This is a genomic window from Wylensekiella montiformis (assembly GCF_009697385.1).
In the GTDB taxonomy this organism is placed as follows: Bacteria; Bacillota; Negativicutes; order Selenomonadales; family Selenomonadaceae; genus Selenomonas_A; species Selenomonas_A montiformis.
The window spans coordinates 1-56908 of sequence record NZ_VUNL01000015.1 but is presented as its reverse complement, the minus strand read 5'-3'; the positions used below and the strand labels follow the sequence as shown (position 1 = coordinate 56908).

The window sequence follows — 56908 nt, the reverse complement described above, 5'->3', positions numbered from 1 at the left end:
AGCACAATGATCAGAACAGCATCCATCGCACTGCCTCCTCACTTCTCCGGCGCAGACGGCGCCGGTGGCACTGTTCCGGAACCGGTGCTGCCTATGGCACGGCGCATATCCGTATCCGCCTGAACGTTGTTCAGATTGTAATAATCCATAACGCCGAGCCGTCCCTCACGCAACGCCTGCGCCATGGCGTGCGGCACCTCCGCCTGCGCCTCGACCACCCGGGCTTCCATCTCCTGCGTATAGGCTTTCATTTCCTGCTCTTTGGCCACAGCCATAGCCCGCCGCTCTTCGGCCTTGGCTTGCGCAATGCGCTTGTCCGCCTCTGCCTGATCCGTCTGCAGCTCCGCTCCGATATTGCGTCCCACATCGACATCGGCAATATCGATGGATAAAATCTCAAATGCCGTACCGGCATCCAGCCCCTTGCCCAGCACGGTTTTGGAAATATCGTCCGGATTGGCCAGCACGTCATTATGACTTTCCGACGAACCCACCGTCGTCACGATCCCTTCGCCAACGCGGGCGATGATCGTCGGCTCTCCCGCGCCGCCGACCAGCCGGTCGATATTGGCCCGCACCGTAACACGGGCTTTGATTTTGAGTTCGATGCCGTTTCCCGCCACCGCGGAAACAATTGGCGTTTCAATGACTTTCGGATTGACACTCATCTGCACGGCTTCCAAAACATCCCGTCCGGCCAGATCAATCGCTGCCGACCGTTCGAACGGAAGCGGTATTTGGGCGCGATGCGCCGCAATCAAAGCATCGACTACCTTGTCCACATTGCCGCCGGCCAGATAATGCGCTTCCAGCTGGTTGACGGAAACATCCAGTCCGGCCTTGTTGGCCTTGATAAGCGGCAGAATGATCCCCGACGGAGGGACCCGGCGCATCCGCATCCCGACCAGTGTGATGATGCTGATTTTTACATCCGCGGCCATCGCTGAGATCCACAGTCCGAGCGGGACAAAATGGAGAAAGACCATAACCAATACGACAAGCAGAACCAGCAGAAACCCCGAACCAATCAATCCACCCATGATATGACCTCCTGTTATGACAACGTTATTTATTCGGTATCTTTCCGGCGAACCACCACCCGGCCGCCCTGCACTTCAACCACCGTAACCGGTGTACCCCGGGAAAGAAATGCGCCCTCTGTCACGACATCCACCGGTCTTTCCCGAATCTTTACGGTCCCGGCTGGACGAAGATCCGTCACAGCGATTCCATCGAGCCCGAGCAAGCCATCGCGCGGTTCGGCACTGACATAGCCGCGAACAGAACGTGAGCGATCATGCAGCACCAGTTTATTCCACAGCCTGCTCGCCGGCAGCTTGCGGACGATAAGCGCAGAAATACCGACCGCCGCCAAAAAGGCCGCGGTCATCATATACACCGCATGGATATCACCGCCCAGCGCCAGCACTACGCTGTAAAGCATCGCCGCCACACCAATACCGGCCAAAAGGCCGACCGTCGGCAGCAGCATCTCGACGGTCAGACACAAAATCCCCGCTAAGAATACGGCAATCTGATACAGTTCCGCCGTTCCATGAAAATAACGGCTCCCCCAGAAAACACAAGCCGCCACCACGCCGAGCAGAATCCCTGCTCCCATTCCGCCCGTTTTGATTTCTACGAAAACAGCCAAAAACATAATGACCAGCAGCATCATCTGTAAAAGCGGCATACTGACAAGCATCTCCATGCTGTCGCCTCCTTCCTTCTTACTCTGTATATATTCCCTGCCACAGATCGGAAACCCTGCCGTCTGAGAGAAAATCCAAAAGCCGGATACACAAAAAGCTGCCGCACGGAAACATGCGGCAGCTTTTCCTGCTATCCCGGTCAGGATAATTTAAAGACACGGATCGCATTCTGCAGCTCCTGAGCCAGATTGGACAGCGATTCGCTCGCCCGGGCGATATCCTGCGCGGAGGCCGTCTGCTCCTCCGTCGCGGCAGATACCGTCTGCATCTCATCGGAAATGCGCTGGCTGCTCTGACTGAGTCTGGCCACAGCCGAAGTGATCTGTTCCGTATCGCCCGTCACACCGCGCATCGATTCCGATATGCCCTGAATCTCTCCGGCAATCCCCTCGATCAGACCGACAATCTCACTAAAATTTTCCTTCAAAGCGGATACGGAGCCGGCTCCCGCCACTACTTTATCGCGGCCGGCCTGCATAGAGGATACCGCTTCATCCGTATCCTGACGGATTCCCTGAATGAGTGCCGCGATGCGCTGAGCGGCCTCCTGCGACTGCTCAGCCAGCTTGCGCACTTCATCAGCCACGACGGCAAAGCCACGGCCGGCCTCGCCGGCGCGCGCCGCTTCAATGGCTGCATTCAGCGCCAGCAAATTGGTCTGATCCGATATTTCTGATATCGTATCGACAATCTGGCCGATTTCCTTGGAACGCTGGCCAAGCTTGTCCACAATCGCAGCCGAAGACTGCACCGTACTCTCGACATCCCGCATCTGGCAGACGGCCGTCTCCACGGCATCGGTGCCTGCCTGAGCCCGTTTGGATGCCTGCTGCGCATTGGCTGCCACCCGGACGGAAGTAGACTCGATTTCATGAACGCTGGCAGAGACCTCAGCCACAGCCTGATTGCTCCGGTCTACCGAGTCCTGCTGTTGCGTTGCTGCGCCTGCCGCATCCGTAACCGACTGCGCCACCTGTCCCGAAGCATCGGCGGACTGCTGCGAACTCGCCGTCAGCTGTTCGGATGCAGCGGCCAGCTGTTCGGACGTCTCGCTGAATTTCCCCATGAGCCGGCGGAGATTGGTGCGTACGGCCAACAGCGCCGCCCACATTTCTCCGAATTCATCGCCCCGTTCCATTGAATCGGAATGATCGCTGAAATCGCCCTCCTTCAGCTCACGGCACACGCCGATCATTTTCGAAAGGGCATCCGTGATCTCCCGGATGATGTAGACGGCAGACAAAACGAGCAATACAAAGGCAATCAGCGAAATCATGACCATACGCCGGTTCGTCGCCGCCGACTCTGCCGCATTGGCAGCCTGCGCCCGACTGACTTCCGCGTCGCAGGCCTCCTGCAGATCATTCAGACTGTTTTTCAATGCGTTGAGTTTGCGTATTCCCTCGCCGGCATAAAGAGTGCTGGCCGCCTCATGCTGCCCCGCGATAGTCAGAGCAATAACCTGCTGCGCCGTACTCCGATATTCGTTCCATGCCTGTTCCACCGCATCGATTCCGGCGCCTCCATTCATCTGGCCCGCCAGTTCCTTATAGCTGTTCCAGGCAGCCAGAAAATCCGGCGTATACTTATCTTCCAAGTCCTTCTTCATCTTGACGCGCCGATCCGGCTGAGGCGTAGCAATCGCCTCAAGCATTCCCGATTGAATCTTGCGCATGTTCAGCTGATTATCGGCCAGATACTGCTTGGCCGGCAAATAGACGCTGCTCAGCTCGTCCACGGTCTGTTCCGTCGCACGCAGCGAACTGAACCCGGTGAAAGACACCGCCGCCAGCCCGATCGCCGCAACAAAAACCAGACACAGAATCTTATAGGCCATCCGAATGTTACTCAACCAATTCACGGTCACCACTCCTCCATCTGTCTCCTGCCGAAGCAGGATCGAATCCTGTTCCAGCAACAGCAATGCTATGAGATACCATGTGACCATATTCGCGGCACGTTTTCTTTCCCCTGCCGGTTTTATCCAATTCAAAAAATATTGCAGAAAAAGCCAAAAATATTATAGAAAAAAAGGCAGCAGCCCGCAAACTGCTGTCCTTTCCGCCGAAAAATCGATCAAAGCTTAAAGGTAAGTCCTGTATAAAGCCCCTGCGTCTTGACATCCACGACATCATGATAGTCATTGACCTGGGTGTACTGATAGGAAAGATCCCAATCCACATTCGGCGCTACGGCATACGATGCACCGATCTCTGCATGCCACAGGCTGTCTCCTACAGCGCCGCCGACCCACCAGTTCGTCTTGTCGCCGGCCGGAGCGACGTACCGCACACCGACCTGGAACCGGTCATCGGAAGAAGAGGAAAGAACCCCCGTGCCCTTGCAGCTCATATCGCCGGCATACACATAGGTATTCGGTCCGGCCTGATAAGCGACATTGTACTCCTGCGTCTTCATACCGGCATGGAATCCGCTGCCATCGATGTCGTTGACCTTGTTATCCGAATACTTATACTGCAAGGCAAAATTGCTGCCGAGCCCTACCGTAACACCGGCATACGGACGGGACTTGTCGTCGCCATCGGCATCTCCCACCTTCATGGATGGGGCGGCATTGATTCCCGCCTCAACCGTAACCGCTCCCGGCGCATAGTTCGTCGCCGGCGAAGCAAAGCTCGTTCCGGCACACAGTGTCATGCCCATCAGGGCAGTCAGCATAACATGTTTTTTCATTTGGAAAACCTCCAGACTAATGATCCTGACATTCCAATGATCCCGGATAAGGGAGGAACCGCCGCCCCTGACGCTCATCCGACGCAAAGAAATAGAACGTTTAACAGAAAGTAGTGTATCACCCTCTGATTAAACGTTCCTGAAATCCGGTTTGGATTCTTATTATATTCCGGCGCTGTCGGCTCAGTCCGTCAGCATGCTGCGAACGATAGCATTGACCGTCTTTCCGTCAGCGCGTCCTTTCACCTTCGGCATAAGGACTCCCATGACCTTTCCCATATCCTTCGGCGATGCCGCGCCGGTCTGCGCAACCGCCGCCTGAACCAGACCGCGAATCTCCTCCTCAGAAAGCTGCGCCGGCAGATACGGCATGAGCACAGCGATCTCGGCTTCCGTTTTTTCCACCAGATCCTCGCGCCCGCCTTTGCGGAACTCTTCGATGGAGTCCCGGCGCATCTTGACCTCCTTGCTGATCACCGCCAGAACATCCTCATCGCCCAGCTCTTTCTTGCCGTCAATTTCCTGCTGGCGGACCGCACCGCGAACCATGCGGATTACAGCCAGACGATCCTTATCATGCGCCTTCATGGCTTCTTTCATATCATTGGTCAGCTGCTCTTTCAGAGACATGACATATCCTCCCTTTCTCCTCTGTTTCCAGCTAAGACAAAAAGGCGCCTGCATCGTACGGATTGCAGGCGCCTCGCGCAAATCTTCCGGGATTATCCTCTGAACTTGCGTTTACGAGCTGCCTCAGATTTCTTCTTGCGGCGAACGCTCGGTTTCTCGTAATGTTCACGTTTTCTCACTTCAGCCAGCGTGCCAGCCTTCTGGGACATACGCTTGAAGCGGCGGAGAGCACTATCGATTGATTCGTTTTTACCAACTTTGATTTCGTTTGCCATCTATTTTTCCCCCCCTCCACTTAACTTGGGAGTTTGTGTTTCATAACTACACCATACTATTATACATCAGCAAGGGAAGTCATGTCAACACATTCAGGCCATCAGCCCGGCGGCCATTGCATAGAACGTCCGCCAAGGAGGTGGAAGTGCAGATGCCCGACGCTTTGTCCGCCTTCCTCTCCCGTATTGGCGACAACCCGGAAGCCCTTTTCCGCTATGCCAAGCTCTCTGGCCAGCTGCGGAATCACATCCACAAAGATATGCGAAACCAGTCCGCTGTCTTCTGCCGTCAGAGCAAGAACACTGGCCACATGTTTTTTCGGAATGACCAGAACATGTACCGGCGCCTGCGGTTCCAGATCCCGAAACGCCACAACCTGCTCATCTTCATAAACCAGCTGGGAAGGAATCTCCTTCTGTGCGATCTTGCAAAAAATACAATCTGCCATCATAAACACCTCCCTCATCGGATGGGATTAGCCGATTTTCTGATGAAACCGGACACAAATATAATAATTCGCGCCCTCCTGCAGGAAAACCTTCCCAATGAATAAATTATTTCATGCAGCGTTTAATCCGGCCGAAAACACCGTCCCGGAACAGGCGCTGCAGCTCCACCTCATACATTTCACCACATTCTGCGGGATCATCCGTATAGACGCGGATATAATTATCGGTCAGGCCGTCGGTCACGCCGTCCTGACAGGTTTCAAACAAGACACGCATCGTCCTGCCCAGAAACATACGGTGAAAGGCTTCCGTTTTGCGGGCCGCCAGCGCCTGCATACGATGCACGCGCTCCTTCTTGACCGACTCTTCCACCTGATCCTTCCGTTCAGCGGCCGGTGTCCCGGTACGGCGCGAATAAGGAAATACATGCATGCGCGAAAAATTCATTTTTTCCACAAACGCCAGCCCCTGTTGGAAATCCTCCTCCGTTTCGCCCGGAAAGCCGACGATGATATCCGTCGAAATCGCCACGCCGGGGATCTCCTCCTCGACCCGGCGGATGAGCCGGGCAAATTCCGCGGTATTATACTGCCGGTTCATATCGTGCAGGACAGAATCAGCCCCGGCCTGCAGCGGCAGATGAAGATGTGCGCAGAACCGGTCATCGCCGCGGATCAGAGCGAAAAGATCCGGCGACAATTCAATGGATTCCAGCGAACCCAGCCGGAGCCGTCTGAGTCCGTCCGCTTTCAATACCTCCCGGCAGGCGTCGGCCAGCGTGACCTCTTCCGAAAGATCCCGTCCGTAAGCGCCGAGATGGATCCCCGTCAGCACGATTTCCTTAAATCCAGCGCGGACCAGTTTCCCTGCCTCATCACGAATCTTATCCAGATGCCGGGATTTAACCGGCCCCCTGGCATAGGGAATAATGCAGTAGGAACAGAAATTCTGACACCCATCCTCGATCTTGAGGAATGCGCGCGTACGCTGCGGCATGTCATAAAGCGGAATATCCTCAAAATCGCGGGCTTCCATGATATTGCCCACCTCATCAAGGATTCCATCCTCCCGGGCGGCCTGTTCGACATAATCCACGATATGACTGCGTTCTTTCGTGCCCAGCACCACCCGAACGCCCTCAATCGCTTTGATCTCTTCCGGATGCACCTGGGCGTAACAGCCGCATACGGCAATGACCGCCTGATCATTCTGGCGCTGTGCGCGGCGGATAACCTGCCGCGATTTACGGTCGCCGAGACTGGTAACGGAACAGGTATTGATTACATAAAAATCCGCCTTTTCTTCAAACGGAACAATTTCATACCCCCGTTGCTTGAATAATCCCTCCATCGATTCTGTTTCAAACTGGTTGACCTTGCATCCCAGCGTCGTCAATGCCACTTTCGGCAATGTCTGCCGCCTCCCTTCAGCTCAAATCCCCTAAGTCATATTGTACGGCCGTTACGGCAGCCAATGCCGCGGTCTCCGCACGCAGGATTCGCGGTCCAAGCGTTACGCTCCGTCCGCCGGCCTGCTCAACCTCCTGCGCTTCATCAAGAGAGAATCCACCCTCCGGACCGACGAGCAGTACGATGCGTTTCGCCGTAACGGATCCCAGACACCTTTTCAGTGTCTGCTCGTTTTCATTCTCGTAGAAGAATATCAGCGCGTCTCCCGCTTTATGCTCTGCCGCAAGAAAATCCGATAAACCGACAACCGGTGAAACCTGCAGCAGGGCGGTGCGGCCGCACTGCTTCGCCGCCTCATCCGCAATCTTCTGCCAGCGGACGCACCGGGCCGCCGCCTTCTTCGCATCATAGCGTACCACGCAATTCCTGCTGCGCACCGGGATCACGCCGACCGCACCGAGCTCCACTGCTTTCTGAACGACCCAGTCCATCTTGTCAGACTTCAGCAGACACTGTGCGAGCACAAGCTCAATCGGCGACTCCGTATCGGCGTCCAGATGCTCTTTTAAGGCCAGCGTAACCGCATCCTCGCGAAATGCCGTCATTTCCATGCGGCCCACCTGATTCTCATCATCGACGACAAGAATCTGCTGGCCGGGTCTGGCCCGCATCACATGCATCAGATGATGAGCATCCGCCCCCGTGATTTCAATTGTATCCGCCAGTTTTCCTTTGTAAAAGAGACGTCTCATTGCCGCTCCCCCCGACGGATCACCATGGCAGCCCATCCCTTTTCCTCTGTGACCGATTCTACCGCAAAGCCATGCGCGATGCAGGCCTCGGTCACATCGGCCAGACGCTCTGAAATAATGCCGGAAGCAAGAAGGTGTCCGCCCGGAGCAAGATGCGCATCCAGTTCGTCAAAGAGGCGGATAATGATATCGGCAATGATATTGGCCACAATGAGATCCGCTTTTCCGTCAAACGACTGAAGCAGATCGCTGACGCCGGTCTTTACAATATGGTCTACGCCGTTCTGGCGAATATTTTCCTCCGCGACATGTACAGCCATGCGGTCATAATCCATGGCCGTAACAGAAGAAGCCCCCAGCCGGGCCGCCGCGATCGACAAGACGCCCGATCCGGTTCCGACATCAAAAACACGCATACCGCCGCGCACCAGCTTTTCCAAAGCGCGGATGCACATGGCTGTCGTCGGATGCGTCCCGGTGCCGAAGGCGGCGCCGGGATCCAGCTCAATGACAATATCATCAGGGCTTGCCGTATACTCTTCCCAGCTCGGCTTGATGACGATCATGCCGCCGACCTTTTCCGTGTGAAAATATTTTTTCCAGTTATCCGCCCAGTCCTCATCCCGAACCGCTTTCCAGGAAATTGAACAGGGTCCTTTATCCCGGATCCCCTCCTCTGTTTCCTTAAAGACGCGAATGCGTTCCTCGAACGCACGCAGCTTGCCGTCCAGTTCCTCATCCATCGGCAGATAGGCCCGAACCGTGACCACCTCTGTCTTCTCGGCCCGCGGAATGTCGGTGAAATCCCACATCCCCGAATCAATATAGCTGTTGAGCAGCTCGGGATCCTCAATGACCACGCCCGAAGCGCCCAGATCATGGTAAAGCTCCGCTACTACATCGGTTGCCTCATGCGAGGTCATAATGCTGACTTCTGCCCATTCCAAAACACATATCCCCTTCCATTGTCTGCCGTCTGACGATTCTCTCATTATACGTGCTGCCGAAGAAAAAAACAAGGGCGCAAAAAGGGGGCCGGGATTTTCCCGGTCCCCCTTTCCCCTGTTCATTTTTTAAAAAAACGCTTGAGATCATCGAGGAAACTCTTCTGTTCCGGATTGACCTTATCCCCGCTGATGTCGCCGAACTCCCGCAGGAGTTCTTTCTGACGCGCAGACAAGTTCTGCGGCGTCAGCACCTTGAGAACCACATGCTCGTCCCCGCGTCCGCCGCCGCGCAGGTGCGGGATCCCTTTGCCGCGCAGACGCAGAATCTTGCCGGACTGTGTACCGGCCGGTACTTTCATCTCTACAGCCCCATCGAGCGTCGGAACCTGCACCGTATCTCCCAGCGCTGCCTGAACGAAGGAAATCGGAACCTCCACAACGACGTCATTGCCGTGACGCTGGAAGATCTTATGCGGCTTGATGAAGATATACACATAAAGATCTCCATTTCCTCCGCCGCGCACACCGGCCTCGCCGCCGCCCGTTACCCGGACGCGCGAACCTTGATCCACACCCTTCGGAATATTCACCTTGATCTTGCGCGTAACCTTCTTCCGGCCCGTTCCATGACAGTCGCTGCACGGATTCTTGACGATCTTTCCCGTCCCGTGGCAGCGGCTGCAGGTCGTCTGATTGACCATGCGCCCGAACGGGGTATTCTGGACCGCCTGACGCATACCGGTACCGCCACAGTCCGGGCAGTTCTCCGGCTGCGTTCCCGGTGCCGCCCCGGTACCGCCGCAGGTCTTGCAGGATTCGGTACGGGGTATGCTAAGTTCCGCCGTCTTGCCGAACGCCGCTTCCTCAAAAGTAATCTCCAAATCATAGCGCAGGTCACTGCCGCGTTCCGGCCCTGGACGGCTCTGCCGGCTGCGTCCGCCGCCTCCGCCAAAAAACATATCGAAGATATCGCCAAACCCGTCGGCGCTGCCGAAACCGCTGAACCCACCTTGGCTGAAGCCGCCAAAACCGCCGCCTCCGCCCATGCCGCCTTCAAAAGCCGCATGGCCGAACTGATCGTACTGCGCCTTTTTCTGCGGATCCTTCAGGACATCATAGGCTTCGTTGACTTCCTTAAACTTTTCTTCAGCCGCTTTGGGATTATCGCGGTTCAGGTCCGGATGATATTTGCGGGCCATCTTTTTATAGGCCTTTTTGATTTCAGCTGCCGAGGCATTTTTGTCAACCCCCAGCACCTCATAGTAATCACGTTTCTCGCTCACGTTGCACCATCCTTGTTTCAATCCGCGCCGGCATTTTCCGGAGTACGACAACATTGCATCGCGCAGATTGGCTTTCTGCAGATCAGAGCGCTTCTGTTACTCCGCCTCCGCCTGCATGATATAGACATTTTTCTCCCGTTTATCGATGAAAATAGAATTGTTGGGAGCCTGCCGGCTCCCAACAATCCGCCCACAAAAGGGGAAATCACTTCTTGTCGTCTTTGACTTCCGTGTATTCCGCATCAACGACATCGTCGTCGTCCTTCTTGGCGCTTTCCTGTGCGCCTGCCTGTGCACCGCCGGCAGCTCCCTGACCAGCGGCCTGAGCCTGCTGGTATGCTGCTGCGCTCATCTCATAAAGCGGCTTCTGAGCTTCTTCCATGGCTTTCTTAATGGCCTCGGTATCGTTGCTCTTCAACGCTTCCTTCACCTTATCGATTCCTGCCTGAACCTTGGCGACCTGATCCTTATCCGCTTTGTCTCCAAGATCTTTGATGGTCTTTTCCGCCTGATAAACAAAGCTGTCCGCCTGATTTTTGGTATCAATGGCTTCCTTCTGCTTCTTATCCTCTGCCGCATGCGCCTCGGCTTCCTTGACCATACGGTCGATATCCTCCTTCCTCATGCCGCTGTCCGACTGGATCGTGATCTTCTGCTCCTTGCCCGTGCCAAGATCCTTAGCGGATACATGTACGATACCGTTGGCATCGATATCGAAAGAAACCTCGATCTTAGGAACTCCGCGCGGAGCCGGCGGAATATCGGACAACTCAAAGCGGCCCAGCGTCTTGTTGCCGGCAGCCATCTCGCGCTCGCCCTGCAGGACATGAATATCTACGGACGGCTGATTATCTGCAGCCGTGGAGAATACCTGGCTCTTATGCGTCGGGATCGTCGTATTGCGCTCGATGATCTTAGTGCAGACGCCGCCCAGCGTCTCAATGCCAAGAGACAGCGGCGTAACATCGAGAAGCAATACATCCTTGACTTCGCCGACGAGAACACCGCCCTGAATCGCCGCGCCGACGGATACGCATTCATCCGGATTGACGCCCTTGGACGGCTCTTTCGCCAGGAACTTGCGGATGGCTTCCTGAACGGCCGGGATACGGGAGGAACCGCCGACGAGAATGATCTTATTGATATCGCTGCCGGACAGGTCCGCATCGGCCATCGCCTTGCGGGTCGGTTCCATCGTACGCTCGACAAGATCCGCGGTCAGCTCGTCAAACTTTGCACGGGAAAGCGTGAGATCCAGATGCTTCGGCCCCGTGGCATCTGCCGTGATGAACGGCAGGTTGATGTTCGTCTGCGTCATGCTCGAAAGCTCAATCTTGGCCTTCTCGGCTGCTTCCTTGAGACGCTGTGCCGCCATCTTGTCCTGAGAAAGATCGATATTGTTTTCTTTCTTAAACTCATCAACCATCCAATCCATGATCTTCTGGTCGAAATCATCGCCGCCGAGATGCGTATCGCCATTCGTCGCGAGAACTTCAAACGTACCGCTCGAAAGTTCAAGGATAGATACATCGAACGTACCGCCGCCGAGGTCGAAGACAAGAACCGTCTCATCCTCGTCCTTATCCAGCCCATATGCCAAAGCTGCCGCTGTCGGCTCGTTGATGATGCGCAGTACCTCAAGTCCTGCGATCTTGCCGGCATCCTTGGTGGCCTGACGCTGGCTGTCGTTAAAGTAAGCCGGAACCGTAATAACCGCCTGGCTTACCGTCTCGCCGAGATACGCTTCCGCATCAGCCTTCAGCTTCTGAAGGATCATCGCCGAAATTTCCTGCGGCGTATAATCCTTGCCGTCTACCGTGACCTTGTAGTCTGTCTCGCCCATATGGCGTTTGATCGACGAAATCGTCCGATCCGGGTTGGAGACAGCCTGACGTTTTGCCAGCTGGCCGACCAGACGCTGCCCGTCCTTTGTGAATCCTACCACAGACGGAGTAATACGGCTGCCCTCCGGATTTGTGATAACCGTTGGCTCGCCGCCTTCCATAACAGATACAACCGAGTTTGTCGTACCCAAGTCAATACCAATTACCTTAGACATGTTAAAATCCTCCTAAAACATCTGTTCAATCTATGAGATTATGAGAAAAAACGTTGTAACAACCTATGTCAGTTGGCCACTACCTGGACCATGCTCGGACGGATAACCCGCCCTTTGACCATATAGCCCTTCTGAAGTTCCTGAGCGATATCATCGTCCTCATGCTCCTCATCCTGCACGCGCATAACAGCCTGATGATAATTGGGATCGAATTTTTTCCCTTGCGTCTCAATCCGCTCCAGTCCATTCTTTTTCAAGACCTCCTGCAGCTGCGTATAGATCATCTCTACACCCTTCTGAAACGCTTCGGCATCTTTTTTCTCAGCCGCCATAGCCCGCTCGAAATTATCCAGCAGCGGCAGCATGTCCTTCAGGATGCCCTGCGTAACCACAGCAGAAAGCTCCTCCTTTTCCTTGCCGGTACGGCGCCGAAAATTCTCGAAATCAGCCTGCAGACGAAGAACGCGTTCTTCCTTTGCTTTCAGATCTGCCGCCAGCTTCTCAATCTGCTGCGCAGCTTCCTCTGCACCGGCCTCCTCCGACTGGCCGGCAGGCTGTTCATCAGCGTTGCCGGCGGAGACATCATCACCGCCTTCCGCTGCGGCTTCTTCCGCCTCAGCTTCATCAATTTCGTGTTGCATCTCGTCCAGTTTTTGCTCATCTTTCTTTTTTAATTCATCTTTCATGAATGATGGCAATTCCTTCACCTCTTTCAACGGGGGTCCTATGATCGCTTACCAGCAGGCACTACCAGTGAAAGCGTTTGATCACATCGGTCAGATTTTGATTCATATACTCCAACAGGCTCATCGCCTTGGCATACTCCATACGGGTCGGCCCCAGCACGGCAATCGTGCCCAAAAGCTCTCCGTCCAGATGATACGTCGCCGTAATGATGCTGCTGTCTTTGAAGTGCTTATCCTCATTTTCCTGCCCGATTGTAACCTCCAGACCATCTCCCATATGGGCATGCAGGATATCCTTCATGAGTTCCTCTTCTTCCAGCATGAGAAGCGTATCCTTGACCTTCTCAACATCATGGAATTCCGGCTGCTCCAGCATCTGCGTCGTTCCGCCGAGATAAAGCCGCTCCCGCCGGCCCGAATCGAGCGCCCGGTGAATGATTTCCAAAGCCGCTTCATAAAGCGATTCATCCCGAATCTCATCCCGAATCTCTGTCAGCGAATGCTGCTCGATCGTGCGGAGTGTATGCCCTTCCAGCCGCATATTGATCACCTTCGCCATGCGCTGGAAATCCTCAAACGTAGCGCCGGACGGCATCTCCAGAATCTTGTTCTCAATGAATCCGGCGTCCGTCATGAGCACCGTGATGACGCGGCGATCATCAAGCGGCAGGAACTGCAGGCAGCGGAACTGCGCCTGCGTCATCTGGGGAGCCAGAACCAGCGAAACATTTTTGGTGACCTGAGAAATGATCCGCGCCGTCTCCTGAAAGACCTCTTCAATGCGCCTTACCCGGGCCCGGTACCATTTGTCGATCCGCTCTTTCTCCTCATCACTGACCGGCTTCGGCGAAATCAGGCCGTCGACATAAAACCGATAACCCTTCGACGAAGGGATCCGCCCGGAAGAAGTATGCAGCTGCTCCAGATACCCGAGCATCTCAAGGTCCGCCATCTCATTGCGGATCGTAGCCGGGCTGACGCCAAGATCGTACTTCCTGGCCAAAGTCCGCGATCCAACCGGCTCCGCGGACTCGATATAATCATCAATGACAGCCCGCAGCACACGCTTCTTACGCGCGTCCAGTTCATCGGACATCGGCCTCCCTCCTTCCGGATCCGTTTCTCTGTTAGCACTCTTTTATGGTGAGTGCTAACTTCGAATCTATTAAGATAATAACGCGAATAAGGCAAAAAGTCAACAGTAAAAGGACAAAAAGTCAATATTATTTTCCATTCTGCTTTCAGGGATGCGGGGTAATCGGTGTCACCACGCCGAAACGGTATCCCTTCGCCCGGAGCAGGTCGATGATTCCCTGCAGTGCCTTAACCGTCTGTTCCTTGCCGCCGCAACAGTGCATAAGAACCAATGCCGTGTTTTTCCCATTGGTCATTTGATCGACAAACCGAATCTGCTGAGCCGCATCCGGCCGTTTCGGCGTCGCATCCTCCGAGCTGACATTCCAGTCATGCTCCACATACCCTGCCTCGGTCAACGCCGGATAAAAATCGGCGGAAAACATGCCTGCCGTTCCGCCTGGCGCCCGAACAATAAAAGGACGAACGCCGATCAAGCGGAAAATGACCTCATCCGTCTGTTCCAGTTCGGCCATAAAATGATCCTTGGACTGATATAATTTTTTGTAATCATGATCGTAGCTGTGATTGCCGATAGCATGCCCTTCCTGAAAGATACGCCGCAATATATCCGGATTCTTTTCGCACATTTGCCCCGTCACATAAAACGTAGCATGAATGCCATTGTTTTTCAGAATATCGAGAATGGCCGGCGTATTTTTATGGTCCGGGCCATCGTCAAAGGTCAGATAGGCCACCTTCTCCTTATCATAAACTGCCAGCGGCGGAAGCACGGTCGGAAGCCCCTTTTCCCGCCGCTGACTCAGCGTATATCGGTCATAGACCGGCCGGCTGACATCCGTGAGTTCCACGGCCAGATTGGAATAATCGCCCCGGGAAAGAATATACGCATCCGACTCCGGCCCCGGCTCATCCTGCTGCAGGGCGGCGCCCCCCTCGTTTCCCCCGGATGCAGCAGACCGGATTCCCGCCCGCTGCCATGACGTATATCCGGCCACGCCGGCAAAAACGATAATCAACAGAATCAAAACGGCAATCCGCCATACCTTCTTGTCCATACCTACTCTCCCCGATTCTCATCATTTTTTAACATCCGATTGCTTTCATTATATCAAATCGCCGAAAAAATACCATAACCGCCGCATCGTTTCAGGTCAGCAGGAATGCTTCAAAAACGAGGTTCCCGAATTTCATGCCCAGCTCCGTCAGATAAACCGAATCCCCTTTATCAGCCAGCAGGCCCTTCCGCACCATTTCCCGGATCGCCCCCTCATACACACGATCAAGCTCCTGTCCGAACTTCTCCGCAAAGCGGCGGCGGCTGATCCCCGCCGCCGTCCGCAATGCCAGAAAGCAGAATTCCTCCATAGCGACCGCATCCGTCATCTCCTCTTCCGGATGAATCGGACGGATGCCTCGCTTTGCCTGATCCATATAGCGGGAAAGATCCGCCTCTGACTCCCATCTCCGGCCGTCCAGATAAGAGTGGGCGGCCGCGCCAAGGCCCAGATACGGAACATCCTGCCAATAGGCAAGATTGTGACGGCTGGCAAAACCGGGACGGGCGAAATTGGATATCTCATAGCGGGCGTATCCGTGAGCCGGAAGGACCGACGTCATATAATCATACATCCGCTCTGCTTCTTCATCGTCCGGCAGATTCAATTCACCCCGTTCCCGCCGGTCCCAAAACACCGTATGCTCTTCAACCTGCAGACCGTAAATCGAAAGGTGCTGAGGAGCAAGCTCCAGCGCCTGCTGCACGCTCCGCTCCAGGTCCGCCATAGTCTGTCCGGGCAGCCCGTACATGAGATCAAGGCTGAGATTGTCAAAGCCTGCTTTCCGGGCCATCCGGACCGCCGCAGCCGCTTCACCGGCCGTATGAATGCGTCCGATCGCCTGCAGCAGGCGGTCATCAAAGCTCTGCACGCCGAAGCTGAGCCGGTTGACCGCCCCTTCCCGCAAGATTTGAAAATACGCCTCGTCCACCGTCCCCGGATTGCACTCAACCGTAAATTCCCGCCCTTTTGCGGGGGGGAAAGTCTCAGAAAGAGCATCCAATATATCTTTCATGCACTGCGGCGGCAGAGAAGTCGGCGTCCCTCCGCCAATATATATCGTCGCGGGATCGCCCCAGCGCAGACGATAAGAAGAGCCCTGCGACCGGATCTCCCGGCACAAGGCTCTCGTATACTCCTCCCTGTCTCCTTCCCGTCCGGCATAGGACGGGAAATCACAGTAAAAACATTTTTTCCGGCAGAACGGAATGTGAACATAAACGCCCCATCGCTTCTTCACCATTGCTTCGCCCCGTTTTCTCAGTCGATCTTCAGAATAGCCATAAAGGCTTCCTGCGGCACCTCCACGCTGCCGACGGCTTTCATGCGCTTCTTTCCTTCTTTCTGCTTTTCCAGCAGCTTTCGTTTCCGCGAAATATCGCCGCCATAGCACTTGGCCAGCACATCTTTCCGGCGCGCCCGCACGTTCTCCCGGGCAATGACCTTGGAACCGATCGCCGCCTGAATCGGAATCTCAAACATCTGCTGCGGAATGATTTCCTTCAGCTTTGCCGCGAGCTGGCGGCCGCGGTTCGCAGCGCGGTCCTTATGCACGATGGTGGAAAGCGCATCAACCGGATCCCCGTTCAGCAGAATATCCACCTTTACCAGCTTCGATTGCTGATAATCGGCCAGTTCATAATCCAGCGAAGCATAGCCGCGCGTTGCAGACTTCAGGCGGTCAAAATAATCAAAAATGATCTCATTGAGCGGGATATGATAGGTGATCATGACGCGATTCGTATCGAGATAATCCATGCCCTTGAACTCCCCGCGCTTGTCCTGCGAAATCTCCATTACCGCGCCGACAAAATCATTGGGTACGATGACGGTCGCCTTGACATACGGTTCTTCGATATGCTCGATTTCGGTCTGCGGCGGAAGTTCCGACGGGTTGCTCACCTCCACCATCGTTCCGTCCGTCTTATAAACGCGATAAATGACCGACGGCGCCGTCGTAATCAGGCGAAGATGATACTCCCGTTCCAGCCGTTCCTGTATGACATCCATATGCAGCAGACCCAGAAATCCGCAGCGAAAGCCAAAGCCCAGCGCTGCCGAGGTTTCCGGTTCGAAAACCAAAGCCGCATCGTTGATCTGCATTTTTTCCAGCGCATCCTTGAGATTGTCATAATCCGAGCTTTCAACCGGATAAAGGCCGCAATACACCATCGGCGTAACGCCGCGATACCCCGGCAGCGGATTAGCCGCCGGATGATCCGCAAACGTAATCGTATCGCCGACGCGCACATCGCGTACATCCTTCAAGGATCCCGCCACGAATCCAACCTCGCCGACATCGAGGCGCCCCACGTCCACCGGCTGCGGTTTAAAACAGCCGACATCCGTGACCTCAAATTCCTTGCCGGTCGCCATCATCCGTAGCTTCATGCCCTTCCGGATATGTCCCTGTTTGACGCGGACATGCGCAATGACGCCCTTATAGGAATCAAAGTAGGAATCGAAGATCAGCGCCTGCAGCGGCGCATTCTCATCCCCTTCCGGCGCGGGGATATATTCCACGATCGCATCGAGGATCTCCTCTATGCCGATACCGGTCTTGGCCGAGGCAAGCACCGCATTCGACGTATCCAGCCCGATCGTATTTTCGATCTCCTCCCTGACCCGATCCGGATCGGCACTCGGCAGATCGATCTTATTGATGACCGGAACGATTTCCAGATCGTTTTCCAGCGCCATGTAGACATTGGCCAGCGTCTGCGCCTCCACGCCCTGCGCCGCATCCACTACCAGCAGCGCGCCTTCGCAGGCGGCCAGACTGCGCGATACCTCATAAGTAAAATCGACATGACCCGGCGTATCGATAAGGTTCAGCTGATACGTCTCCCCGTCTTTTCCCTGATAATCCAGCCGCACCGTCTGAGCCTTGATGGTAATGCCGCGCTCACGTTCCAAATCCATATTATCGAGAACCTGTGCCTCCATCTGCCGCTCGGACAAGGTTCCCGTGTATTCAATCAGACGATCCGCAATCGTCGATTTGCCGTGATCGATATGGGCAATGATCGAGAAATTACGGATATTCTTGTTCTGCATGGTCATTTTCCTTTCCTTTTGACTCCACATCCCTGTTATTATATCATTGAACACCGTCCTCCTGCAAGAAAGCCTCGCCCTGCCGGAAGAAAACAGTTGCTTTTTGCCGACGCCCATGCTAGAATAACAAGGTAACGAATTTATCAAGGGGGTGAACTACTTGCCGAATATCAAAGCATCTATTCTGAGTGTGAAATCTGACGCGAAGCGCCATGCAAAGAACGCCGCTGAGAAGTCCCGTGTACGCACAGCTTCCCGCCGTGTCCTCGATGCTGTTGAGGCTGGAAACGCTGATGAAGCGAAATCCCTCCTTACGGTTGCATGCAAGACAATCGATCAGGCTGCTGCAAACAAGGTCTACCACAAGAATGCCGCCGCCCGCAAAAAATCGCGTCTTGCCCGCAAAGTCAACGCACTGGCGAAATAATCTTTGCAGATTCAATAAAAGCCCCGCTCTTTCGAGCGGGGCTTTTTGCATATCCGGAATCAGGCATATCGCCGCTGCACATGCCGCAGACGCGCCATAAGGGCGATGGCACCGATCGCCACGCCGGAAATCAGGCTGACCCAGTACCCGTACGGGCCAAGGCCACCATAGTTGGCAAACAGAAATCCGAGCGGCAGACCGATGATCCAATAGGAAAAAACAGCCAGTAAAAAGGTTGCATGAACGTCCTTATATCCGCGCAGCGCCCCCTGCAACGGCGCGTCAAGCGCATCGCTTAGCTGCAGAAAAACCGCATACAGCAAAAATACTTCGAGCATCTCCTGCACTTCGGGGCTCGTCGTATAGAGCTGCGCGATCTCCGCGCGAAACGGCACAAGCAGCAAGGCAATGCTTCCCTCAAACAAGAAGGTCAGCAGGCGTCCAAGGCGAATATACTCCCTGGCCGCCCCGCTGCGCTTTGCGCCGATTTCGAAACCGACCAGAATCGTCAGCGTCATGCTGGCCGAAAGCGGGATCATATAGATCATCGTCGTAAAATTCATCGCCGCCTGATGCGCAGCCACGACGACCGTCCCATACACCGTCATGAACAGACCAACCGCACTGAATATACTCATCTCGCAAAACATCGTGCTGCCGATCGGAATGCCGAGAGCCAGGGCATGACGCCACTCCGCCGGCGACGGACGCGAAACATGGGAAAATACCCGGTAGCTGCAAAACGGCTCCAAGCGGCTGACCACAAGGATATTGAGCATAAAATTCAGGAAAAAGGCGACCGACGAGCCAATCCCTGCCCCCATGCCGCCAAAAGCCGGTATGCCGAAGGCCCCGTACATAAACACATAATTCGCCGCGACATTTATGGGTACGGTCACCAGCGTAATCATCATGGTCAGATGGGTATGCCCGTGCGCATCAATCAGATTGCGCAGCACGCCGGCCAGAAAAATCGGCACAATTCCCGGAGCAATCCCGGCCAGATAGCCTGCGGCAACGCGTTCTACCTTCGGCTCCAGCTGCAGGCCGTCTAAAATGAACGGCACAAAAAGGACCCCGGCCAGAAGGAAAAAAGCCGCCAGCAGCAGCGACCAGTAAAATCCCTGCCGGACGACAAAAACAATCCGCTCCGTTCTCCCCGCTCCATAAAGCTGGGAAAGGATCGGCGTCAAGACCGAAATGATGCCAAGAAACGAGCCGAAAAACGGCATGAAAAGATTGGCCCCGACGGCGACGCCGGCCAGGTCCTGCTCGCTGATATGGCCGGACATCACCGTATCGCAAAAGCCCGTTGCCGTCAGCGCCAGCTGCGTAATGAAGATCGGACAAAGGATGGTCAAAAACCTCCGCGCCTTTTCCCGGTAATGAAGCGCCCCCCTCATTGTTCCTCCCGGCGCAGGCAGCAGTTCTTATACTTTTTGCCGCTGCCGCACGGACAGGGATCGTTTCTTCCTACCTTCTGCCGGCGGACTTGATCAAACGGGATCACCCTGCCGCCGCCGGACGAATCTGCCGCAAAAAGTTCTTCCGGCGTATGCCCTTTCAAGGACCACAGGCGGGTCGTATGATAAAAGGCAATCAGCAAAGATACGGCTGCCTCGCAGCGTCTCTTTCCCTTCATGAAGCCAAGTTCTTCCAAAAAGTCTGCGGCTTCCTGAATATCGTTGTCATTCTGCAGAAGAATAAGCACCTCGCCGACAAGGTCCGCAGCCTCCAGCACATCGCAGGAATATTCTTCCATAAAGAACCGGGCCAGCTCCTTGTAGGCCGGCGTATCGCGAATATAGTCGGCCTCGCCGGCATCGTACACCTCGCCATACGTCAGCGGCGCAAAATCCAGATTGTCGCGGCGGGCCCGTTCCTTCTCCAGCTGATCGGGATCGATCAGCGTATAATACATCGCACCATACGGCGTCGCCGTCAGCGTCGTCTGCCAGCAGGAAGCGTTGAGCAGGATCCCGACAAAATCCATAAACGAAATCTGTTCGCGCTGTGCGTCATCGAGGTAGCTCATGACCTTTTCATAAAGGGTATCATAATCCATATATCCATAGAAGAAGAGACAGCCGGCCGCCAGACGGGCCGTCTCCGTATTGAGCTCAGCCAGGCTGCGGAACGTACCGGAATCCAGCTTGCGGAATTCCTCACAGATTTCCTTCGGCATATACCAGATCAGCTTCCCGTCCTGATTCCCGCAGGAGACAAGCCCAAGGGCCCGCAGATAGTCGAGGCGTTCATCGTCATCGCGAAACTCCGCCGTCTGCCCGCCATGGTCGAGAAGGTGCCGGAAACATTCGTACTCTTCCTCGTTAATCGAAGGAAACCAGTGCTGTGCAAAGCGGACTGCCTCCACTGCCAGACGCTTTGCAAGCTCCGCTTTCCGGAGCTTGCTGGCCCCCTTCACTCCGAGATTGTAGCGAATGTCATCCAGTTCGTCCTTTGTCATCACCTCAAGCATATCCAGTATGCCCTTCTTTTTCGGCATGACACGGCGGTAAAGCGCTTTGCGCCGCACTTCCGCTTCTTCCTCCATCATTTTCCGCACGGACTCCTTGCCCTCCCGGAACTCTTTTTGCTTTTTATCCATTTCTATGCCCTTATGCCTCACTTTCTTTCTCCGGCACGCCTCATCCGAAATAGTCCGCAATACCGTCGGCGATCCCCTGAGCCGCCTTGTGAATCCCATCCTCGCTGTCCATCAGCTTCTCTTCCGACGGATTGGAAATAAAGGCCAGCTCAACCAGCGTCGCCGGCATATCCGTATGCTTGCAGACATAGAAGTTGCAGCTCTGCGTGCCGCGGCTCTGCGTGCCGAGCTGATCGATCACACCGGACCGCACCTTGTCTGCCAGATCACGCGATTTCTGCGAGCCGAGTGAATAGTAATACCCGGTCGTCCCTCTGGCCGCGCCATTGGAAAAGGAATCCATGTGAATCGAAATGAAAATATCGGATCCGTTCCGGTTTCCCACATCGCAGCGGGCCTGAAGCTCTTCGATATCGCTGGCATCAGCGCCTTTCGGCGAAACCTCCGTATCGGTTTCACGGGTCATATACACGGTCGCTCCCTCCGCCGCCAACAAGCGTTTGAGCTCATTCGCCACGCGAAGCGTCACGCTCTTTTCCATAACGCCGGTCGGTCCGATTGCGCCGGAATCATTGCCGCCGTGACCGGCATCAATCGTAATCTTCCGCCCTCTGAGCCCGGTGATGCCGGCCAGCTCGTCCTCCCCTTCGCTGTCGGAATGAGACGGCTGGACCGCAGGCTGATCCGGCTTCTTATCGTCTTTTTTATCCGTTTTTTTATCCGGTTTCTGTCCGCCCCCGGTGGGCTTCGCCGCAGCCGGATTCTTCGCCGGCTTTTCCGGCGCCTGCCCGGCCGCATCCCCCGTCTGCCCCGGCAGACGAATGGACGCCTGCGAAGAATCCGGACTGAGATCGCCGATATCCAGCACGACGCGCGCAGGAACCGGCCCTCCCTGAAGGGAAAACGCACGATGATTGCCGCGTCCCACCTTGGATTCCATCACGATGCGAACCGTATCCGGATTAAACTGCGCGGCCCGGACGCGGCCGACAAAACGGCTGTTCACAGCAATATCCTTTTTTACCTTCGGAGACAGCCAGGCTTTCGGTATGTCGATCACCACGCGGTCCGGATGATCCAGCAGGGTTTTCCGGAAGGAAACCGGGCGGTCCGCATCAATGACGACGCGTGTCTTATTCGCTTCCGTACTCACACGGACCCCCGTGATTTCAGCCATGCTGCCGGCGCGCTGCTGAAAATCCGCCCCGGCGGCCGAAGCCTGCACCGCAAACAGAAACATACAGCACAAAACAAGCGCGGTCCGAAAGACTATTCGCCTCATAGAATCCCTCCAAACAGACACATATATTCTATTATCGTCTTTCCCCCTGAAAAAATCAAGAAACCTATGTACGAAAGCATGGTTCCGTCTGTTGTCTGCCGGGAGAGGCCCTCCAGGCGCGGTCTTCACTGCCGAAAAAAATCACCGTCCAGAGCAAAGCCATGGTTCAGCGGCCCGCTCCCCTGTCCGAGATCCAGCCCGTCCAGCAACGCGCCGGTAAGGTAGTCCTTGGCCAGTTCAACGGACGCCTCCAACCCATATGCCTTCGCCAGATTCGATGCAATGGCGCTCGACAGCGTACAGCCGGTTCCATGCGTATTCGGATTGTCAATGCGCTGTCCCATATACCACCTGATCCCTGCTGCTGAAACGAGCACATCGTTGGCCGTCCCGCCCAAATGCCCGCCTTTGCCAAGGACATTCACACCGGCTTCCTGCCATACCTTCCGGGCCGCCTCAACCAGATCCTTTTCACAGCGGATCTTCCGGCGGGACAGGATCTCCAGTTCGGGTACATTCGGCGTGATAAGCTCAGCCAGAGGAAACAGCTCCTCCCGCAGGACCGCTTCCGCTCCCTTCTCCATCAGCTCAGCGCCGCTTGTCGCTGTCATGACCGGATCCACCACGATATGCTTTGCGTCATATTCCCTGAGCTTCTCAGCGATGACCAGGATCAGGTCTTCGGACGCCACCATACCGACCTTGACCGCATCCGGACGGATATCTTCAAACACGGCGTCGATCTCTGCCGCCAGAAATTCCGGCGTGACTTCCTGCACGGCCGCGACGCCGGCCGTATTCTGCGCAGTGAGCGCAGTCACCGCACTCATTCCATAGACGCCATGCGCCATCATCGTCTTGAGATCTGCCTGTATTCCGGCGCCGCCGCTGGAATCGCTGCCGGCGATCGTCAATACTTTTGCCATCCGTTCCATGAAAGTCCTCCTTCACCGGCCAATCGTTATGGTATAACTATATTCTGCCTGCCCGCCGGGCTGGAGGCGCTCACTTCCCGCTCGTTCGGCAAACTCCCCGTCAAAGTCCGCGTAATCCGCATGTCCATGCCATGGCTCAATGCAGAGAAACGGTGCGCCGCCCTGCCCCGGCGTCCAATATCCCCAATAGGGAAAGCCTTTGGCCGTAATGGTCAGGCACTTATCACTCTTTCTCGAGCAGAGGCGCACCGTATCCGATTTCTGCGCATCATAAGCCAAGGCATCATGCCGGAACATCTCATAGCGAAGTGGCAGTTCGGCCCCGGACAAACGCGCCGTGCCGTATCCGCGCAGGAATTGCCCGTTCTCATTCAGCGGCATATTGCCCGCATCTTCCTGCTCACTGAACTGAAGGTAACAGTCCTCAAAGGATTCGCCTGCCACAATCGGGCAGCGATATGCCCCATGCGCTCCGATCGAGTAAATCATTTCCTTATCGTCGAGATTCCGGACGACCCAGCGCACGGTAATCCGGTTCTTTTCCAGCACATATCCGATGAGCAGCTGAAACTTCCACGGATAGCTCTTCAGGCTCTCCTCGGACCAGTCCAGCGCAAATTCCACGGAATCCGGCTGGCGATGGACCAGACGAAATTCGGATATGCGCCCGAGTCCATGTCCCGGCAGCTGATATTCCCGGCCATTCACGCGATATTTTCCCCCGCAAAGCTTGCCAACGATCGGAAACAGCACCGGCGAACTGTATTTCCACCAGACCGGATCTCCGTTCCACAGATATTCGGTCTCATCCGCCCGCTCGCGGATTGAGCGGAGTTCCGCCCCCAGACTGCGCACCTGCACACAAAGAACCTCATTTTCCAACGTATAAAGCATTTTGCCAGACTCCTTTCCAATTCATCTTTCCCTCATCGTAGATCGAAACCATATATCATCTTAACATAAATCGTTGTCCATGTGCTTCCGTTTTATCCGTTGCTAATGGGCACTAAGGCTCTGAATGAATCTCACTTTATAAAACGGTAGCGCATCTGCTGAATCATCATGCCATCCCCTTCTAAAAGCATTTCTCTCTTGCCTATTATAACATGGCCGGTCAGCAGAACCATCGCTTTTAGCGATGAATCCATCGATTCTTTCCGTTTTTCATCCGCTGTTCTATTCCCCCATCCGGACAAGAACCCGTTTCAGCCAGCCTTTAGCCAGCAAAAAATAAATTGTTGCAATTGTAACAGAAATATCGCTTCCGTCCGGCTACAATAAACCTGAAAGCGAATCATTTTATGTCTTTTGTTGAAAATATTTCTCATATATGATATCATGTAGTAAGTGAGAATGTTTATCAACAAATTCGCTGACAGGAGGCGTTTATCATGAAAGAATATGTAAAGATTATGCAGATCATCGGCCGGGAGATCATCGATTCGCGCGGCAATCCGACCGTGGAAGCGGAGGTATTGCTTGCCGGAGGGGCAAAGGGCCGCGCCGCCGTTCCCAGCGGTGCATCGACCGGAGAGTTTGAAGCGCTGGAGCTTCGCGACGGTGATGCTTCCCGGTTTGGCGGCAAGGGCGTATCCCAGGCTGTGGCAAACATCCGGGAAAAAATCGCGCCGGCACTGATTGGGCAGGATGCGTCCGATCCCTTTGCCATCGATGCGATCATGCGCCGTCTCGATGGTACGGACGATAAGTCCCAGATCGGGGCCAACGCCATCCTCGCCGTCTCGCTGGCAGCCGCGAGAGCTGCGGCCGCTGCCGACGAGCTCCCGCTTTACCGTTTTCTCGGAGGCATCTCCGGCAGGCACCTCCCCGTCCCGATGATGAATATCCTGAACGGCGGCGCACATGCGTCCAATTCCGTCGACACACAGGAATTCATGATTATGCCGGTCGGCGCACCGAGCTTCCATGAGGCACTGCGCTGGTCCACCGAGGTATTCCATGCCCTGCAGTCCCTGCTCAAAAAAGAGGGAGAAACCACTGCTGTCGGCGATGAAGGAGGATTCGCGCCGAATCTCCAATCCGATGAGGATGCCATCGAACATATCCTGCAGGCCATCCGGAATGCCGGCTATGAACCGGGGCGGGATTTTGTACTGGCCATGGATGCAGCAGCCTCGGAATGGAAAAGTGAAAAAGGGCGCGGCTTTTACCGCCAGCCAAAGTCTGGCCGGGAGTACACCTCCGATGAACTGATCGCGCATTGGGAATCACTGACCAGCAAGTACCCGATCTATTCCATCGAAGACGGCCTCGATGAAGAGGACTGGGAAGGCTGGCAGCGTATGACCGAAAAGCTCGGCCATAAAGTACAGCTCGTCGGCGACGATCTCTTCGTCACGAACACCCGGCGTCTCCAAAAAGGAATCCAGCTCGGCTGCGGCAATTCCATTCTCATTAAGCTCAATCAGATCGGCTCCCTTTCCGAAACGATCGAGGCCATCGAAATGGCACACAAAGCAGGGTATACCGCCATCGTTTCGCATCGCTCCGGAGAAACCGAAGATACGACCATCGCCGACCTGGCCGTGGCTCTCAACACCGATCAGATCAAAACCGGCGCGCCGTCCCGGGCCGAACGCACCGCAAAATACAACCAGCTGCTGCGCATCGAAGAAGAACTGGGGAGCAATGCGGTATATCCGGGCAAAGAGGCATTCCGCCTGAAACGATAAAGTGAGACTTGTTCAGGTCTTTAGGGTCGGATAAACCTCCTCTGCGAATCGGTCCGCCTCATCTTCCTTGCCCCGGCATTCCTCAAAGAAAAGCATTGACCGGTAGAAAAAACTATGCTATACTGTATCATGTTGATGCGGGCATAGTTCATCGGTAGAATGCCAGCTTCCCAAGCTAGAGAGGTGGGTTCGATTCCCATTGCCCGCTCCATTTGAAACAGCAAGAGGCTGTATATCCATACTTATGTGGATATACAGCCTCTTTTTTTGTCATGCAATCCCGTAAATCTGCTGCAGCAGCTTCCGGCCGCTCTCCGTCCGGAACACATTATCCCGAAAAGATCGCAGAGCCGCGGGCGAAAGCTCATCCTCATAGGCGTTGACCAGAAAATCCGCCTCCAGCAGAATCTGATAGTCCATGCCATCCACGCCGGTATAAGTATGGTGATGCTCCACAAGGAACCGCACCCGCTCGATAATCCCGGCGCCGATGCCGAGTTCATGCAGGATCTGTTCCGCCACTGGGCCGCCTTCCTGCTCCTGATACTTTCCCGCTGTGCTTCCATATTTTTTCTCGGCCGCATGAATGCCGATGTCGTGAAGAATCGCTGCGATCTCCAGCACATCCTGCACGTCCCCCGGCAGACCTTCCATGCGTCCGATGAGGGACGCAAACTGATACACCTTCAGCGCATGCTGTATGCGGCGGGGATCGCCCTGATCCCATGCAATCATCCGGTTTAAAAGCTCTGTCTTATCCATGATACCATCTCATTTCCCCGACCCGCCGCGCCGGGCAAGCGCCGGATCCTCTACCCCGTTTGCCGCAAAGGCCGCAGCCCGGTCAATACAGGTACCGCAGCGTCCGCATGGTACATCGCCGCCCTCATAACAAGACCATGTGAGTTCGTAAGGAACCCCAAGTTCCAGCCCAAGTTTTACCACCCCGGCCTTGTTGCACTGCACAAAGGGCGCTTCCAGCTTCAGCTGATGCCCCGATCCTTCCCAGACCGCCCGGCTCATTGCCTCATGGAACACCGGCGAACAATCCGGGTAAGCAAATCCGGCGGAGTCATCAGCATGCGCGCCGTAGTAAATGACGCCGCAGCCCTTGCTCAGCGCAATACTGGCCGCAGAGGACAGAAACAAGCCGTTGCGGAAAGGCACGTACGTGCTGACCGGCTTTTCGCCCTTTGTTTTCCGAATCTGCTCCGCATAACTCTCCTCCGGTATCTCCTCCGCAGACTGGCGAAGCAGCGAACAATCACTGTATTGAAAAATCTTGCTGAGATCCAGAAAAATCTGCTCTATGCCATAATGAGCCGCCACATCACGGGCTGCCCGTATTTCCCGGTCATGCTTCTGCCCATAGGATATCGACAAGGACAGGACATTTTCCTTCCCGTAACGCTGGACAGCCAGCCCTACCGCTGTCGTCGAATCAACGCCCCCGCTGCTTAATACCATTGCTTTCATACGTTATTGTTTCCCCTTCCCGATTCATCCGATGCATTACGGGTGCCAAGCCCCCGCCTCTATGGCGGGCGATAAGCACCCGTAACGCCCTGATTTCATTTTATAACCGCGTTCCCCGCAGCAGCCCGTATTCCGTTTTTTAAAGCTTGCTCAGGATAAACTCAGCTGTGCCGGAAAGCTGATATGTTCCGATGCCGGCCGGCAAAAATACCGTACGCCCGATGGAAAGATCCAGCTGATCCTGCCCGCAGCTCAGCTTCATATCGCCCTCCAGAACAGTCAGGCTCTGGAACGACTCAGCTCCGGCCTGAAGCTGGCATACGCCGTCCAGACTGCCGTGATATACCGTGAAATATTCACATTCTGCCAGAAGCTCCGCCCGAAGCCCCGGAATGATATCAATATGCGCCAATGCCTTGTTCCCGCGCGTCGGCGGCTCCAGCTTCGTCACATCCATGGCCTTGCCGACATGCAGTTCGCGCGGCTTGCCGTCCTTCCCGACACGTCCATAGTCATAAATACGGTATGTCGTATTGGAATTCTGCTGAATCTCACAAATGACGATTCCTTCGCCGATCGCATGAAGTGTTCCCGCATCAATAAAGAACACATCGCCCTTGTGTACCGGCACGCGATTGCAGACTTCCAGCAGCGTATTCTCTTCGATGCGCTTTTTAAACTCCTCCCGGGAAATCTTATGATTGAATCCATACAACAGACTGGCGCCCGGCTCACATTCGACGATATACCACATCTCCGTCTTGCCGTACTCGCCCTCAACCCGCATCGCATAATCATTGTCCGGATGAACCTGTACGGAAAGATTCCCCTTGGCATCGATGAGCTTGATCAACAGGGGAAAATACGGAAACGCTTCCGCTCTCGTGCCGAGCACGCTCTTTCCCTGCTTGTCCAGCCAGCTCTCTAGCGTCTGCCCGGCAGCCTCACCATTGGCGATAATGCTTTTTCCGTCCTTATGACAGGACAGTTCCCAGCTCTCGGCCACCTTATTCAGCTCTGTCTTCTTGCCATACTTCGTCTTGAGCCGCGTACCGCCCCAGAGATAGTCCTTTAACGGCGCTTCCAACAGCATAGGATACAACATAATTCATGCCTCCGCTTCAATATATCCATGGATTTCATCTCTTTGCCCGATGCTATTATAACATCCTGCAAAGGCGCCGTCAAAAAGACATATCTTTATCATTCACTGCCAGCCCGCGAGGATGAATAAGCCGTGCATGACATACGCGGCCAGCCAGGCGATGACGCACTGGGTGACGACGGTCGCCCAGGCATTCAGACTGCCGATCTCCCGCCGCACGGTCGCAATGGCTGCCACACATGGAGTATACAGCAGCGTAAAGATCAGAAACACGGTCGCCGTCATCGGCGTAAACATCGCCTTCAGACTTTCCGTATCACCGCCGAGCAAAACCGTCAGCGTAGAGACTACGGTCTCCTTGGCCGCAAATCCGGTGAGCAGCGCCGTGGCCGCCCGCCAGTCCGCAAAACCGAGCGGCGCAAAAAGCGGCGCAGCCAAACGTCCGATAGAAGCCAGCAGACTTTCCTCCGGAGCAGCGGCCACATTCAGATGGCCGTCAAACATTTGCAGGAACCAGATCAAAATCGAGGCGGCAAAGATCACCGTAAAGGCCCGTTCCACAAAGCCCTTGGCCTTATCCCAGATCAGCCGGACGACGCTCTTCGCAGAGGGGAGGCGGTAGTTCGGCAGCTCCATGACGAAGGGAACCGGCTCTCCCCGGAAACGCGTCCGGCGCAGCAACAGCGCAAAGCCGAGGCCCATGATAATCCCGAACCCATACAGAAAGATCATCATCAGCGCCTGATCCTCCCGCGGGAAAAATGCGCCGATCATCAGCGTATATATGGGAAGCTTTGCGCTGCAGCTCATAAACGGCGTAAGCAGGACCGTCATTTTCCGGTCGCGTTCGCTGGACAAAGTCCGCGTCGACATGATGGCGGGAACCGAGCAGCCGAATCCGATCAGCATCGGCACAATGCTTCGCCCCGACAAGCCAATGCGGCGCAGCAGCCGGTCCATGACAAAGGCCACCCGCGCCATATAGCCGGTATCTTCCAGAATCGACAGAAAGAAAAAAAGCGTCACGATCGTAGGCAGAAAGCTGATGACGCTTCCCACGCCGTCGGCCACGCCATGAATGACCAGCGAATGGACGACCGGATTGACATCCGATGCGGTCAGCAAAAAGTCCATTCCCTCCTTGACCGCATCGACTCCCGCCTCCATCCAGTCAGACAGGACCGCGCCAATGCCCGAAAACGTCATGACGAAAATCAGGCCCATGATGGCAAAAAAAGAGGGAATCGCCGTATATTTGCCGGTCAGCAGGCGGTCAATCGCCACACTGCGGCGGTGTTCCCGGCTTTCATGCGGACGCACGAGGGTCTTCCGGCAAAGCATCGTGATAAAGCTGAACCGCATATTAGCCATCGCCGCTTCCGCGTCCATGCCGGCATCCTGCTCCATGATATCCACAATGTGGCCGAACGCCTCGTGCTTTTCCGGCGGGATATGCAGCTTCTCTGCCATGAGATGATCCTTTTCAATCAGCTTGGTCGCGGCAAAACGGGCCGGCATATCCGCCGCTCCGGCTTCCGGCTCGATCATATGGACGGTCGCATGGATCGCCCGATGAACCGCCGCAATCGGATCTCCCTTCTGCCCGCTGTCCCGACAAAAATCGATGCGCGACGGCAGCGTGCGATGCCGGGCAACATGCATGGCATGATCGATCAGCTCGTCCACGCCTTCATTTTTGGCCGCAGCGATCGGTACAACGGGAATGCCCAGTATCGCTTCAAGCTCATTGATGCGCACAGAGCCGCCGTTATCGCGGACCTCGTCCATCATATTCAGCGCCAGTACCATCGGAAGTTCCAGCTCCATAAGCTGCATGGTCAGATAAAGATTGCGTTCCAGATTCATCGCATCAACAATATTGATGATGCCGTCCGGATGCTCCTGCAGCAGAAAATCGCGCGTAACGATCTCCTCGCTGGAATAAGGGGACAGCGAATAAATCCCCGGAAGGTCCGTAACCCTGGCCTCCGGATGCTTGCGAATCTGTCCATCCTTGCGGTCCACGGTCACACCGGGAAAGTTGCCAACATGCTGATTGGAGCCGGTCAGCTGATTGAACAACGTCGTTTTGCCACAGTTCTGATTGCCGATCAGCGCAAAGGAAAGCGCATGACCCCGGGGAATCTGCGCCCCCTTATGCTTATGCGCTTTGGGCGCATGATCCAGTTCGCCGACCCCCGGATGATCGATGTCCGGCAGACGGTTTTCGCGGTACAGCTCCGCCTCCTGCGTATGAACGCCATCGATTTCCACATTTCTGGCTTCTTCCAGACGCAGCGTCAGCTCATAACCCCGAATCTTAATCTGGACGGGATCGCCCATCGGAGCCGTTTTCTGCAGGGTGACCTCCGTGCGCGGCGTCAGCCCCATATCGAGTAAATGATGACGCAGGGCGCCGCTGCCGCTCACTTTCGTGATAAACGCGCCCTGCGCAGGCTTCAATTCATCTAATCTCATAGTCCTACCTCTCTCCTGATGCTCTCGTATCAAGATACCACGTTTCCGGACAAAAGAAAAGCCCCGGGCCGGTTATCCCGCCCGCAGAAAAAAAAGCGGAGAAATCTCCGCCATCTGCCGGACATTTCTCCGCCCGGAATCCGCCTTCAGCGAATCTCCGTCACAACTCCATTTTTTGTATACACATAAACGGGCTTCCCGTTCCGGTTGAACATATACTGCTTGATGTCATCGCCCCCTGCCTGACTCGCATGGACATGATCTGGCCTGCCCATCACGGCCGGGATCCGTTCCTCCGGATCACCGGGGCGAAGCCGCCCGTCGCGTCCTTCCCTCATGGCGCGGTCATGAGACGCCTGATTCTCCGCATCAAGCTTTTCCTGCTTCTCCGCCTCCGCCTTCATAGCCAGCAGGACGCGGCGCACCGGCTGAATCTGATCCGCCAGCGTCCCCTGATAGTCCTCGGGAATCTTTTGGACCATTTCCTGCAATTCCTCATTTTCGGCCACATTCCAGCTGGTCAGATGCCCGTCATAGGCGCTGACCAGCTTCAGAATATCCGCATAAGCGCGCAGCACCTCCGTATCCGGACAGGTATCCGCCATTTTTTCCGCAACCTGCTCCTGACTGAACGGCTTGAGCAGATCTGCCGCTTTCATTACCGTTTCGCGATCCGGTTTGGAAAACGGAACGTCCCGCAGGATATCCACAGCCTGACGGTATCGGTTTTCCAGAACATCGCGAGGGTCGTCATTGAGCTGACTGTTGTACTCGGATACGACCTGTTCTTCCATGACCCGATAGCCATGGATACAGCCAAGAATCACGAGCAAAAGCCCTGCAGCACCGGCAGCCATGGCCAGTCTGTAACGATGGCGGCGCAGCATCACGGCTCCCGCAGCAAAGATCAGCAGCAGACAGAAAATGAATAGTATCGCCACAACGATTGACATGTAAACGTCTCCTTCTTTTTTCCGCCACAAAACTAAACGTCCTCTATTTTATCATCATTATGCAGCCGGGTAAATGGGACAAAAGGCATGAAATCCCTGCGCCATACAAAACGCCGCCAAAGCTGTACCATGCAGCACGGCTTTGGCGGCGAATCAAAAGCATCTTCCGCTTCAAAGCATATTTTGCAAAAAGGACCGGGTGCGCTCTTCCTGCGGGTGGCCGAAAAGAGCAGCCGGCCTGCCCTGCTCCACAATACTGCCGTCCGCCATGAACAGCACATGGCTGGCGGCTTCGCGGGCAAAGCCCATCTCATGCGTCACCACGACCATCGTCATATGCTCCGCGGCCAGTTCCCGCATCGTGCGGAGTACTTCGCCGGTCAGTTCCGGATCGAGCGCCGAGGTAGGCTCGTCAAACAGCATGATATCCGGCTTCATGCACAAAGCCCGCGCGATGGCGACGCGCTGCTGCTGCCCGCCCGACAATTGCGACGGATAATAATCCGCCCGGTCCGAAAGACCAACCTTCTGCAGCAGTTCCCGCGCGTACGGTTCGATTTCTTCGCGCCGCAGCCCCTTGACCATCATCGGCGCTTCCAGCAAATTGCCCAGAACCGTCATATGCGGGAACAAATTGAACTGCTGAAAGACCATGCCCATGGATGACAGCAGCCTGCGCCCCTTTTTCGCCTCCACATAGACGGCCTTTCCGCTGTCGTCCGTTTCCGCCAGCGTCTCTCCCTTGATCTCGATCCGGCCGCTGTCAATCGTTTCCAATTTATTGATGCAGCGCAGCAGCGTACTTTTTCCGGAACCGGACGGACCGATGATCGCCAGCACCTCACCGCGGCGCACCTCAAGATCAATACCCCGGAGGACTTCCAGATCTCCGAAGGACTTATGGATGTCATGCATGCACAGCATGAGCTCTTCCTCATTGTTCATATTTTCCATAATAGGCCTCCAGTTTCTTGAATCCCCAGGTCAATACAAAGGTCATGGACAGATAAAACGCCGCGGCGATGACGAACGGAGTCATGTCAAATTCGCGCTGAACAATGGTGCGCGCCACGCGAAGAAGATCGTTCATCGCGAGAATATAGACCAGCGAGGTGTCCTTGACCAGATTGATGGTTTCATTGCTGACCGGCGGCAGAACCATCCGGAATACCTGCGGCAAAATGATGCGCCGCATAGTCTGCGGGTAACTCATGCCAAGCGTGCGGGCCGCCTCATACTGTCCCTTTGGCACCGACTGGATCCCCGCCCGAAAAATCTCCGCAAAATAAGCGGCATAATTCAAAATAAAGGCCAGCAGCGCCGCGGCGATATCCGGCAGGCGGATGCCGACCATCGGCAGAGCGAAATAAACGAACAGAAGCTGCAGCATCAGCGGCGTGCCCCGCATGATCCAGATATACAATTCCACCAGCCGGCTCAGCAGCCGCAGAGACGACAGACGCCCCAGCGCAGCCAGCATGCCCAGCGGCAATGCCGCCAGCAGCGTAAGAAAAAAGATCTCCAGCGTGATCTCTGAACCATCCAGCATCAGCAGAAAGGTATCCAAAAGCTTTTCCATCAGGCAATCTCCTTTAGTATTGCAAAGCGTTAATATGAGATATTATACACGAAAGCGCGCAGCCTGTAAAGGAATCATTGCCCCGTTTCCCGCTGCTGCCGCCGGTAATCCCGCTCGGCCTTTTCAAAGCGGGCCGCCCATTGATCCAAAAACTCCTGAACGGTGAGCTTGCCCATGAGCACCTGTTCCAGATAACGATCCGATCCATCGACGATCTGCCGATACTCCGGCAGATACATCGGCGGCACATAGAAGCGCATCGCGTCGCTTTCCAGCGCCTGCCGGGCCAGCCGCATATGCGGCGTGCGGGAAACCCAGTCGTCATCCAGCGCCTGCCGGCTCACAGGGATCTGACCGATGCGTTCATTCCACCAGCTCTGCACCTCGGCCGAGCAGAGGAAGCGGACAAAGCGCCAGGCAGCCTCCGGATGCTTTGTCGTCCGAAAGATACTGTAGCCGTCCACATTATTGGCTTCCTGCACGATCGTCCCTTTGCGTGAACGCGGCAGCAGGAGCGGCGCAAACTGCTCCGGCTGCAGCGCGCGTTTGTGACTGCCGTAGGAGCCGAGATTGTGCTGCATCATCGCCGCCGTTCCCGTATCAAAGGCGGCCACCATTTCCTGATAGCCGTTCGTAATATCGCTTGTCGGCGTAAATTGCCGATAAAGGGACAGATACCGTTCGGCAAACGCCACATGAACCGGATCGTTGATCAGGCACCGCCCGTCGGCGCTGAAAAACTGCGTATAGCCCGAATAAGCGAACATCGTCCGCATCAGCTGCAGACCGGCGCCATCCCCGCCGCGCAGCGTATAGCCGTAAATTCCGTGCTCCTTATCCGTCAGTTTATGCACATCAGCGAAAAAACTCTCCCAGTCAGAAGGAGGATCGATCCCCTGCTGCTGAAACCAGTCTGACCGGTACCAGAGAATCTCAAGGCCCATGGTATTCGGCAGCTGATAAAGCCCGCCGTCCGGCGCCAGACGGCGGTTGTCCGCAATAACGGATGGCAGCAGATCATCCTTGGAATCCCATTGCTCAAAATACGGATCCATGTTCAGCAGTACGCCTTTATTGTAAAATTCCGCAATCCAGGCAGACTGCACTCCGCAGACATCTGGCAGCTCATTCGTAGCAATGGCTGTATTGATCTTGAGGCGGGCCACTTTCTTGGGAAGGCCCACATACTGCACCTGAATATCCGGATTTTCCCGTTCAAAACGCTCAATCAGTTCGTGATAATACTCCGTCCGGTCCGCCGCCGCATTCTCATTCCAGAACACGATGGTTGTGCGCCCTCGTCCGGCAGGAACCGAAGCCCTCGGACCATCCTGACCGCAGCCGGCTGCCAGCAGGCAGACGGCCAGCAGAAGGGCTATCATTCGTCTCATCCTATCAGCTCCTGTTCCGGAATTCAAGCGGCGAACTCCCGGTATACTTCTTAAAGCAGGCGCCGAAATATTCGGGGCTGCTGTATCCGGTCCGCTCTGCTACTTCATAGGTTTTCATGTCCGTCGCCCGAAGCATCTCCATCGCCTTGGTCATCCGTATCTGCAAAAGGAATCCCGTAAAGGTGATTTTCTTCTTTTTCTTGAACAGCACCGAAAGATAAATCGGATTCATATGCACATAGCGGCCGATATCCTGCAGGGAAAGCCCGTGCTCCGCATAATGCGCTTCGATATAATCTGTCACCTCATCGATCACATCGCCGCGCTGGCTCGAATTTTCATCGATCATGAACTGCGCGAGGGAGTCGACCAGCGACCGCAGCAGTCCCATGATCTCAGAGACCGTCTGCATGTGATTGATCTCGCTGTAATAATGCGCTTTGTTCGCCGCATGCTTCGCCTGCCACGCCGGCGCCCAGCGGGCCGCCCCCTTGAAGAGTCCCAGCAGCATATCCACAGCGCGCAGGCGGATCTCGCCGAGACTGAGTCGCCGGCTGCAAAGACTTTCCTCCATCACCGTCAGCAGCTGCAGCGCATCATCCACCAGCCCGAGGCGGACCTTTTCCACCAGATTCTCTTCCGGCTTTTCCCCGTCGGCTTCCGCTTCCTCCGGATGCTCTACCTGATTGACCAGCCGGTCGAGATCATCGGTCGTGATGACCGTATCCTTGCCGATCACATGGCGGAACGCCAGCACCGAATGCGCATCATCGAAGGAAGCCGCGATACCGGAAGTCCCGGCCTGCACAGTCCCCAGACCGATCGTCAGCGTGGTCTGCAGCGATGTTCTGACCTGCTGGCAGAATACCATTGCTGCTTTTCTGGCCGTCGCCGAAAGGCCGTCCGGTGAATCCGCCATCAAAAGAACAGCCTGCGCCTCATGCTCAAGAATAAACGCCCCGCCGATCAATCCTTCTTCCTCGATCACCTGATCCAGACAATCCGCCACACGGCGCCGCAGTTCACGATGGCCGCTGCGCGGATGCACCTCTTCCAGATCATAATCATCGATACAGGCGAGCATAGCCAGCGCATAGCTATGATCGATATCCAGTCCCAGATGAGCGGCCTCCCGGATCATCTCGTTTTCCGGACTCGTCCCGGCCAGCAGCTTCTGAAAAAAGCCGCCCTTGAGATATGGACGAGCCGCCTGAAGCTGTTCCCTGCTGCCATGCTCCCTGTCCCAGGCTGCCGCAGCCTTCTTCACCTTGTCGAGCAGAACGCCCCGCTCTACCGGCTTGAGCAGATAATCGACGGCCTGCAGCCCGACAGCAGTTTTCGCATAGCCGAAATCCTCAAACCCGGTCAAAAAGATAAACTTGATGGCCGGATAAAGCTCTCTCGTCCGGCGGGCCAGCTCCAGTCCATCCATAAAGGGCATGCGAATATCGGAAATCACCACCTGCGGCTGCGTTTTCCGGATCAGCTCCAAAGCCTGCTCCCCATCACCGGCTTCCCCAACCAGTTCAAAGCCATGCTCCGCCCAAGGTATCGTTTTCATCAATCCCATCCGGATGATCCGGTCATCATCAACAATCATGATTTTATGCATGTTCCGATTCCTCCAACTTATGCGCCGGCAGCACGACATGAATGCAGGTCCCCATGCCCGGCTCACTTGTGATCTCCAGTCCGGCCGCCTCCCCATAATGCAGGCGCAGCCGCTCGAACACACTGAATACGCCGAAGCCGACATGCGACGTCCTCCGGCGCGTCTCTGCCAGCCCGCGCCGCAGTTCAGCCAGACGTTCTGCCGTCATGCCCATGCCGTCATCCTCGACCGTAAAATGCAGCATGCCATCCTCGATCCAGCCGCGAATGGCGATCTTTCCCTGTCCGCGTTTTTCCTTGACTCCATGATAAATGGCATTTTCGACCAACGGCTGCAAAGTCAGCTTAATGATGCTGTATTGCCCCAGCTCCGGCGGAACGTCGATGGAATAGCGGAATACATCCCCATAGCGCATCTCCTGAATATACAGGTAGTTCCGCGCATGATCGATCTCCTGACTGACCGGAATGATTTCCTGCCCATGCGACAAGCCGATGCGGAAGAAATTCGCCAGCGCCATGATCATCCGGCTGGCATCCTCATTCAGGCCCATATCACACAAGCCCTTGATGGCAAACAGCGTATTATAGAGGAAATGCGGATGCACCTGCATCTGAACCACAGACAGCTCCAGCTCGCGCTGCAGTTCCTGATCCTTCTTGACTTGTGACATCAGGGCGCGCACATGACCCATAAGATCATCCACGCCATGTCCGAGCGCCTCCAGCGCATCGGGCCGCTTATCAGCCTGATCGGGCCGAGCCGGCGTAATGCTGCTGCCCCGCATTGCCTCCATGCGGCTGACCAGCTGCGAAATCGGGCGCATAATATAATGCGCCAGCCAGTTTGTCAGGAATACGGCCAGAACCATCAGAATAATGATCACGACCACCGTCGTATATTTGATATAGACGATCTTTTCCAGCAGGGCATCCTGCCGAAATACCGCCACCAGCTTCCAATGATTGGTTTCCAATGTATCGTAAACGGCAATCAGCCGCACGCCGCCTGCACTCGTAAATTCCACATGACCGGATTCCTCCGTCGAATCCTGCAGATAACGGAGGATCTCCGGCGTAAGCTCCATATCCTTGGGAACCGACTGAAACCGGACCTCTCCATCCGGACCGGTCAGCGTCAGATAGCCGCGTCCGTTCAGAATAGAGCGGGAAAAAATGCGGTCGAAAAACTCCTGACGCAGGCGGAACAACACAATGCCATCCGTTTCGGCATTCCCTTTTCCGATTAACCGGTACACATCGACGCCGGCCGACACAGACGGGCTGCTCCCATCATCCAGAAATGCCTGCCAGTGAATCTCCGCCAGATCTCCCTGCTGCCGCCGGTAATTCCGATATATCCTCGTCACATCCTGATAATCGCCATCGCCGCGGAAGAACGTAAAACCTCCATGGTTCAGATTAATGTAAACCGTATCAATAATCGAGCTGTTGTACAGCCTTACCGTATCCACATGCGACTGCACCTGCAGATAATCCGACGGCGTGATCTGCTCCTGTTTCACCCCCATGAGATGGAGCAGAACCGGATCATCCGCCAAAGCCGTCATTTGCTCCAAAATCGATTGAAACCGGTTATCAATATAAAGTCTGGTCTGATAGACCAGATTTTCCACCTCATGACGCGCGCTTTCTTCCACCTGACGCGCCGCCAAGACATACGAAATCATTCCCGTCAGGAGGATAAAAGCGATAATGACAGGGATATAAAGGCTCAGCATCGTCGAGCGGAAAGAGTACAGAAAATGCCGCATGAAGCCGGCGACCAGACGCCGGTACAGGCTTTGCAGTCCTCGCAGCATAAAGAGATCACTTCCCCTGTTATGGTATCGGTTTTATTTTAGCACATTTCCTCCAAAAAGGCACGGAATAAAGGCAATCAAGGGAGAACAAGAAACAGCAGCCGTTCTGCATCGACCTTTCTTCCGGCGCCGTACCACGGATGAATCGTTCCGCTTCGATCAGATTTGTCCGCAAAAATACCCCGGCCGCCTCCTGAACCAGCGCAGGAGGAAACCGGGGTACACACTGCCAAGCGGAGACAAGGCACGCGTCAGACGCGACCCTGTCATTCACCGGCTTATTTCGTGATGTTTTTGCCGAACCATTTCTCCGAAATCTTCGCCATAGTGCCGTCCTCACGCATATCGTTGAGAACCTTCTGGACTTCGTCGCGGAGCTTCTGATCGTCTTTGCGGAAGGCGATGCCGAACATGCTGATCTCCCCGATGGCGGTATCCACCGCCTCGATCGTATCCGGATGCTTGCTCATATAATAGCGTCCCGTGATCTCATCGCCGACAATGGCATCGACCCGTCCGTTCTCAAGGTCCATAAAAGCCGCCACATAATCCGGATACTTCTTGACTTCCTTAACCTGCTTCTTGAAGAAATCCGATTTGTCCATATATTCCTCTGCCGTACCGGCACTCTGCGTGCCGACGACTTTTCCGGCCAGGCTCTTCTCGTCCGTGATGCCCGTCGTTCCCTTCTTCACAAAAAGGATCTGACGATTGTCCATGTAAGGATCGGAGAACAGCATATTTTCCTTGCGCTTTTCCGTGATATCCAGCCCGTTCCAGAGCACATCCACACGTCCGCTCTTGAGTTCGGCCTCCTTGCTCGACCAGTCGATGGCCTTGAACTCCACTTCCCGTCCCATGCGCTTGGCCGCCTCTTTCGCCAGATCAATATCGAATCCGACGATTTCATTGTTTTCATCCTTGAAGCCCATCGGCGGGAAATTATCGTCCAGACCGACGACAATTTTCCCCTTGTCCGATGAACCCCCATCTTTCACGGCATTGCCGCCGCAGCCGCTCAGAACTGCCGCGGCCATCACAGCAGCCAATCCCATGGCCAGAAATTTTTTCACGTTCATTGTTCCGCTCCCCTTTTCAACTCTTTATCTTGTTAAAGGAATAACATGAAGTTATTATACTGTAATCCTGTAAATGCTGTCAAGCATTATTTCATCAAACCTTATCGCCCTGCAGCCGCAACGATTACAGATTATTTTTCTCAATGGCAGGTTTTTCCGAAGAAAACACGAATAATATAATCAGCGAACAAGTTCCAAACCACAAGGAGGGGATTATTTTGCGAGCTGTTTCCGTGGACGATCTAAAACCAGGAATGATTCTCGCCCGCACCATTGTCAATCAGGACATGGTCGTGGTTTTATCAGAAGATACATTATTGACAAAAGCACATATCACGCGTCTTTCCTTTTTGAATATTCCGGTTGTCTATATCAAGGACGAATACGAGCTCAACCCAAACTATCAGACGGTTTCCGCCATATTCAACCGGAGCAATGCGTTTACGAAGGAATACGAGAGCGTCGTTCAGGAAGCGCGTTCGATCTTTGCGAAAACCAGCCGCGACGGGCATCTTCCGATTTCCCAGACCGAGTCGATCGTCCGCAGCTCGATCGCTCCAATGGCTCACAACAGCGGAGTCATCGATTACCTGTACGAGCTGAATCATTTGGCCACCGACATTTACAACCATTCCCTGCGTGTTTCCATCCTGTCCGGCGTCATCGCCAAATGGATGCACTGCGCTCAGGACAAAATGCGGGACATCATGCTGGCCGGATTTCTGCATGATATCGGCAAGATCAAATTCTCGCAGCGCCTGCTGGACAAAAACATCAACCATCTGCAGGGCGAAGACTACGAGGCTTATATCCAGCATACGGTCGACGGACATCACATCCTGAACGGGCAGGACGGCCTCTCCGAGGGAGTCTGCCTGACAGCCATGCAGCATCATGAGCGCATGGACGGCAGCGGATTTCCTTTCAACTGCAAGGGACCGGATATTCATGAATATGCCCGCATCGTCATGATTGCCGATATCTATGACAACATCACCACGGAACGGGAAGGCTATGTCAAGCAGACACCGTTTGCCGCCATTGCCCAGCTGACGGACAATATGTTCACGACGCTGGATCCAACCGTATGCGTACCGGTTCTCACTCATATCAAGGATGCGTTTCTCGGCTCCCGGGTCACCCTGAGCAACGGCGAAAAGGGCATCATTGCGGCTTATCCGAATGACTTTGCCGCACATCCCATCATCAACATCGCACCGGATGAGATCCTGAACCTCAACGAACATCCGGATCTGACCATCATCGAGTACAATCCGAAATAAACCGTAGTCCGAAAGCAACAAAAAAAGAGCCTGACGGCTCTTTTTTTGTTGCCGGGCCGCTCACTCATAGCGCAGGGCCTCGATCGGATCCAGCCGGGCCGCCTTGCGGGCGGGATAAATGCCAAAGAACAGACCAATGCCGACCGAGAATACGAAAGAGACAAGAATCGGCGTCATCGTGATCACTGTCGTAAAATGACCGGCCTTGGCGATGATCTGAGAAGCCAGACAGCCAGCCAGAATGCCGATCAGACCGCCGATGATGCCGATGACCATCGACTCGATGAGAAACTGAGTCATGATGTTCATGAACGTAGCGCCGAGCGCCTTGCGAATGCCGATCTCCCTTGTCCGCTCTGTTACAGATACCATCATGATATTCATAATGCCGATACCGCCGACCAGCAGGGAAATGCCGGCAATCGCGCCGAGAAGCAGCGTCAGCATGGAGGTCGACTGACTGACCGTCTCCATCAGACTGGTCAGATTGCGGACATGAAAATCATCCTCCTTGTCTCCGACGATATGATGACGCGTGCGGAGCAGCGTCTCGACTTCCGCCTGCACCTGATCCATCCGGTTCTGGTCACTGACCTGAATGTTGATGGACTGCACGTAGGTGATGCCCAGCATGCGCTCCTGCGCCGTCGTCAGCGGCACATAGATCATATCATCCTGATCCTGTCCCATAGAGGACTGGCCCTTGGAGGTCAGCAGCCCGATGACCTTGTACGGCTGATTGTTGATCCGAATATTCTTACCGACCGGATTCTCCTTGTCAAACAGGCTGGATGCCACCGTCGTGCCGATCACCGCAACGCGGCTCCTTTTATTCATATCGTTTGACGAAATGAACGAGCCATTGCTGACCGACAGGGAACGGATCTGAAGAAATTCCGGCGTCACTCCCTGTACCGTGGTATTCCAGTTATTATTGCCGTAAACCACCTGATACGAGGAAGACACCGCCGGCGATACATAATCGATATTCTTGATCTTTTCCTGAATGGCTTTTGCATCATCGTATTTGAGTGTCTGCATCGAGCCTGCGGCGCCGCGCACGCCGCCGCGGTTGGAGGAACCCGGCGAGACGATCAGCATATTGGAGCCGAGGCTGGCGATCGAGCTCGTCACATTGCTGCGCACACCCATGCCTACCGAAACCAGTGCTATGACGGCTCCGACGCCGATGATGATGCCGAGCATCGTGAGCAGGCTGCGCATTTTATTCGCATAAAGAGAGGTAAGGGCCATCTGGAAGCTTTCACTAAACAACATCCATAACCACGCCCTTTCCCTCGTCGCGGGTGATCTTTCCGTCTCTTACCAGCAGCTGCCGGCTGGCACAAGCCGCGATTTCCGGTTCATGTGTGACCAGAATAATCGTGCGCCCTTTTTCGTGCATGCTTTCAAAAATCTCCATGATTTCCTTCGTCGATTTCGTATCCAAATTTCCCGTAGGCTCATCCGCCATGATGATATGCGGATCATTGACCAAAGCTCTGGCTATGGCCACACGCTGCCGCTGTCCGCCCGACAGCTCATTGGGCTGATGATCGGCCCGGTCGCCCAGTCCGACGGCCTCAAGATAATGACGGGCCCGCTCCAGCCTCTCTCTGCGCCCCACGCCGGCATAAACCAGCGGCAAAGCGACGTTTTCCAGTGCGGAAATACGCGAAAGCAGATTGAAATTCTGAAAGACAAACCCTATCTTTTTATTGCGCGTGGCGGCCAGTTCATCATCACTGAGTCCGGATACCTCCTCGCCGTCCAGCTTATACGAGCCTTCCGACGGGCGATCCAGACAGCCGAGGATATTCATCAGCGTCGATTTGCCCGAGCCGGACGGCCCCATCAGCGCGGCAAACTCCCCCCGGTAGATATTGGTCGTAACGCCATTGAGCGCCGCCAGCGTCTCGCCGCCGATATGATAAAGCTTCCGAATCCCGGAAAGCTGTATGGTAGCATACCGTTTTTCGTTTTGTTCCATGACGGATCCCTGTCTTTCTGTCTTTACATCGGCGGACCGCCGGGCCCCCCGCTGTTCTTGGACTTCGAGGAGGAGGTTGATTTCGCCGTATACGTGTTGACGATCTGTTCTCCTTCCGACAGTCCGTCGAGAATCTCCACATATTCATCACTGTAAATGCCCGTCTCAACATGGCGGTTTTCCTGACTGCCGTCGGGGTTCTTTATCACAACATAGGAACCGTTCGCATCGGTCTTTAATGCGGAAATCGGAACCACCAGCGCGCCCGGCCGGTCGGCTGTATTGATCTCGACCCGGGCAGTCATCGCAGGCAGCAGCTCGTTGTCCGGATCATCGACATCCAGCGTCACATAATAATAAATAACGCTGGCCGAAGAACTGGACGAAGATGACGATGAAGAGTTGCTCGTATCCCAGCTGTTCCCGGTATCCGTCTGAGAAATTTTTGAGACACGGGCGGTAAACGTCCTGCCGGTATAACTGTCTACCGTAAAGGTCGCTGTCTGCCCCACCTTTACATTGCCGATATCCGTCTCATCCACCTTGGCCTGAATCTGTTTGCTGGAAAGATCCGCGATGCGCATGATGACCGTCGGATTGTCCGAGCCCTGAACCGCCATCGTTCCCGCTGTTTTCGGCTCGCCGACCACGACACCGGACATAGGGGCCGTGATGGTCATTTCATTCATGTCCGACTCCGCTTCAGACAGCGCCGATACCGCCGTATCATAGTTCAGCCGGGCGTCCTCCAGCTGTTCCTGTGTATCGGCGCCGATGCTGTACAGATAACTCACACGATCGTATTTTGCCCTCGTATTGGTGACCTTGTACTGCGCCTGATCCCGCTTGGCCTCATAATCCTTGCCGTCGAGCAATGCCACAGTCTGTCCGGCCGTCACCTCATCGTTTTCTTTGACCAATACGCTCTTGATGCGCGCCGTGATCTTCGAGCTGACCTCGACCGAATGAACCGGCCGGATCGTTCCGGTCGCCGAAACGGTCGATTTGAGATCCATCCGGACCACCTCTGTCGTTTCCACAGCGGCGGCCTCTTTTGCCCGCTGCTGGTTCTGGACATATCGCCAGCCGCCGAACGCACAGACGGCAATCAGCACTAAAGCGATGCCGGCCTTGATTTTCCCATTCCATTTCATTTGGTTTCTCCATTCCCCGCCAGTTCAGCGGCTACTTCTCCAGTGGTCGATGCGGAAGCGGTCTGGGCCGAACCGGCAGATACCATCCCTGCCGTTCCGGCCTGCGTCATCGATTCCCGGGCCGCGGCTTTCGTGTCTCCGGCCTCGCGGTTTACAGCAGAAGAGGCAAGGACGGACGAAGTGTCCATATCCGCCTGCTCCGCCGCCTGCTTTTCTTCCGGCGTCAGGCTGATGCCCATGGCATTTTCGACCGATGCCTTATACCGCGCATAATCGTATTGCGCGCTGATATAATTCAGACGGGCGGTAGACAACGCTTCCTGCGCGTCGATGATATCAAGCATCAGACCTTCGCCGGCCCGGTACTTTTCCCGGGCAATATAGTAATCCTCTTCCGCCTGATTGACCGCATCCTTTGTCGAGTTAAACCGCTTCTCCGCCTCACGCATATTGTAATAAGCCTGACGGACGGCAAGATCGACATCCTCCTTGTCCTTTAGCAGGTTCAGTCTGGCTATATCGTATTCGATCTGTGCCGCCTGGATCTCCGCCTTCGTCACGCCGCTGTCAAAAAGATTCCAGTTCAGAGAGACTCCCGCTGACGCGCCATGACCGGACGAAGAGGATGGATGAAAGGTATTGGACTGATCCAGTCCCAGATTGACCTTCAGCGAAGGAAGATTCCCCGCCTTCGCCGCCTTGACGGCCTGCTCCTGCTGTTCCAGCTTATACTGGTCCTGAAGCAGGTCCTTGCGGTGAAGCCAGGCATAATGAATACAGTCGTTCATATCGATGGCAAACGCATCGTAGGAAAAATCCGTTGTAAGGGACAGCGGTTCTGCCCGGTCCATATTGAGATAATTGCGCAAAGCGGCCAGATCCACTTCATAGCTGTTCTGCGATTTTATGAGATTCTGCTTCGCATTGCTGAGCTCGACCGATGAGCGAATGACATCGATGCGGGCCTTGGAGCCGGCCGAATACAGCTGGCTGACATTGGTGTAATGCTCCTGATATTTATCGACGGTTTCCTGACGTACCTCGACGGTCTTGCGGGCCTCCAGCGCATCATAATACGCCTTGATGACATTGAGCTTGAGATCCTCCCGGCTGCGCTCTGTAGCAAGGTCCGCGGCCTTGACCCCCAGTTCCGCCTTATGGATATTCGCCTGATTTTTCCCGCCCGAATAAAGCGGAAAAGACGCATTGAGCCCCACGCTGTTGGAATCCCGGCGTGAACTGCCTTTCTCCCTGCTCGAAGTCAGCGAATCCGAGGCGGAAACGGAAAGAGCGTTGCTTCCCCGCGCCTGATTCAGCGCTGCCTGCGCAGAATCCTCTCCTTTTTGGGTGATTTTCAGTCCGGTATTCTGCGACAAGGCCATGCGGATAGCCTCCTGCAGCGACAGGTCCGCAGCCATGCCGGACGGCATGGCCCAAAGCAGAGCAGCGGCAAGCAGCACTGCCTGACGGGTCTGGCTCTTTCGGGAAATGAAACGGAATGTCATGGAATCGCCCTCCTGTGACGAAGAAATGCTCGGATGGATATTGTTCTTATTTTTCTATCTTATCATATTTATCCGATTCCAGTAGAGTTTATTATTCGGTTTATGATAAAATAGAGTCATTGCAATGAAATAAAAAAAAGATGAAAGAATCGTTAAAAAGGAGTTCTTTTTCATGAATCATCCTTATTTCGAACAGGCGCTGGATCTCCTGCGCCGCTTTTACGGATACCCGGCCTTCCGCCCGTCTCAGGAGCCCGTCATCCGCAGCCTGCTGAACGGCGAGGATACCATCGCCATTATGCCGACCGGCGCCGGAAAATCCATCTGCTTTCAGATCCCGGCCATGATTTTTCCCGGCATTACGCTCGTCATCTCCCCTTTGATCTCTCTCATGAAAGATCAGGTTGATGCACTGACCGGACAGGGAATACCGGCCTCCTATATCAATAGCACGCTCTCAGCCGCTGAATCCGAAGCCCGGCTCAAGGATATCGCCGCCGGCCGGTACAAGCTGGTCTACGTCGCACCGGAACGCCTCGATACGGATTATTTTCAATACATCATCGAACACCAGCCCATTTCGATGGTCGCCGTCGACGAAGCGCATTGTCTCTCCCAATGGGGTCATGATTTCCGACCGAGCTATCGCCAGATCGCCCCCTTCATCGCTGGACTGCCGCGCCGCCCTCTCGTCAGCGCATTCACGGCCACAGCTACCCCCGAGGTTCGGGCGGACATCATCCGCCTGCTCGCTCTGCAAAAGCCGCAGGTACACATGACCGGTTTTGACCGGCCCAATCTCTATTTTGAGGTGCGCCGCGGCGAAGACAAGAAAAAATTTATCACGGACTATGTGCGTGCGCATCCGGACGAATCCGGCATCATCTACGCCGCAACGCGCAAGGAAGTCGACCGTCTCTTCGAGCTCCTGCAGAAGAAAAAACTCTCTGCCGGCCGCTATCACGCGGGCCTCACCGAGCAGCAGCGCACCAGAGCGCAGGAAGATTTTCTCTATGACAACATTCAGGTCATGATCGCGACCAATGCCTTCGGCATGGGCATCGATAAGAGCAACGTCCGCTACGTCATTCACTACAACATGCCGCAGAACATCGAATCCTATTATCAGGAAGCGGGCCGCGCAGGGCGCGACGGCGAGCCGGGCGCCTGTATCCTGCTCTACTCCCCGCAGGACACGATGACGCAAAAATACCTGATCGACGTCTCGACGGAAAACGAAACACGCAAGGCCCACAATCTCGGCAGGCTTCAGAAAATGGTCGATTACTGTCATACACCGGAATGCCTGCGCCATTTCATGATTTGCTACTTCGGCGATTCCTCCGCACCGGATACCTGCGGCAACTGCTCCAACTGCCGGGCAGGGCTGGAACGAACGGACGTCACCATCGATGCACAAAAGGTGTTTTCCTGCGTCTACCGCATGCACGAACGCTTCGGCCTGTCGCTCGTCGCACAGGTACTCAAGGGTTCCGCGGACAAGCGCGTCCGTCAGTTTCACTTCGATGCGCTGTCCACCTACGGGCTTTTTCGGGACCGCACCCTGTCCGAGATCAAGCTGCTCATCCAGCGCTTTGTCGCCACCGATTACCTTGCCCTGACGGAAAGCAAATATCCCGTTCTTACCTTAAAACCCGCCGCCTATGCCGTGCTGCGGGGACAGGAAAAAGTCTTTCAGGCCCTCCCGAAACCCGAACCGGAAAAAGAGCCGGCAGCGCCGGAACTGTTCGACCATCTGCGCGCCCTGCGCAAGGAAATCGCCGCCCGCGAACAAATCCCGCCCTACCTCGTCTTTTCCGACGCCACCCTGCGCGATATGTGCCGCGTCCAGCCGGAAACGGCGGATCAGCTGCTGGATGTCAAGGGAATCGGCGAACTCAAGCAAAAGAAATACGGCGACGCTTTTCTGCAGTGCATACGCAAATACCGCTGAACAGAAAAAAGTCTCATCCGGACGCCCGAAAGGCGCGGATGAGACTTTTTTCTGTAGTATGGATAACCGATCAGGGCAGCTTCTGCCGCAATACCTCCTCCGCCTTTTGCAGCTGGACATCGCTTGTATCGCCATCCTGAAAAGCGATCTCCACGTCCGGCTCGATGCCGATACCGTCGATGCAGCGCCCGTTCGGCGTATAATATTTGGCAATCGTCAGCTTCAGTCCGTCATCATGGAATAACGGCACGACGACCTGAACCGACCCCTTGCCGTACGACTTGGTTCCAACCAGAGTGGCCGCTCCGGTGTCCTGCAGCGCGCCGGCTAAGATCTCCGAAGCGCTCGCGCTGTTGCCGTCGATGAGCACAACGATCGGCAGCTTCGGCTCTTCCAGCGTGGAATCATGCTCCTCGCGCGAACCATCCCGCTGAACCACCGAAACAATCGGCCCTTTCGGTACGATCTGATCCGCTACTTCTACGCAGCTCGTGATCAGACCGCCGGGATTTTCGCGCAGGTCAAGGATCAGCCCCTGCATCCCTGCCTGTTCCAGCTTCTCGTATTCCTCCCGGAACTCCGCCCCCGTATGCTCGCCAAAGGACGCGATTCGGATATACCCCATATCCGTTCCGTCCAGCATCTTTCCTTTAACGGAACGGATCGTAATCGTATCGCGCCGGATCGTATACTCCTGATCCGCGCTTCCCTCGCGATGAATCATCAGACGAACCTCCGTACCGACTTCGCCGCGGATATGCATAGCCACTTCTTCCGGCTGAAAATCCGTCACCGGCCTCCCGTCGACCGCCACGATCTCATCATTGGTCCGAAGGCCGGCCGCTTCGCCCGGCGTCCCTTCCAGCACAGATACAATGGTCACTTTATTATCCTTAAAGCCCATCGTCACGCCGATGCCGCCGAACTCTCCGGCCGTATGCTCCTTAAGCGCCTTGTACATATCCGCTTTCATATAGATCGAATGCGGATCCCCCAGTGACTTCACCATGCCGTCAATCGCCCCGTCCATAAGATCCGACGGATCCACTTCATTGACATATCGTGTCTCGATCAGGCGCTTGACGCCAAGGAACCGCGCCAGATCCACGGCCCGCGGACCGTTCAGCCCCAAAAGCACCGCCAGTCCGGCCAGTGTCAGCAGGCTGGAAATCAGCGCGGTGACCACGATGCCGAAAGCAATCTTCTTTTTGCTCATCCTCTTCTTCCCCTCATCCTAAATACCCATACGGGCTGACCGGCTCCCCGTTGGCCCGCACCTCGAAATGACAATGCGGGCCGGTCGAATTGCCGGTGGAACCGCAGTAAGCGATCGTCTGCCCCTGACTGACCTGCTGTCCCTCCGACACGGCCAGCGACTGATTGTGTCCGTAAAGCGTCGTGATTCCACCGCCATGATTGATGATGACCGCATTGCCATAGCCGGAGATCCAACCCGCATACTCCACCGTACCGCTCTGCGCCGCCGCGATCGGCACCCCGTAATCGGCGCCGATATCAATGCCGCTGTGAAATTTCTGTGTGCCGGAAATCGGATGCGTGCGCCAGCCGAAATCCGAAGTAACCGTGCCGCCGACCGGCCAGATCATCGATCCATCGCCGGACACGGCCGGCATATTCGCCATGCTGCTGCGCTGCAGCATCAGCGCGACCTGTCGGGACGCCGCCATCAGTTCATCGTATTCCCGGTCGATCGTCGCTTTGTCCTGCCGCATTTTCTGCAGCAGCAGATTGCGCTGGCGCACCTTGTCTTCCATTGTCGCCCGGGCCTGACGCGCCTTCTGCTCCTGCTCCTGCCGGACATCCATATCGCGCTCCAGACTCTGCCGGGCGCTCTCGATTTCCTTCTTTTCATTCAGCACATCGTGAACCAGCACATAATCCTGCCGGATGATCTTCTTGAGCAGATCCATGCGCGTCATAAAATCCGAAAAATCATGCGCGCCAAACAGGACATCCAAATAAGAAATCTGCCCATTGATATAAATATCGCGAACCCGCCGTCCCAGCTGTTCGCTCTTTTTGTCATAATCCGCGCTGACTTCCTTGAGCCGGGCCGTATTCTCCTCCATGCGCTGCACCGTTTCCTCCAGCGCCGCCTTGCATTTATTATGGTCCGCCACAGCCGTCTCCGCTTCCTCATCGAGGATTCGTTTCTCCTCCGACAGCGATTCGATTTTCTGCCGTATGGCCGTACTCTGTTTCAGTTTTTCCTCCGCCCTCGCGTCGTATCCGGCGCGGTCTTCTTCCAGCGAAGCCCGTGCCGTCGGCAGGAACGATGCGGCCGTCACTCCGGATGCCATCACCAGAGCAGCGGCCCGTACCCATTTCTTCTTCATGGAAAGACTTCCCTTCATACCTTCAGGAACCGCTTCAGCGAAATCGTCGAACCGATCGCGCCGATCACCATCCCGGAAAGGAGAATCACCGCCGTCACATAATTCATGAACGGATACTGCGGAAGCAGCGGGAAAAAGGCCAATGTACTGTAAATCTTGGCCGCCATAGCCGCATAAAAGCTGCGCAGCGCAACAGCCGCCAGCAGTCCGCCGATAAATCCGAGCACCATCCCTTCCATCAGAAACGGCCAGCGGATAAACCAGTCCGTCGCGCCGACGTATTTCATGATGGCGATCTCCTTCCGACGGGCAAACACAGTAAGCCGTATGGTGTTGGATATGATAAACAGCGTCGCGCCTGCCAGCAGGAGCATGAGCACCAGTCCGAAAATACGGATCAAGCGCGTGATGTCAAAGAGATGGCGCACGACATCCTGCCCGTATTTCGCCGACTCCACCCCGTCCATGCGGGCTATGGCGTCCGCCGCCGTCCCTACCATATCGGGATGAACAACCGTGACCTCAAAGGAATCCGGCAGCGGATTCTTATCGCCAAGGGCGTCGAGCAAGTACTTTTGATCGCCAAGCCGCTCGGACAGGCGCTGCTTTGCCTCCTCCCGGCTGACAAACTTCACCGTCTCGATCCCCTGCATATTCACAATATCCTGCTGCAGATCCCTTCGAGCCTCCGCCTTGATGCCGCCTTCCAGATAAACGCTGATCTGCACCTCCGACTCCAGCATCGAGGCCAGCCGATTCATATTCATGACCAGCAGAAGAAACACGCCAAGCACAAACAGAGAAACCGTGACCGTTCCTACTGAAGCGAAGGACATCCAGTTGTTGCGGCGCAGCGACCGGAAAACTTCCTGAATGAAATATTCTCCTGTCCTAAGCTTCATAGCCATAACCTCCCCGTGCCTGATCGCGGACAATGCGCCCATCCTCGATGGCGATCACCCGGCGCTTCATCGTATCGACGATGTTCCGGTCATGCGTCGCCATGACAATCGTCGTTCCGGCTTTATTGATGCGCTGGAAAATATCCATGATATCCCAGCTCGTATCCGGATCCAGATTTCCTGTCGGCTCATCCGCAATCACGATGGCCGGATTGTTGACAATCGCGCGGGCAATGGCCACACGCTGCTGCTCCCCGCCCGAAAGCTGCGAAGGAAAGCTGTCGTATTTGTCTCGCAGCCCCACGACATCCAGCACCGAAAAGACGCTGCGCTGCATGATGCGGCGCGGCGCTTCAATGACCTGCATCGCAAAGGCCACATTTTCAAATACCGTCTTGTCCGGCAGCAGGCGGTAATCCTGAAAAATCACACCGAGGCCGCGGCGAAGATACGGTATCTCCGCCCGCTCCATATGGACCACGTCCCGGCCATTGACGATAAGACTTCCGCCTGAGGGCAGCTCCTCACGCAGCAGCAGCTTGATAAAGGTCGACTTGCCCGCGCCGCTGGCGCCCACAATGAATACGAACTCCCCCTTGCCGATATCCACCTGAACATGGTCCAGCGCAACCGTCCCATTCTCATAAACCTTCGAAACATCACGCATGTGTATCATAGGATCCTCATCCTCCGCCCTGACATACAAAACTATCTTTTATTGTATCATATCCGGCCGGAAAAGGGCAAAAAAATAGGCATCCGATGCCGGCGCGTCCGCGTAATGGAATGCTAGGGATATACTATGTTTTTCGATGTATTAATGTAAAATAAGGCCCCGACGCTCGTAAGAGTATCGGGGCTTTATGTATTCCTATCTAATTACCGTTACAACTTCTCGGCGGCCGCTTTTTCAAGCACTAATTTTAGCACATACATTCCAATGTTAAGCGTTACCGGAATAACTGCCGCGTCGCGAATCTTACACCAACCGGTTTCGGTTGCAGCATCTTTTTTGCATTCCTCATTGATGCTGTCAACAGCCTTCTGGGCAAAATCCGTGCCTTCAGCCCCAAGCCACGTCACAAAATCGGCTTTCATGTTCTTGCTAACAGCATCCACCTTTAATGCGTCCTCGATAGAATCGCGAATCTGTACCCATTTACTCATGTTAATTTCTCCCTTCTGTTACTGGCCAAATTTTTTCCCCAACGATGATAGACGTAAAACTTTTGTCCGCATCGCGCATAGTCAAAACACCCATCGTGTCATATGTCCCAAATGTGACATTTTTAGGCATGTCAATCACGATATCACTATCATCTGGGTGTGATTGTAATACTTCTCTCAACTCTTTTACTTTCATATACTCAACCTCTTACTTTAACCTGCTCATAATCAATCGTTCGAGAATCGTTCGAGAATCGTTCGAACGATTGAAAAATAGTTACTTCGCCCACTCGTTACGGTACCAGTTCGCCTTACCGCGAAGTACATTACCGCCCGTGCGCGGGTCATCGTAGTCTTTGATGTAGTACGGGCTTTCATCCGTGCCCAAATACTGCAGGTCCCACCGCTCAACCGTGGTAAGCGGTCCATACTCTTCGTGCGGGTAAATACCGTCGATATTGTCCGCGGCTTCCCCATGGGTCAGAACATGGTCGCGGTCGATGGTCAGCCAGAGCCCGTCTGCCACGGCAACAATGGCCTGTGCCATGGCCTCAATCTGTCTTGCCGTGGGCGGCTCGGACCCCAGGTCAGCGCTGGTTGCTCCGACGCAGCAGGCAAGGGTAATCCCCACGGCCCCGCTATTGCGCCGGTAGGTGTGGGCCAGCACATCATCAAGCGGGGCGTCCACATAGATGATCCCGTCCTTATCAATGGCTACGTGGTAGTCGTTGAGGTAATACTGGCCATAGTGGCCCGCCGTCCAGTGCAAGTAAATTTTCGGCTCCCGGTTGTAGGCTTTCGCCTGTTCCCAAATACTTTCACGGGCGTCGGCGGCCAACTGCCGCAATTCGTCGATGTCAACTGCTCTCATTTCCTGTGTACTCCTTTCTTGTTCGGTCGGAAACTGCAGGGGAATGGGCGCATATCAAAAAGGCTGTGCTCCATCTCATCCAGTGCCCCAACATAAAATCCTTGCCGCCGTGCTATATATGCAAAGGCAGCAAATGCTTCATATAATTCTTGCCAAGCTAATGCATTCATCGTTCCTCCGATTTCTCCCGCGCTTTCTTTTGCTGGGTCAGTTGTTCAAGAGACTCGACAATCTTGGTCGGTATCGGCACACCTGCCTTGGCAGCGTTCTCCGTAATACTGAGCCCCTCATTTGCAATGTAGAAATAGACGACCATGGCATATACCTCGTTGGCATTTAGGAACATGCCGATACCATGCGCCACTGCCACAATCACAAGAATAAACACCTTGCGGGCTATGCCCTTATATCCCCGCCTGCTGTCCAGAGCAAGGTTCGGATTGATATAGGCCGCCAGCATCCCGCTGATGTAGTCAAGTACGATCAGCATGAGCAAGGTCTCAAGTGCGCTGTTCCATGCGCCAAACATAAAGGTAAACAGCCCGCCCGCCATCCCTACGGCTGCCCCCCATACTGCTTCCATGCGAACTGGTATCATCGATTTAAGCACCTCGTAAACTGTATTCATATTCTGCAATTTTTCCTCCTTTGGTATCCTCTAATAAGAGGAGATGATTATTTATGAAATTACCGAATGGTTTCGGCACGGTTTATAAACTGCAAGGGAATCGGCGGAGGCCGTATGTTGCAAAGAAAACAATCCAAGGGAAACAGAAAGCCCTGGGGTATTTTGAAACATTCGAAGATGCTATGGCCTACCTCGTGGAATACAACCGCGACCCCGCCCTGCTGTCTCCCAGCAAAACAACCTTTGCCGAAGTGTATGCGCTGTGGAAGGCAAAACACTTCCCGGAGCTCCGTTCCGAGTCCGCCCGTATCGGGTATCGTAATAGCTATCGCCATTGCCAGCGCCTCCATTCCATGAAATTTGTTGATATCCGTCTACCACATCTCGATGCCGTTATTGATGATGTCCGAACGGCTGGATGCGGATATTCGACGCAGAAGAAGGTTCGATGCCTTCTTGAGCAGTTATATAAGTATGGTGCAAAATATGACCTCATTACGAGAGATTATGCCCGTTACCTCGACATTGATAAACCGAAGAAAGTTTATGTCAAAAAGCCGTTCACAATCCGCCAGCGAAATAAATTGTGGCGTGGTATCGATGAAATGCCTCGTGAGATACGAATCGTCCTCATGCTGATGTATTCCGGATGCAGAATTGGCGAATTTCGTCACGTTCGTAAATCTGATGTAAAGCTTAGAAGAAGGCTGTTCGTTGTGCGCCATTCTAAGACAGTCGCAGGCGAAAACAGATTCCTATACCTAAGAAGCTAGTTCCTTGGTATGAGGCTCTCATGGAGTCTGATGGCATTTATCTGTTTTCTCAATCCGATGGTGGTCGTTTTTCCTATGATTCTTTTCGGAGAATGATATTTGACCCCGTTATGCGGCATTTCCACATGCAGCATACTCCACATGAGACTCGTCATACCTTGGCATCAATGCTTGACTCTGCCGATATCAACCGAACAGTAATAAAATTAATTCTTGGCCATTCGCTCGAAGGCGTTACCGAACGAGTTTATACGCATAAAACAACTCGGGAATTACTTCGAGCTATTGACCGCATTTGTCCTTAACATGTTCTTAACGTAGGGAATACAAAAGCCGCTCATCGTAACGATGTAGCGGCTTCTTTTGGTAATTTACTTGTCATTTAGATTATGCCATTAGATACGTTGCTTGAACCTGCATCCTGACTGGGCTCATGCGCATTTTCTACAGCATTAGCTGCAGCTTCTTCCTCTTGTTTTTTATCAATGGCTTCAAGAATTTTGGTGCGCTCATAGTCTGCACATTTCTTATGCTGACAACGGCCCTTTTCATCGAGTCGATATCCGCAAAACGGGCAACGTGGTCTTCTAATCATAGTTATTCTGCTCCTTTCAACGCATTCTGATATTCAATCATTAAATCTGCGTATTCCTTTTTTAAATCGACTACCAACTCATCGTCGCCCGATAATGTCGCTGTCGCCAGCGATTCCTTCAGTGCGTCGATTTGAGATTCATAACTGGCTTTAATCTCAGACATTTTCTCTCCGACTGTTGGTACATATGCCGGTGCATCGACAGGTTTGCCTGTTTTAGCGTCGCGTACATATCCGGTACCGTAATTACCCATACCGTAATTACCAATATAATAATTCCAATCCTCTTCACTGATTTCAATGAATCCCTCAGATTTCATAGATTCAATTGTTTCAGCCGTCATTAAGACGTCAAGTGGATAAGATGAAATTCTCTTTCCTTCCGCATCAAATTTAGATAAATATTTCATTTTTTCTCCTTTCATTTTACAGTGGGGAATGGCAACCACACCTAGTGGAACCTGGCCCATTTCTTTTCCAAACGAATGCTGGCAAGTAGTATGTAATACACAATACGAGGCAGGCTCATTCGCTAAATACAATATCAGAGATTTAACGAAATCAGGATACTCTTGCGGAATAGCACAGGGGTATTTCGTTGTAGGTTACTGATTAATTGCCATACGCTTTCCAAAAAAATCTCAGATTTGTTGTTGATGCGCCAGCATATAACCCCGTTTTGTCAAAATACTTAACACCAGAACCGCCATCTACGGCATTTGAAGAAGGTGAGAAATTTTCAGCTTTGTTAGTCGGCGAAATCGTAATATTAAAGCATTCATTCGGAAACGAAATAGGAAACGATACTTTTGTCGATTGCCCACTAAATGTATCAGCCATTCCACGCTGTATACGGAGCATTCAATTTGGTCGCTCCATGTTCCACCTACAGTTACCTGAACGCTAAGGGGCGTATCTGAGAAAGCTATCGGGAAACTAACAGGGGAATTAACCCATGATGAGCCACCAATGACGAGTTTTCCCCACTGTACAGTGGAGCTAATGTTGACATGAATGGTGTTAAATACTGCGATAGGACAGGATTCTACGGCGGACCTGCAGCTGTGAGCACTGGCATATATAGTGTGCAGTCATTTTATGTCGCTATTGGGCATTAATAGCCATTTTATTTGCCCAATGCAAATGCTGTAAATCCCCAACCAGCATTACCACCATAAGTGCCTGCATAAAACCCAGTTTTTGAATAACTAGCTATCGTGATTGGTGTTTGAGATGCCATACTCGCTGTACCAGCATCGGGGACCATATTTGCTATCACTCCGTAGCATGCGCTTTGGAAAGCAATTGGGAAGTTATATGATTTCCAATTATTTGTGTTTAATGAGTATTTTCCCCACTGTACAGCGTAGACAAAACAACATTGCAAATCCACTATCGTTCAGATGCTAATCACTATGCTTTTTGGAGGGCCATTGGAATTTGACAGTGGGGAATTGTTACATCAGCATCACAAAATGGGACCCCTTTTTCATTCCCGATTGCATTTTCTGAAAGAGTAGCTGGAATTTTCGGCTCATGCAAAAGTGCAACATTTTCGTCAGTCCCAGTTTCATTTGATGATTCGAAGACAACATTAACAGGAACAGCCGGTGGTTTTCGTGGAGGCTCGGGAACATTTTATTTTTATGCCTATGGTTACTGATCCTAAAATTATTTACCAACTACCATATACGTGAATGACGTCCCTCCAGGGCCACCTGAGGAAGCCAATCGCGTCAGCGGATTATTAGGATCTACTGTTAGCGCAGTTACATTGTTATTCATCCACTTTGGCGCATATGCAATAGAGTATATTTCACTGCTGGATGCTATTGGGAGAGTTACATAATTCTGTGTATAGCCTGTTCCCCACTGTACAGTGGGGGACTTATGCAATAACAACGGCTCAATGGAAAGAGTATAGTTTCCCAATAGCGTTCTCTAATACTTGTTATGGGGTGGTGACAACACCTTTTCCTAATGCTGGAACTGGAGTTAGAATATAAATAGTACAAGTCAAAATGAGAAATCCTAAATAAGTTTATGACATGGTACAATATATGTACCTATCTTGAGGAGGATTTCAGAATGGCTAAACAACATGACAAACAGTTTAAACTTGACGCAATTCAATATTACGAAGATCATAAGGAGCTTGGCTTGCGTGGCTGCGCCAATAACC

The 56908-nt window shown here is 54.3% G+C and carries 60 protein-coding genes, 1 tRNA gene and 1 pseudogene (1 of these 62 cut by a window edge); 10 read left to right on the top strand and 52 right to left on the bottom strand.

Annotated elements, in window-relative coordinates; translation table 11 throughout:
• From FYJ78_RS11615 to lepA, 18 genes are all read right to left on the bottom strand, one after another.
• A protein-coding gene (locus FYJ78_RS11615) for a hypothetical protein (RefSeq protein ID WP_154621548.1) crosses the window boundary here: on the bottom strand, window positions 1–26 show its 5' portion. Its footprint begins 499 nt before the window's first position; 26 of the gene's 525 nt are visible here — the first part of the coding sequence; its start codon is at window positions 24–26; its stop codon lies off the left edge, out of view.
• Window positions 27–38: 12 nt separating this feature from the next.
• Complete coding sequence (floA, locus tag FYJ78_RS11610) at window positions 39–1040, bottom strand: flotillin-like protein FloA (protein WP_154621547.1); 1002 nt, start codon at window positions 1038–1040, stop codon at window positions 39–41.
• Between the two features lie 29 nt (window positions 1041–1069).
• Complete coding sequence (locus FYJ78_RS11605; protein ID WP_154621545.1) at window positions 1070–1711, bottom strand: NfeD family protein; 642 nt, start codon at window positions 1709–1711, stop codon at window positions 1070–1072.
• A 140-nt stretch (window positions 1712–1851) separates the two neighbouring features.
• Window positions 1852–3573, bottom strand: a complete 1722-nt coding sequence (locus FYJ78_RS11600) for a methyl-accepting chemotaxis protein (protein WP_195847962.1) — start codon at window positions 3571–3573, stop codon at window positions 1852–1854.
• Between the two features lie 215 nt (window positions 3574–3788).
• Entirely contained in the window at window positions 3789–4406 is a 618-nt protein-coding gene (locus tag FYJ78_RS11595) for a hypothetical protein (protein ID WP_154621543.1), read from the bottom strand.
• Window positions 4407–4589: 183 nt separating this feature from the next.
• Window positions 4590–5036, bottom strand: coding sequence for a GatB/YqeY domain-containing protein (locus FYJ78_RS11590; protein ID WP_154621542.1), 447 nt, complete (start codon window positions 5034–5036; stop codon window positions 4590–4592).
• Window positions 5037–5128: 92 nt separating this feature from the next.
• The gene (gene rpsU, locus FYJ78_RS11585; protein ID WP_033170151.1) at window positions 5129–5311 is read right to left on the bottom strand and encodes a 30S ribosomal protein S21; all 183 of its coding nucleotides are present in this window, start codon (window positions 5309–5311) and stop codon (window positions 5129–5131) included.
• Between the two features lie 101 nt (window positions 5312–5412).
• Complete coding sequence (locus FYJ78_RS11580) at window positions 5413–5760, bottom strand: histidine triad nucleotide-binding protein (RefSeq protein ID WP_154621541.1); 348 nt, start codon at window positions 5758–5760, stop codon at window positions 5413–5415.
• Window positions 5761–5866: 106 nt separating this feature from the next.
• Window positions 5867–7171, bottom strand: coding sequence for a tRNA (N(6)-L-threonylcarbamoyladenosine(37)-C(2))-methylthiotransferase MtaB (mtaB, locus tag FYJ78_RS11575; RefSeq protein ID WP_154621540.1), 1305 nt, complete (start codon window positions 7169–7171; stop codon window positions 5867–5869).
• Window positions 7172–7187: 16 nt separating this feature from the next.
• Complete coding sequence (locus FYJ78_RS11570; RefSeq protein WP_154621539.1) at window positions 7188–7922, bottom strand: 16S rRNA (uracil(1498)-N(3))-methyltransferase; 735 nt, start codon at window positions 7920–7922, stop codon at window positions 7188–7190.
• Window positions 7919–8869 carry a 50S ribosomal protein L11 methyltransferase gene (gene prmA / locus FYJ78_RS11565; RefSeq protein ID WP_154621538.1) on the bottom strand — a complete coding sequence of 317 codons (951 nt, stop codon included), beginning with the start codon at window positions 8867–8869 and terminating at the stop codon, window positions 7919–7921. Before prmA ends, FYJ78_RS11570 begins: the two co-directional genes overlap by 4 nt.
• A gap of 119 nt (window positions 8870–8988) precedes the next feature.
• Complete coding sequence (gene dnaJ / locus FYJ78_RS11560; protein WP_328597719.1) at window positions 8989–10152, bottom strand: molecular chaperone DnaJ; 1164 nt, start codon at window positions 10150–10152, stop codon at window positions 8989–8991.
• Between the two features lie 205 nt (window positions 10153–10357).
• Entirely contained in the window at window positions 10358–12211 is a 1854-nt protein-coding gene (gene dnaK, locus FYJ78_RS11555; RefSeq protein WP_154621536.1) for a molecular chaperone DnaK, read from the bottom strand.
• 68 nt (window positions 12212–12279) lie between these two features.
• On the bottom strand, window positions 12280–12897 hold the full coding sequence (gene grpE, locus FYJ78_RS11550; protein WP_195847961.1) for a nucleotide exchange factor GrpE: 618 nt from the start codon (window positions 12895–12897) through the stop codon (window positions 12280–12282).
• A 61-nt stretch (window positions 12898–12958) separates the two neighbouring features.
• Window positions 12959–13993 carry a heat-inducible transcriptional repressor HrcA gene (gene hrcA / locus FYJ78_RS11545; protein ID WP_154621535.1) on the bottom strand — a complete coding sequence of 345 codons (1035 nt, stop codon included), beginning with the start codon at window positions 13991–13993 and terminating at the stop codon, window positions 12959–12961.
• A gap of 145 nt (window positions 13994–14138) precedes the next feature.
• Window positions 14139–15050 carry a polysaccharide deacetylase family protein gene (locus FYJ78_RS11540; RefSeq protein WP_154621534.1) on the bottom strand — a complete coding sequence of 304 codons (912 nt, stop codon included), beginning with the start codon at window positions 15048–15050 and terminating at the stop codon, window positions 14139–14141.
• 91 nt (window positions 15051–15141) lie between these two features.
• On the bottom strand, window positions 15142–16293 hold the full coding sequence (hemW, locus tag FYJ78_RS11535; RefSeq protein WP_154621533.1) for a radical SAM family heme chaperone HemW: 1152 nt from the start codon (window positions 16291–16293) through the stop codon (window positions 15142–15144).
• Between the two features lie 17 nt (window positions 16294–16310).
• Window positions 16311–18107, bottom strand: coding sequence for a translation elongation factor 4 (gene lepA / locus FYJ78_RS11530; RefSeq protein ID WP_154621554.1), 1797 nt, complete (start codon window positions 18105–18107; stop codon window positions 16311–16313).
• Window positions 18108–18267: 160 nt separating this feature from the next.
• Between lepA and rpsT the strand changes: the two genes are divergently transcribed.
• Window positions 18268–18534: a 30S ribosomal protein S20 gene (rpsT, locus tag FYJ78_RS11525; RefSeq protein ID WP_036374005.1), complete on the top strand. Its 267-nt coding sequence runs from the start codon at window positions 18268–18270 to the stop codon at window positions 18532–18534.
• A 59-nt stretch (window positions 18535–18593) separates the two neighbouring features.
• Here the strand turns inward: rpsT and FYJ78_RS11520 are convergent, their stop codons facing one another.
• From FYJ78_RS11520 to FYJ78_RS13105, 6 genes are all read right to left on the bottom strand, one after another.
• Window positions 18594–19937, bottom strand: coding sequence for an MATE family efflux transporter (locus FYJ78_RS11520; protein WP_154621532.1), 1344 nt, complete (start codon window positions 19935–19937; stop codon window positions 18594–18596).
• On the bottom strand, window positions 19934–21142 hold the full coding sequence (locus FYJ78_RS11515) for an SEC-C metal-binding domain-containing protein (RefSeq protein ID WP_154621531.1): 1209 nt from the start codon (window positions 21140–21142) through the stop codon (window positions 19934–19936). The genes FYJ78_RS11520 and FYJ78_RS11515 overlap by 4 nt, the downstream gene beginning before the upstream one ends.
• Window positions 21143–21182: 40 nt before the next feature.
• Window positions 21183–22424 carry an N-acetylmuramoyl-L-alanine amidase gene (locus FYJ78_RS11510; protein WP_154621530.1) on the bottom strand — a complete coding sequence of 414 codons (1242 nt, stop codon included), beginning with the start codon at window positions 22422–22424 and terminating at the stop codon, window positions 21183–21185.
• A gap of 125 nt (window positions 22425–22549) precedes the next feature.
• Complete coding sequence (gene thiD / locus FYJ78_RS11505) at window positions 22550–23359, bottom strand: bifunctional hydroxymethylpyrimidine kinase/phosphomethylpyrimidine kinase (RefSeq protein ID WP_441198119.1); 810 nt, start codon at window positions 23357–23359, stop codon at window positions 22550–22552.
• Window positions 23360–23371: 12 nt separating this feature from the next.
• On the bottom strand, window positions 23372–24253 hold the full coding sequence (locus FYJ78_RS11500; RefSeq protein ID WP_154621529.1) for an aldose 1-epimerase family protein: 882 nt from the start codon (window positions 24251–24253) through the stop codon (window positions 23372–23374).
• A gap of 131 nt (window positions 24254–24384) precedes the next feature.
• Complete coding sequence (locus FYJ78_RS13105; RefSeq protein WP_268878439.1) at window positions 24385–24507, bottom strand: hypothetical protein; 123 nt, start codon at window positions 24505–24507, stop codon at window positions 24385–24387.
• Between the two features lie 243 nt (window positions 24508–24750).
• On the opposite strand from FYJ78_RS13105, the gene eno reads away from it, so the two are divergent.
• Together eno and FYJ78_RS11490 are read left to right on the top strand one after the other, a co-directional pair.
• Entirely contained in the window at window positions 24751–26052 is a 1302-nt protein-coding gene (gene eno, locus FYJ78_RS11495; RefSeq protein WP_154621527.1) for a phosphopyruvate hydratase, read from the top strand.
• A 137-nt stretch (window positions 26053–26189) separates the two neighbouring features.
• A tRNA-Gly gene (locus tag FYJ78_RS11490) sits at window positions 26190–26263 on the top strand.
• Between the two features lie 59 nt (window positions 26264–26322).
• On the opposite strand, the gene FYJ78_RS11485 is transcribed toward FYJ78_RS11490, so the two are convergent.
• The 11 genes from FYJ78_RS11485 to FYJ78_RS11435 all read right to left on the bottom strand — a co-directional run bounded on the left by FYJ78_RS11485 (window position 26323) and on the right by FYJ78_RS11435 (window position 39547).
• Window positions 26323–26814 (bottom strand): HD domain-containing protein, encoded by a 492-nt coding sequence (locus FYJ78_RS11485; protein WP_154621525.1) that lies wholly within the window; start codon window positions 26812–26814, stop codon window positions 26323–26325.
• Window positions 26815–26823: 9 nt separating this feature from the next.
• Window positions 26824–27528, bottom strand: a complete 705-nt coding sequence (gene queC, locus FYJ78_RS11480) for a 7-cyano-7-deazaguanine synthase QueC (RefSeq protein WP_154621523.1) — start codon at window positions 27526–27528, stop codon at window positions 26824–26826.
• 139 nt (window positions 27529–27667) lie between these two features.
• Window positions 27668–28633, bottom strand: coding sequence for a type I phosphomannose isomerase catalytic subunit (locus tag FYJ78_RS11475; RefSeq protein ID WP_154621521.1), 966 nt, complete (start codon window positions 28631–28633; stop codon window positions 27668–27670).
• Between the two features lie 102 nt (window positions 28634–28735).
• Window positions 28736–31111 (bottom strand): ferrous iron transport protein B, encoded by a 2376-nt coding sequence (gene feoB / locus FYJ78_RS11470; protein WP_154621519.1) that lies wholly within the window; start codon window positions 31109–31111, stop codon window positions 28736–28738.
• A 146-nt stretch (window positions 31112–31257) separates the two neighbouring features.
• A complete protein-coding gene (locus tag FYJ78_RS11465; RefSeq protein WP_154621518.1) occupies window positions 31258–32064 on the bottom strand; it encodes a hypothetical protein in 807 nt (268 codons plus the stop codon).
• A gap of 171 nt (window positions 32065–32235) precedes the next feature.
• The gene (locus FYJ78_RS11460; protein WP_154621517.1) at window positions 32236–33018 is read right to left on the bottom strand and encodes an amino acid ABC transporter ATP-binding protein; all 783 of its coding nucleotides are present in this window, start codon (window positions 33016–33018) and stop codon (window positions 32236–32238) included.
• Window positions 32999–33643 (bottom strand): amino acid ABC transporter permease, encoded by a 645-nt coding sequence (locus FYJ78_RS11455; protein WP_154621515.1) that lies wholly within the window; start codon window positions 33641–33643, stop codon window positions 32999–33001. Before FYJ78_RS11455 ends, FYJ78_RS11460 begins: the two co-directional genes overlap by 20 nt.
• 74 nt (window positions 33644–33717) lie before the next feature.
• Window positions 33718–35034, bottom strand: coding sequence for an ABC transporter substrate-binding protein (locus FYJ78_RS11450; RefSeq protein WP_154621514.1), 1317 nt, complete (start codon window positions 35032–35034; stop codon window positions 33718–33720).
• Between the two features lie 4 nt (window positions 35035–35038).
• Window positions 35039–36646 (bottom strand): response regulator transcription factor, encoded by a 1608-nt coding sequence (locus tag FYJ78_RS11445; RefSeq protein ID WP_195847960.1) that lies wholly within the window; start codon window positions 36644–36646, stop codon window positions 35039–35041.
• Window positions 36639–38468 (bottom strand): sensor histidine kinase, encoded by a 1830-nt coding sequence (locus FYJ78_RS11440; protein ID WP_154621512.1) that lies wholly within the window; start codon window positions 38466–38468, stop codon window positions 36639–36641. Before FYJ78_RS11440 ends, FYJ78_RS11445 begins: the two co-directional genes overlap by 8 nt.
• Before the next feature lie 278 nt (window positions 38469–38746).
• A complete protein-coding gene (locus FYJ78_RS11435) occupies window positions 38747–39547 on the bottom strand; it encodes an amino acid ABC transporter substrate-binding protein (RefSeq protein ID WP_154621511.1) in 801 nt (266 codons plus the stop codon).
• A 218-nt stretch (window positions 39548–39765) separates the two neighbouring features.
• Between FYJ78_RS11435 and FYJ78_RS11430 the strand changes: the two genes are divergently transcribed.
• A complete protein-coding gene (locus FYJ78_RS11430) occupies window positions 39766–40830 on the top strand; it encodes an HD-GYP domain-containing protein (protein ID WP_235900041.1) in 1065 nt (354 codons plus the stop codon).
• 60 nt (window positions 40831–40890) lie between these two features.
• Here FYJ78_RS11430 and FYJ78_RS11425 read toward each other — a convergent pair whose 3' ends face one another.
• The 4 genes from FYJ78_RS11425 to FYJ78_RS11410 are packed head-to-tail and all read right to left on the bottom strand — an operon-like array spanning window position 40891 to window position 45479.
• Window positions 40891–42108 carry an ABC transporter permease gene (locus FYJ78_RS11425; protein WP_154621510.1) on the bottom strand — a complete coding sequence of 406 codons (1218 nt, stop codon included), beginning with the start codon at window positions 42106–42108 and terminating at the stop codon, window positions 40891–40893.
• On the bottom strand, window positions 42098–42820 hold the full coding sequence (locus tag FYJ78_RS11420) for an ABC transporter ATP-binding protein (protein WP_154621509.1): 723 nt from the start codon (window positions 42818–42820) through the stop codon (window positions 42098–42100). The genes FYJ78_RS11425 and FYJ78_RS11420 overlap by 11 nt, the downstream gene beginning before the upstream one ends.
• Window positions 42821–42843: 23 nt before the next feature.
• Window positions 42844–43974, bottom strand: a complete 1131-nt coding sequence (locus FYJ78_RS11415) for an efflux RND transporter periplasmic adaptor subunit (RefSeq protein WP_154621508.1) — start codon at window positions 43972–43974, stop codon at window positions 42844–42846.
• Window positions 43971–45479: a TolC family protein gene (locus FYJ78_RS11410; RefSeq protein ID WP_154621507.1), complete on the bottom strand. Its 1509-nt coding sequence runs from the start codon at window positions 45477–45479 to the stop codon at window positions 43971–43973. Before FYJ78_RS11410 ends, FYJ78_RS11415 begins: the two co-directional genes overlap by 4 nt.
• Before the next feature lie 172 nt (window positions 45480–45651).
• On the opposite strand from FYJ78_RS11410, the gene recQ reads away from it, so the two are divergent.
• A complete protein-coding gene (gene recQ, locus FYJ78_RS11405; RefSeq protein ID WP_154621506.1) occupies window positions 45652–47433 on the top strand; it encodes a DNA helicase RecQ in 1782 nt (593 codons plus the stop codon).
• 70 nt (window positions 47434–47503) lie between these two features.
• Here the strand turns inward: recQ and FYJ78_RS11400 are convergent, their stop codons facing one another.
• The 8 genes from FYJ78_RS11400 to FYJ78_RS11365 form a co-directional block, all read right to left on the bottom strand.
• On the bottom strand, window positions 47504–48649 hold the full coding sequence (locus FYJ78_RS11400) for a S41 family peptidase (protein ID WP_154621505.1): 1146 nt from the start codon (window positions 48647–48649) through the stop codon (window positions 47504–47506).
• 13 nt (window positions 48650–48662) lie between these two features.
• Window positions 48663–49790, bottom strand: coding sequence for a murein hydrolase activator EnvC family protein (locus FYJ78_RS11395; protein WP_408014466.1), 1128 nt, complete (start codon window positions 49788–49790; stop codon window positions 48663–48665).
• 14 nt (window positions 49791–49804) lie between these two features.
• A complete protein-coding gene (gene ftsX / locus FYJ78_RS11390; RefSeq protein WP_154621504.1) occupies window positions 49805–50692 on the bottom strand; it encodes a permease-like cell division protein FtsX in 888 nt (295 codons plus the stop codon).
• A complete protein-coding gene (gene ftsE, locus FYJ78_RS11385) occupies window positions 50682–51368 on the bottom strand; it encodes a cell division ATP-binding protein FtsE (RefSeq protein WP_154621503.1) in 687 nt (228 codons plus the stop codon). The genes ftsX and ftsE overlap by 11 nt, the downstream gene beginning before the upstream one ends.
• A 209-nt stretch (window positions 51369–51577) precedes the next feature.
• Complete coding sequence (locus tag FYJ78_RS11380; RefSeq protein ID WP_154621502.1) at window positions 51578–51859, bottom strand: hypothetical protein; 282 nt, start codon at window positions 51857–51859, stop codon at window positions 51578–51580.
• Between the two features lies 1 nt (window position 51860).
• Window positions 51861–52055: a hypothetical protein gene (locus FYJ78_RS11375; RefSeq protein WP_154621501.1), complete on the bottom strand. Its 195-nt coding sequence runs from the start codon at window positions 52053–52055 to the stop codon at window positions 51861–51863.
• An 81-nt stretch (window positions 52056–52136) separates the two neighbouring features.
• Window positions 52137–52730 (bottom strand): N-acetylmuramoyl-L-alanine amidase, encoded by a 594-nt coding sequence (locus tag FYJ78_RS11370; RefSeq protein WP_154621500.1) that lies wholly within the window; start codon window positions 52728–52730, stop codon window positions 52137–52139.
• Between the two features lie 166 nt (window positions 52731–52896).
• On the bottom strand, window positions 52897–53358 hold the full coding sequence (locus tag FYJ78_RS11365; protein ID WP_235900040.1) for a phage holin family protein: 462 nt from the start codon (window positions 53356–53358) through the stop codon (window positions 52897–52899).
• A 53-nt stretch (window positions 53359–53411) separates the two neighbouring features.
• Between FYJ78_RS11365 and FYJ78_RS13050 the strand changes: the two genes are divergently transcribed.
• A complete protein-coding gene (locus FYJ78_RS13050) occupies window positions 53412–54131 on the top strand; it encodes a site-specific integrase (RefSeq protein WP_235900038.1) in 720 nt (239 codons plus the stop codon).
• 20 nt (window positions 54132–54151) lie between these two features.
• Window positions 54152–54436, top strand: a complete 285-nt coding sequence (locus tag FYJ78_RS13045) for a tyrosine-type recombinase/integrase (RefSeq protein WP_235900036.1) — start codon at window positions 54152–54154, stop codon at window positions 54434–54436.
• A 77-nt stretch (window positions 54437–54513) separates the two neighbouring features.
• Here FYJ78_RS13045 and FYJ78_RS11355 read toward each other — a convergent pair whose 3' ends face one another.
• Window positions 54514–54726 carry a hypothetical protein gene (locus FYJ78_RS11355; protein WP_154621499.1) on the bottom strand — a complete coding sequence of 71 codons (213 nt, stop codon included), beginning with the start codon at window positions 54724–54726 and terminating at the stop codon, window positions 54514–54516.
• Window positions 54727–54728: 2 nt separating this feature from the next.
• Window positions 54729–55196: a hypothetical protein gene (locus FYJ78_RS11350; protein ID WP_154621498.1), complete on the bottom strand. Its 468-nt coding sequence runs from the start codon at window positions 55194–55196 to the stop codon at window positions 54729–54731.
• Here FYJ78_RS11350 and FYJ78_RS13210 point away from each other — a divergent pair.
• Window positions 55165–55338 carry a gp53-like domain-containing protein gene (locus FYJ78_RS13210; RefSeq protein ID WP_456242920.1) on the top strand — a complete coding sequence of 58 codons (174 nt, stop codon included), beginning with the start codon at window positions 55165–55167 and terminating at the stop codon, window positions 55336–55338. The genes FYJ78_RS11350 and FYJ78_RS13210 overlap by 32 nt on opposite strands.
• Here FYJ78_RS13210 and FYJ78_RS12770 read toward each other — a convergent pair whose 3' ends face one another.
• The 3 genes and pseudogenes from FYJ78_RS12770 to FYJ78_RS13200 all read right to left on the bottom strand — a co-directional run bounded on the left by FYJ78_RS12770 (window position 55339) and on the right by FYJ78_RS13200 (window position 56119).
• Window positions 55339–55566, bottom strand: coding sequence for a gp53-like domain-containing protein (locus FYJ78_RS12770; RefSeq protein ID WP_195847958.1), 228 nt, complete (start codon window positions 55564–55566; stop codon window positions 55339–55341).
• Window positions 55567–55598: 32 nt separating this feature from the next.
• Window positions 55599–55730 (bottom strand): annotated as a pseudogene (locus tag FYJ78_RS13205) (gp53-like domain-containing protein); the annotation flags it as partial.
• 122 nt (window positions 55731–55852) lie between these two features.
• Window positions 55853–56119: a gp53-like domain-containing protein gene (locus FYJ78_RS13200; RefSeq protein ID WP_456242919.1), complete on the bottom strand. Its 267-nt coding sequence runs from the start codon at window positions 56117–56119 to the stop codon at window positions 55853–55855.
• 60 nt (window positions 56120–56179) lie between these two features.
• Between FYJ78_RS13200 and FYJ78_RS13195 the strand changes: the two genes are divergently transcribed.
• Together FYJ78_RS13195 and FYJ78_RS13190 are read left to right on the top strand one after the other, a co-directional pair.
• Window positions 56180–56389, top strand: a complete 210-nt coding sequence (locus tag FYJ78_RS13195; RefSeq protein ID WP_456242921.1) for a hypothetical protein — start codon at window positions 56180–56182, stop codon at window positions 56387–56389.
• Between the two features lie 163 nt (window positions 56390–56552).
• Window positions 56553–56732 carry a gp53-like domain-containing protein gene (locus FYJ78_RS13190; protein ID WP_456242918.1) on the top strand — a complete coding sequence of 60 codons (180 nt, stop codon included), beginning with the start codon at window positions 56553–56555 and terminating at the stop codon, window positions 56730–56732.
• Window positions 56733–56908 lie beyond the last annotated feature (176 nt).

Coding starts and splice junctions, on each gene's coding strand:
- ftsE (WP_154621503.1), bottom strand. CDS start 51,368: ATGATACACATGCGTGATGTTTCGAAGGTTTATGAGAATGGGACGGTT.
- recQ (WP_154621506.1), top strand. CDS start 45,652: ATGAATCATCCTTATTTCGAACAGGCGCTGGATCTCCTGCGCCGCTTT.
- FYJ78_RS11515 (WP_154621531.1), bottom strand. CDS start 21,142: ATGGATAAAAAGCAAAAAGAGTTCCGGGAGGGCAAGGAGTCCGTGCGG.
- FYJ78_RS12770 (WP_195847958.1), bottom strand. CDS start 55,566: ATGGCTGATACATTTAGTGGGCAATCGACAAAAGTATCGTTTCCTATT.
- queC (WP_154621523.1), bottom strand. CDS start 27,528: ATGAAAGCAATGGTATTAAGCAGCGGGGGCGTTGATTCGACGACAGCG.
- FYJ78_RS13045 (WP_235900036.1), top strand. CDS start 54,152: ATGGAGTCTGATGGCATTTATCTGTTTTCTCAATCCGATGGTGGTCGT.
- FYJ78_RS11570 (WP_154621539.1), bottom strand. CDS start 7,922: ATGAGACGTCTCTTTTACAAAGGAAAACTGGCGGATACAATTGAAATC.
- FYJ78_RS11425 (WP_154621510.1), bottom strand. CDS start 42,108: ATGTTGTTTAGTGAAAGCTTCCAGATGGCCCTTACCTCTCTTTATGCG.
- thiD (WP_441198119.1), bottom strand. CDS start 23,359: ATGGAACGGATGGCAAAAGTATTGACGATCGCCGGCAGCGATTCCAGC.
- FYJ78_RS11485 (WP_154621525.1), bottom strand. CDS start 26,814: ATGGATAAGACAGAGCTTTTAAACCGGATGATTGCATGGGATCAGGGC.
- FYJ78_RS11455 (WP_154621515.1), bottom strand. CDS start 33,643: ATGGAAAAGCTTTTGGATACCTTTCTGCTGATGCTGGATGGTTCAGAG.
- FYJ78_RS11415 (WP_154621508.1), bottom strand. CDS start 43,974: ATGAAATGGAATGGGAAAATCAAGGCCGGCATCGCTTTAGTGCTGATT.
- FYJ78_RS11365 (WP_235900040.1), bottom strand. CDS start 53,358: ATGAATACAGTTTACGAGGTGCTTAAATCGATGATACCAGTTCGCATG.
- FYJ78_RS13050 (WP_235900038.1), top strand. CDS start 53,412: ATGAAATTACCGAATGGTTTCGGCACGGTTTATAAACTGCAAGGGAAT.
- grpE (WP_195847961.1), bottom strand. CDS start 12,897: ATGAAAGATGAATTAAAAAAGAAAGATGAGCAAAAACTGGACGAGATG.
- FYJ78_RS11410 (WP_154621507.1), bottom strand. CDS start 45,479: ATGACATTCCGTTTCATTTCCCGAAAGAGCCAGACCCGTCAGGCAGTG.
- FYJ78_RS13190 (WP_456242918.1), top strand. CDS start 56,553: ATGCTATTGGGAGAGTTACATAATTCTGTGTATAGCCTGTTCCCCACT.
- FYJ78_RS11395 (WP_408014466.1), bottom strand. CDS start 49,790: ATGAAGAAGAAATGGGTACGGGCCGCTGCTCTGGTGATGGCATCCGGA.
- FYJ78_RS11540 (WP_154621534.1), bottom strand. CDS start 15,050: ATGGACAAGAAGGTATGGCGGATTGCCGTTTTGATTCTGTTGATTATC.
- FYJ78_RS11460 (WP_154621517.1), bottom strand. CDS start 33,018: ATGGAAAATATGAACAATGAGGAAGAGCTCATGCTGTGCATGCATGAC.
- FYJ78_RS11500 (WP_154621529.1), bottom strand. CDS start 24,253: ATGCTTTATACGTTGGAAAATGAGGTTCTTTGTGTGCAGGTGCGCAGT.
- FYJ78_RS11595 (WP_154621543.1), bottom strand. CDS start 4,406: ATGAAAAAACATGTTATGCTGACTGCCCTGATGGGCATGACACTGTGT.
- dnaK (WP_154621536.1), bottom strand. CDS start 12,211: ATGTCTAAGGTAATTGGTATTGACTTGGGTACGACAAACTCGGTTGTA.
- FYJ78_RS11435 (WP_154621511.1), bottom strand. CDS start 39,547: ATGAACGTGAAAAAATTTCTGGCCATGGGATTGGCTGCTGTGATGGCC.
- FYJ78_RS11350 (WP_154621498.1), bottom strand. CDS start 55,196: ATGGGCCAGGTTCCACTAGGTGTGGTTGCCATTCCCCACTGTAAAATG.
- FYJ78_RS11590 (WP_154621542.1), bottom strand. CDS start 5,036: ATGTCTCTGAAAGAGCAGCTGACCAATGATATGAAAGAAGCCATGAAG.
- FYJ78_RS11465 (WP_154621518.1), bottom strand. CDS start 32,064: ATGTCAATCGTTGTGGCGATACTATTCATTTTCTGTCTGCTGCTGATC.
- FYJ78_RS11355 (WP_154621499.1), bottom strand. CDS start 54,726: ATGATTAGAAGACCACGTTGCCCGTTTTGCGGATATCGACTCGATGAA.
- FYJ78_RS11475 (WP_154621521.1), bottom strand. CDS start 28,633: ATGTTGTATCCTATGCTGTTGGAAGCGCCGTTAAAGGACTATCTCTGG.
- feoB (WP_154621519.1), bottom strand. CDS start 31,111: ATGAGATTAGATGAATTGAAGCCTGCGCAGGGCGCGTTTATCACGAAA.
- FYJ78_RS11370 (WP_154621500.1), bottom strand. CDS start 52,730: ATGAGAGCAGTTGACATCGACGAATTGCGGCAGTTGGCCGCCGACGCC.
- FYJ78_RS11445 (WP_195847960.1), bottom strand. CDS start 36,646: ATGCATAAAATCATGATTGTTGATGATGACCGGATCATCCGGATGGGA.
- FYJ78_RS11605 (WP_154621545.1), bottom strand. CDS start 1,711: ATGGAGATGCTTGTCAGTATGCCGCTTTTACAGATGATGCTGCTGGTC.
- FYJ78_RS11580 (WP_154621541.1), bottom strand. CDS start 5,760: ATGGCAGATTGTATTTTTTGCAAGATCGCACAGAAGGAGATTCCTTCC.
- ftsX (WP_154621504.1), bottom strand. CDS start 50,692: ATGAAGCTTAGGACAGGAGAATATTTCATTCAGGAAGTTTTCCGGTCG.
- FYJ78_RS11420 (WP_154621509.1), bottom strand. CDS start 42,820: ATGGAACAAAACGAAAAACGGTATGCTACCATACAGCTTTCCGGGATT.
- eno (WP_154621527.1), top strand. CDS start 24,751: ATGAAAGAATATGTAAAGATTATGCAGATCATCGGCCGGGAGATCATC.
- FYJ78_RS11400 (WP_154621505.1), bottom strand. CDS start 48,649: ATGAGCAAAAAGAAGATTGCTTTCGGCATCGTGGTCACCGCGCTGATT.
- FYJ78_RS11520 (WP_154621532.1), bottom strand. CDS start 19,937: ATGAGGGGGGCGCTTCATTACCGGGAAAAGGCGCGGAGGTTTTTGACC.
- FYJ78_RS13210 (WP_456242920.1), top strand. CDS start 55,165: ATGGCAACCACACCTAGTGGAACCTGGCCCATTTCTTTTCCAAACGAA.
- FYJ78_RS11380 (WP_154621502.1), bottom strand. CDS start 51,859: ATGAGTAAATGGGTACAGATTCGCGATTCTATCGAGGACGCATTAAAG.
- FYJ78_RS11375 (WP_154621501.1), bottom strand. CDS start 52,055: ATGAAAGTAAAAGAGTTGAGAGAAGTATTACAATCACACCCAGATGAT.
- FYJ78_RS13105 (WP_268878439.1), bottom strand. CDS start 24,507: ATGGATTCATCGCTAAAAGCGATGGTTCTGCTGACCGGCCATGTTATA.
- lepA (WP_154621554.1), bottom strand. CDS start 18,107: ATGCAGAACAAGAATATCCGTAATTTCTCGATCATTGCCCATATCGAT.
- FYJ78_RS11510 (WP_154621530.1), bottom strand. CDS start 22,424: ATGAGGCGAATAGTCTTTCGGACCGCGCTTGTTTTGTGCTGTATGTTT.
- FYJ78_RS11450 (WP_154621514.1), bottom strand. CDS start 35,034: ATGAGACGAATGATAGCCCTTCTGCTGGCCGTCTGCCTGCTGGCAGCC.
- floA (WP_154621547.1), bottom strand. CDS start 1,040: ATGGGTGGATTGATTGGTTCGGGGTTTCTGCTGGTTCTGCTTGTCGTA.
- rpsU (WP_033170151.1), bottom strand. CDS start 5,311: ATGGCAAACGAAATCAAAGTTGGTAAAAACGAATCAATCGATAGTGCT.
- hemW (WP_154621533.1), bottom strand. CDS start 16,293: ATGGTGAAGAAGCGATGGGGCGTTTATGTTCACATTCCGTTCTGCCGG.
- FYJ78_RS11440 (WP_154621512.1), bottom strand. CDS start 38,468: ATGCTGCGAGGACTGCAAAGCCTGTACCGGCGTCTGGTCGCCGGCTTC.
- hrcA (WP_154621535.1), bottom strand. CDS start 13,993: ATGTCCGATGAACTGGACGCGCGTAAGAAGCGTGTGCTGCGGGCTGTC.